At 42.0% G+C, this 57671-nt stretch carries 53 protein-coding genes and 2 rRNA genes (1 of these 55 running past the window's edge); 1 reads left to right on the top strand and 54 read right to left on the bottom strand.

Annotated elements, in window-relative coordinates:
• The 34 genes from smc to P9L93_05225 form a co-directional block, all read right to left on the bottom strand.
• Positions 1–1154, bottom strand: partial view of a chromosome segregation protein SMC gene (gene smc, locus P9L93_05390; GenBank protein MDP8230518.1) — the 5' end (the start) only. The gene continues 2428 nt to the left of window position 1, outside the view; the window shows 1154 of its 3582 coding nt (coding positions 1–1154); its start codon is at positions 1152–1154; its stop codon lies beyond the left edge, outside the window.
• 102 nt (positions 1155–1256) lie between these two features.
• Positions 1257–2465 (bottom strand): electron transfer flavoprotein subunit alpha, encoded by a 1209-nt coding sequence (locus tag P9L93_05385; protein MDP8230517.1) that lies wholly within the window; start codon positions 2463–2465, stop codon positions 1257–1259.
• 1 nt (position 2466) lies between these two features.
• Positions 2467–3318 carry an electron transfer flavoprotein subunit beta/FixA family protein gene (locus P9L93_05380; protein ID MDP8230516.1) on the bottom strand — a complete coding sequence of 284 codons (852 nt, stop codon included), beginning with the start codon at positions 3316–3318 and terminating at the stop codon, positions 2467–2469.
• Between the two features lie 4 nt (positions 3319–3322).
• Positions 3323–4474 (bottom strand): acyl-CoA dehydrogenase family protein, encoded by a 1152-nt coding sequence (locus P9L93_05375; GenBank protein MDP8230515.1) that lies wholly within the window; start codon positions 4472–4474, stop codon positions 3323–3325.
• 68 nt (positions 4475–4542) lie between these two features.
• A complete protein-coding gene (locus tag P9L93_05370; GenBank protein MDP8230514.1) occupies positions 4543–6504 on the bottom strand; it encodes a secretin N-terminal domain-containing protein in 1962 nt (653 codons plus the stop codon).
• A 15-nt stretch (positions 6505–6519) separates the two neighbouring features.
• Positions 6520–7005, bottom strand: a complete 486-nt coding sequence (locus P9L93_05365; protein ID MDP8230513.1) for a hypothetical protein — start codon at positions 7003–7005, stop codon at positions 6520–6522.
• The gene (locus tag P9L93_05360; protein ID MDP8230512.1) at positions 7005–7832 is read right to left on the bottom strand and encodes an AAA family ATPase; all 828 of its coding nucleotides are present in this window, start codon (positions 7830–7832) and stop codon (positions 7005–7007) included. Before P9L93_05360 ends, P9L93_05365 begins: the two co-directional genes overlap by 1 nt.
• Positions 7819–8055 (bottom strand): MerR family transcriptional regulator, encoded by a 237-nt coding sequence (locus P9L93_05355; GenBank protein ID MDP8230511.1) that lies wholly within the window; start codon positions 8053–8055, stop codon positions 7819–7821. Before P9L93_05355 ends, P9L93_05360 begins: the two co-directional genes overlap by 14 nt.
• 151 nt (positions 8056–8206) lie before the next feature.
• Positions 8207–8707: a type 4a pilus biogenesis protein PilO gene (gene pilO / locus P9L93_05350; protein MDP8230510.1), complete on the bottom strand. Its 501-nt coding sequence runs from the start codon at positions 8705–8707 to the stop codon at positions 8207–8209.
• Entirely contained in the window at positions 8704–9822 is a 1119-nt protein-coding gene (locus P9L93_05345; GenBank protein MDP8230509.1) for a PilN domain-containing protein, read from the bottom strand. The genes pilO and P9L93_05345 overlap by 4 nt, the downstream gene beginning before the upstream one ends.
• Positions 9819–10607, bottom strand: a complete 789-nt coding sequence (locus P9L93_05340) for a helix-hairpin-helix domain-containing protein (protein ID MDP8230508.1) — start codon at positions 10605–10607, stop codon at positions 9819–9821. The genes P9L93_05345 and P9L93_05340 overlap by 4 nt, the downstream gene beginning before the upstream one ends.
• The gene (locus tag P9L93_05335; protein ID MDP8230507.1) at positions 10604–11173 is read right to left on the bottom strand and encodes a prepilin-type N-terminal cleavage/methylation domain-containing protein; all 570 of its coding nucleotides are present in this window, start codon (positions 11171–11173) and stop codon (positions 10604–10606) included. Before P9L93_05335 ends, P9L93_05340 begins: the two co-directional genes overlap by 4 nt.
• Positions 11145–11405: a hypothetical protein gene (locus tag P9L93_05330; GenBank protein ID MDP8230506.1), complete on the bottom strand. Its 261-nt coding sequence runs from the start codon at positions 11403–11405 to the stop codon at positions 11145–11147. The genes P9L93_05335 and P9L93_05330 overlap by 29 nt, the downstream gene beginning before the upstream one ends.
• Entirely contained in the window at positions 11380–11778 is a 399-nt protein-coding gene (gene gspG / locus P9L93_05325; GenBank protein MDP8230505.1) for a type II secretion system major pseudopilin GspG, read from the bottom strand. Before gspG ends, P9L93_05330 begins: the two co-directional genes overlap by 26 nt.
• 49 nt (positions 11779–11827) lie before the next feature.
• Positions 11828–13012, bottom strand: a complete 1185-nt coding sequence (locus P9L93_05320; protein MDP8230504.1) for a type II secretion system F family protein — start codon at positions 13010–13012, stop codon at positions 11828–11830.
• The gene (locus P9L93_05315; GenBank protein MDP8230503.1) at positions 13013–14713 is read right to left on the bottom strand and encodes an ATPase, T2SS/T4P/T4SS family; all 1701 of its coding nucleotides are present in this window, start codon (positions 14711–14713) and stop codon (positions 13013–13015) included.
• 21 nt (positions 14714–14734) lie between these two features.
• Positions 14735–15949 carry an ATP-binding protein gene (locus P9L93_05310; protein MDP8230502.1) on the bottom strand — a complete coding sequence of 405 codons (1215 nt, stop codon included), beginning with the start codon at positions 15947–15949 and terminating at the stop codon, positions 14735–14737.
• 266 nt (positions 15950–16215) lie between these two features.
• Positions 16216–22227 carry a S8 family serine peptidase gene (locus tag P9L93_05305; protein MDP8230501.1) on the bottom strand — a complete coding sequence of 2004 codons (6012 nt, stop codon included), beginning with the start codon at positions 22225–22227 and terminating at the stop codon, positions 16216–16218.
• Positions 22228–22327: 100 nt separating this feature from the next.
• Positions 22328–23563: a beta-ketoacyl-ACP synthase II gene (gene fabF, locus P9L93_05300; GenBank protein ID MDP8230500.1), complete on the bottom strand. Its 1236-nt coding sequence runs from the start codon at positions 23561–23563 to the stop codon at positions 22328–22330.
• A 91-nt stretch (positions 23564–23654) separates the two neighbouring features.
• Positions 23655–23894, bottom strand: coding sequence for an acyl carrier protein (gene acpP, locus P9L93_05295; GenBank protein MDP8230499.1), 240 nt, complete (start codon positions 23892–23894; stop codon positions 23655–23657).
• Between the two features lie 17 nt (positions 23895–23911).
• Complete coding sequence (gene fabG, locus P9L93_05290; protein ID MDP8230498.1) at positions 23912–24661, bottom strand: 3-oxoacyl-[acyl-carrier-protein] reductase; 750 nt, start codon at positions 24659–24661, stop codon at positions 23912–23914.
• 76 nt (positions 24662–24737) lie between these two features.
• A complete protein-coding gene (gene fabF / locus P9L93_05285; protein MDP8230497.1) occupies positions 24738–25976 on the bottom strand; it encodes a beta-ketoacyl-ACP synthase II in 1239 nt (412 codons plus the stop codon).
• Between the two features lie 126 nt (positions 25977–26102).
• Positions 26103–27074 (bottom strand): ACP S-malonyltransferase, encoded by a 972-nt coding sequence (gene fabD, locus P9L93_05280; protein MDP8230496.1) that lies wholly within the window; start codon positions 27072–27074, stop codon positions 26103–26105.
• Positions 27075–27169: 95 nt separating this feature from the next.
• Positions 27170–28147: a beta-ketoacyl-ACP synthase III gene (locus P9L93_05275; protein MDP8230495.1), complete on the bottom strand. Its 978-nt coding sequence runs from the start codon at positions 28145–28147 to the stop codon at positions 27170–27172.
• A gap of 12 nt (positions 28148–28159) precedes the next feature.
• Positions 28160–29146, bottom strand: coding sequence for a phosphate acyltransferase PlsX (gene plsX, locus P9L93_05270; protein MDP8230494.1), 987 nt, complete (start codon positions 29144–29146; stop codon positions 28160–28162).
• Positions 29147–29279: 133 nt separating this feature from the next.
• Positions 29280–29480, bottom strand: a complete 201-nt coding sequence (rpmF, locus tag P9L93_05265; protein ID MDP8230493.1) for a 50S ribosomal protein L32 — start codon at positions 29478–29480, stop codon at positions 29280–29282.
• A 38-nt stretch (positions 29481–29518) separates the two neighbouring features.
• The gene (locus P9L93_05260; GenBank protein ID MDP8230492.1) at positions 29519–29989 is read right to left on the bottom strand and encodes a DUF177 domain-containing protein; all 471 of its coding nucleotides are present in this window, start codon (positions 29987–29989) and stop codon (positions 29519–29521) included.
• Positions 29970–30998, bottom strand: a complete 1029-nt coding sequence (locus P9L93_05255) for an acetate kinase (GenBank protein MDP8230491.1) — start codon at positions 30996–30998, stop codon at positions 29970–29972. Before P9L93_05255 ends, P9L93_05260 begins: the two co-directional genes overlap by 20 nt.
• A 117-nt stretch (positions 30999–31115) precedes the next feature.
• Positions 31116–32054, bottom strand: a complete 939-nt coding sequence (locus P9L93_05250) for a phosphate acyltransferase (protein MDP8230490.1) — start codon at positions 32052–32054, stop codon at positions 31116–31118.
• A gap of 6 nt (positions 32055–32060) precedes the next feature.
• Positions 32061–32540: a pantetheine-phosphate adenylyltransferase gene (coaD, locus tag P9L93_05245; GenBank protein ID MDP8230489.1), complete on the bottom strand. Its 480-nt coding sequence runs from the start codon at positions 32538–32540 to the stop codon at positions 32061–32063.
• Positions 32537–33067 (bottom strand): 16S rRNA (guanine(966)-N(2))-methyltransferase RsmD, encoded by a 531-nt coding sequence (gene rsmD / locus P9L93_05240; GenBank protein MDP8230488.1) that lies wholly within the window; start codon positions 33065–33067, stop codon positions 32537–32539. The genes coaD and rsmD overlap by 4 nt, the downstream gene beginning before the upstream one ends.
• Before the next feature lie 102 nt (positions 33068–33169).
• On the bottom strand, positions 33170–35230 hold the full coding sequence (recG, locus tag P9L93_05235) for an ATP-dependent DNA helicase RecG (GenBank protein ID MDP8230487.1): 2061 nt from the start codon (positions 35228–35230) through the stop codon (positions 33170–33172).
• A 110-nt stretch (positions 35231–35340) separates the two neighbouring features.
• Positions 35341–36651, bottom strand: coding sequence for a hypothetical protein (locus tag P9L93_05230; GenBank protein MDP8230486.1), 1311 nt, complete (start codon positions 36649–36651; stop codon positions 35341–35343).
• A gap of 120 nt (positions 36652–36771) precedes the next feature.
• Positions 36772–37680 carry a radical SAM protein gene (locus tag P9L93_05225; GenBank protein MDP8230485.1) on the bottom strand — a complete coding sequence of 303 codons (909 nt, stop codon included), beginning with the start codon at positions 37678–37680 and terminating at the stop codon, positions 36772–36774.
• A gap of 60 nt (positions 37681–37740) precedes the next feature.
• On the opposite strand from P9L93_05225, the gene rpmB reads away from it, so the two are divergent.
• Positions 37741–37968 carry a 50S ribosomal protein L28 gene (gene rpmB / locus P9L93_05220; protein ID MDP8230484.1) on the top strand — a complete coding sequence of 76 codons (228 nt, stop codon included), beginning with the start codon at positions 37741–37743 and terminating at the stop codon, positions 37966–37968.
• Here the strand turns inward: rpmB and recJ are convergent.
• From recJ to P9L93_05120, 20 genes are all read right to left on the bottom strand, one after another.
• Entirely contained in the window at positions 37940–39655 is a 1716-nt protein-coding gene (gene recJ / locus P9L93_05215; GenBank protein MDP8230483.1) for a single-stranded-DNA-specific exonuclease RecJ, read from the bottom strand. The genes rpmB and recJ overlap by 29 nt on opposite strands.
• Positions 39652–40509 carry a cation diffusion facilitator family transporter gene (locus P9L93_05210; GenBank protein ID MDP8230482.1) on the bottom strand — a complete coding sequence of 286 codons (858 nt, stop codon included), beginning with the start codon at positions 40507–40509 and terminating at the stop codon, positions 39652–39654. The genes recJ and P9L93_05210 overlap by 4 nt, the downstream gene beginning before the upstream one ends.
• 1 nt (position 40510) lies before the next feature.
• Entirely contained in the window at positions 40511–42682 is a 2172-nt protein-coding gene (gene secD, locus P9L93_05205) for a protein translocase subunit SecD (protein MDP8230481.1), read from the bottom strand.
• 117 nt (positions 42683–42799) lie between these two features.
• Positions 42800–43084 carry a preprotein translocase subunit YajC gene (gene yajC, locus P9L93_05200; protein MDP8230480.1) on the bottom strand — a complete coding sequence of 95 codons (285 nt, stop codon included), beginning with the start codon at positions 43082–43084 and terminating at the stop codon, positions 42800–42802.
• 16 nt (positions 43085–43100) lie between these two features.
• Positions 43101–44261 carry a tRNA guanosine(34) transglycosylase Tgt gene (tgt, locus tag P9L93_05195; protein ID MDP8230479.1) on the bottom strand — a complete coding sequence of 387 codons (1161 nt, stop codon included), beginning with the start codon at positions 44259–44261 and terminating at the stop codon, positions 43101–43103.
• A gap of 96 nt (positions 44262–44357) precedes the next feature.
• Positions 44358–45431 carry a tRNA preQ1(34) S-adenosylmethionine ribosyltransferase-isomerase QueA gene (gene queA / locus P9L93_05190; protein MDP8230478.1) on the bottom strand — a complete coding sequence of 358 codons (1074 nt, stop codon included), beginning with the start codon at positions 45429–45431 and terminating at the stop codon, positions 44358–44360.
• A gap of 82 nt (positions 45432–45513) precedes the next feature.
• Positions 45514–46614, bottom strand: a complete 1101-nt coding sequence (locus tag P9L93_05185) for a SpoIID/LytB domain-containing protein (GenBank protein ID MDP8230477.1) — start codon at positions 46612–46614, stop codon at positions 45514–45516.
• Positions 46611–47147: an epoxyqueuosine reductase QueH gene (locus tag P9L93_05180; GenBank protein ID MDP8230476.1), complete on the bottom strand. Its 537-nt coding sequence runs from the start codon at positions 47145–47147 to the stop codon at positions 46611–46613. Before P9L93_05180 ends, P9L93_05185 begins: the two co-directional genes overlap by 4 nt.
• An 87-nt stretch (positions 47148–47234) precedes the next feature.
• The gene (gene ruvB / locus P9L93_05175; protein ID MDP8230475.1) at positions 47235–48263 is read right to left on the bottom strand and encodes a Holliday junction branch migration DNA helicase RuvB; all 1029 of its coding nucleotides are present in this window, start codon (positions 48261–48263) and stop codon (positions 47235–47237) included.
• A gap of 36 nt (positions 48264–48299) precedes the next feature.
• A complete protein-coding gene (ruvA, locus tag P9L93_05170; protein MDP8230474.1) occupies positions 48300–48923 on the bottom strand; it encodes a Holliday junction branch migration protein RuvA in 624 nt (207 codons plus the stop codon).
• On the bottom strand, positions 48920–49402 hold the full coding sequence (gene ruvC, locus P9L93_05165) for a crossover junction endodeoxyribonuclease RuvC (protein ID MDP8230473.1): 483 nt from the start codon (positions 49400–49402) through the stop codon (positions 48920–48922). The genes ruvA and ruvC overlap by 4 nt, the downstream gene beginning before the upstream one ends.
• A gap of 5 nt (positions 49403–49407) precedes the next feature.
• Positions 49408–50145, bottom strand: a complete 738-nt coding sequence (locus tag P9L93_05160; protein MDP8230472.1) for a YebC/PmpR family DNA-binding transcriptional regulator — start codon at positions 50143–50145, stop codon at positions 49408–49410.
• Positions 50146–50157: 12 nt separating this feature from the next.
• A complete protein-coding gene (gene fusA / locus P9L93_05155) occupies positions 50158–52218 on the bottom strand; it encodes an elongation factor G (protein MDP8230471.1) in 2061 nt (686 codons plus the stop codon).
• 170 nt (positions 52219–52388) lie between these two features.
• Positions 52389–54623 (bottom strand): ElyC/SanA/YdcF family protein, encoded by a 2235-nt coding sequence (locus P9L93_05150; protein ID MDP8230470.1) that lies wholly within the window; start codon positions 54621–54623, stop codon positions 52389–52391.
• A gap of 92 nt (positions 54624–54715) precedes the next feature.
• Entirely contained in the window at positions 54716–54988 is a 273-nt protein-coding gene (locus P9L93_05145; GenBank protein ID MDP8230469.1) for a type II toxin-antitoxin system RelE/ParE family toxin, read from the bottom strand.
• Positions 54981–55232: a type II toxin-antitoxin system Phd/YefM family antitoxin gene (locus tag P9L93_05140; protein ID MDP8230468.1), complete on the bottom strand. Its 252-nt coding sequence runs from the start codon at positions 55230–55232 to the stop codon at positions 54981–54983. The genes P9L93_05145 and P9L93_05140 overlap by 8 nt, the downstream gene beginning before the upstream one ends.
• Positions 55233–55340: 108 nt before the next feature.
• A complete protein-coding gene (locus tag P9L93_05135; protein ID MDP8230467.1) occupies positions 55341–55976 on the bottom strand; it encodes a transposase in 636 nt (211 codons plus the stop codon).
• Positions 55977–56175: 199 nt separating this feature from the next.
• Positions 56176–56814: a hypothetical protein gene (locus P9L93_05130; protein MDP8230466.1), complete on the bottom strand. Its 639-nt coding sequence runs from the start codon at positions 56812–56814 to the stop codon at positions 56176–56178.
• Positions 56815–57071: 257 nt separating this feature from the next.
• Positions 57072–57188, bottom strand: a 5S ribosomal RNA gene (rrf, locus tag P9L93_05125).
• Between the two features lie 113 nt (positions 57189–57301).
• Positions 57302–57671, bottom strand: a 23S ribosomal RNA gene (locus P9L93_05120); the annotation flags it as partial.

The raw sequence follows: 57671 nt of genomic DNA, 5'->3' as shown, positions 1-57671 counted from the left end.
TTGGATGTGGAAATGGTCGTCTCGTTTTCAGAAATAGTCTTTGAGGTCTCGTCGAGCCTCTTTTCCTTGACTGAAAGAGCGGAGGAACGTTCCATGTCCTCAGTCTGTAGCGTCGAGACCTTTTCTCTTAAGCCCTCTACTTCTTTTCGCTGGGATTTTATACTATCCGCGCTTTTTTCTATCTCGCTCTCGAGATCGATGCGCCTTTTCTTTAGTTCCTCTATCCTTTCCCTGTTCATGGAAAGTTTATCTTTTGACTTAGACACTTCAGAATCAGTCTCTATGATGGTGGACTTAAAATCCATCCTCTTTGACTCGATCTCAGAACGCTGGGTATTCAATTCTGAAAGCTCGCCTATCATTTTTTGCAATCCTGAATTTAGCTCTGATTCTCTTGTCTTAAGGCCTTCCAGATTCGTGCTGGATTCTTTTATTTTTTGGTTTAATAACTCCAACTCTATCCTTGTCAGTTTCAATTCCAGGGCCTTTAGTTCTTCGTATCTTTCCTTATAACGCTCTGCCTTTCTGGCCTGTCTCTCTATAGAATTTATCTGGCGCTTGACCTCTATGATAATATCATTGATCCTAACGAGATTCTGTTCTGTGCCGTCGAGCCGCCGCATAGCTTCTTTTCTCTTTGATTTATATTTTGTGATGCCGCTTGCCTCCTCAAAGACCTCGCGCCTGTCTTCTGGTCTCGAACTTAAGACCTGATCTATTTTCCCCTGTTCAATAAGCGAGTAGGCGCTTGTGCCAATGCCAGTGCCCATGAAAAGCTCACTCACGTCTTTAAGTCTTACGGTGGTTTTGTTGATCAGATATTCGCTTTCGCCTGAGCGGTAGAGCCGGCGCGCAACAGTGACTTCGTCATATTCGATAGGGAGTATACGGTCCTGATTGGAGAGGGTGAGCGAGACCTCAGCGTAATTGACTGGCTCTCTGCCGTCAGTGCCATTGAAGATCACATCTTCCATTTTGCCGCCGCGCAGCATCTTCGCAGACTGCTCACCAAGCACCCACTTTATAGAATCGGCAATATTTGATTTGCCGCAGCCATTTGGCCCCACGATAGCGGTTATGCCCGGCTCAAAGTCCAGCTTTGTCCTTTCGGCAAATGATTTAAAACCAAATAATTCTAATCGTTTGAAATACATACTTGCTTCCTTATATTCCTTTGCTGGTGTCAGGTTCAAAGTGTCAAGTGTCAAGGAACGCCCCTGACACTTGACACCTGACACTTTACACAAACGTAGATATTATTTCTTTAAAACTTCTTTAAACTTCTTTGTCAGCTCTGGCACGACCTCAAATAAATCGCCTACTATGCTGTAAGTAGCTACGCTGAAAATAGGCGCGTGTGGATCTTTGTTTATCGCCACTATTACATCTGACGATTGCATGCCTACAAGATGCTGTATCTGGCCTGAGATGCCACATGCAATATAGATCTTTGGACACACAGTCTTTCCTGTCTGTCCCACCTGATGCGAGTAACTTTTCCATCCTGCGTCTACTGACGCGCGGGAAGCACCAACTGCGCCGCCCAGGACCTTGGCCAGATCCTCTATGATACTGAAATTCTCTGGCTTCTGCAGGCCCCTGCCACCTGAGACAATGATGTCTGCCTCTGTGAGGTTTACGGTCTCTTCTATTTCCTCCACCACATCTAGCAGTTTTGTACGTGAAAAATAGGTATCATCGTCATAACTATTTTCTATGATCTTTCCTTTATGTCGATTATCAGGCTCAGCCTCCTTCATCACCTTATGCCGCACAGTCGCCATCTGAGGCCTGTGATTCGGGCAGATGATCGTGGCCATAATATTACCGCCAAACGCAGGCCTTGTCTGTAAAAGCAATTTTTCTTTTTTATCTATATCCAGTCCTGTACAATCTGCAGTAAGTCCTGCATGGATCCCTATTGCCACGCGCGATATCAATGAACGGCCTATGGAGGTCGCACCGCAAAGCACTATCTCTGGCTTGTATTCCTTTATTAATTTGATAAGCGTCTTTGAGTAGGGCTCACTCTGGTAATGTTTGAGTTTTGGCGAATCTACAAGATACACCTTATTAGCTCCCCTGTGAATAATGTCCTGCGCCTGTTCTTTCATGGCCTCGCCCAGCAAAACCCCGCAAAGCTCTACGCCAAGCGCGTCAGCAAGCTCCCGGCCTTTTCCTAAAAGCTCGTATGCCACGCTCTGGATAACGCTATTCTTCTGTTCACAAAACACCCACACGTTTTTATGCTGTTCTATCTTTTTTGGAAAATCTATATCTGATGGGCTTATCTTGGTAAGTACGATCGCGTCAAACTTGCATGATTCTATGCACGCACCGCACAGATTGCATTTGTCCAGATCTATTACAGCCTTTTTATCCTTCACTTCAATTGCTGCAAAAGGACACGCCTTTATGCAAAGCTTACAACCCGTACATTTTTCATTGATAACCCTGATAGACATTTTATAAAATATCCTTCTTTAACAACTCGACTAATTTCTCGCTTACCTCTTTTGCGTCTCCTTCTAGCATCTGACCTTTTTCTCTGGGGGGCGGCGTGAATATCCTTACCACCTTTGTTGGTGAGCCATTGAGTCCGATCAGATCAGGATCCACATCGAGATCTTTTGCGCCCCACTTTTTTATTTCAATCTTTTTGGCCTTCATCTTCCCCTTTAAAGAAGGGAGCCTTGGCTCATTTATCTCTTTTACAACAGTAATCAGGCACGGCAGAGGCGATTCAATGATCTCATAGCCTTCCTCTGTCATCCTCTCGGTACGCATATAGCCACTACTTGTCCCTTGTCCCTTGCCTGCCCCGTACGAAATCTTTGATTCTCGTATGGGGTCCCTTGTCCCTAAATTTACCTCTTCTATCTTTTTAACATACGCGACCTGTGGTATATCGAGGTGCGCTGAAATGCCAGGCCCGACCTGAGCAGTATCACCGTCGATTGCCTGCTTTCCGCAGATTATAAGATCGCAGTCGCCTATCTTATGGATCGCCTTTGATAGGGTGTAACTCGTTGCCCAAGTGTCGCTCCCCGCAAATGCGCGATCTGAAACAAGGATCGCCTCATCTGCGCCAAGCGAGATCGCCTCGCGCAACGCATCTTCTGCCTGCGGCGGTCCCATTGTCAGAATCGTGACTTTACCGCCAAACTTCTCCTTAAGACGGATCCCTTCTTCAATCGCGTACATATCGAATGGATTTATAATACTTGCCACTCCGCTCCTGATAAGCGTATTCGTCTCAGGATCTATTCTAATATCTGTTGTATCCGGGACCTGTTTTATGCAGACGATAATATTCATATCTTTAGGTGGTGCGCTCCTTTAGTAGATTTAATGCGATGACGCTGCGCTGTATCTGGTTTGTACCCTCGTATATCTGCGTGATCTTTGCGTCGCGCATGTATTTTTCTATCGGGTAATCGCGCATATATCCGTAGCCGCCGAATAGCTGCACGCAGTCAACCGTGACCTTCATGGCCATGTCTGAGGCAAAGAGCTTTGCTATCGCGGAATCCTTGGCAACCTTCTTGGCTCCGCTATCCAGCATCCTTGCTGTCGCGTATATCAATGCCCTGGCTGCCTCTATCTGTGTCGCTATGTCAGCGAGCATAAACTGCACGCCCTGAAAAGAAGATACTGATTTACCAAATTGCTTTCTCCCTTTTACATATTCAACAGTAAGATCCAATGCTCCCTGCGCAATGCCAAGTGCCTGTGCTGCCACGCCTGGCCTGGACTGATCGAATGTCTTCATCGCAACGATAAATCCACCGCCCTCTTTGCCAAGCAGATTCTCTTTGGGGATCTTACAATCTGTAAAAACAAGCTCTCTTGTAGCAGACGCGCGTATACCCATCTTATCTTCTTTTTTTCCAAATTCAAAACCCGGCGTACCCTTTTCAACAATAAATGTCGCTGCGCCGCGCGCGCCTTTTCTTCTGTCAACTGAGGCAACTACAGTATAGACCTCGGCCTCGCCGCCATTTGTAATCCATTGTTTTGTGCCATTCAATATATAATGATCGCCTTTTTTCTCCGCAGTGGTCGCGACTGCTGCTGCGTCACTCCCAGCGCCTGCCTCTGTAAGAGCAAATGCAGCGAGCTTCTTGCCCTTAGCGATATCAGGAAGATATTTTTCCTTCTGAGCGTCTGTGCCAAACAAAATAATAGGGTATGTCCCGAGCGCCGTAGCTGCCAGCGCAAGTGAAATACCGCCGCATGCCTTGGACAGCTCCTCTGTCGCGAGCACGAGCTCCATGGAACCGCCTCCTATGCCGCCGTATTTTTCCTCGATGTATATGCCGCAGAGATCGCTATCCGCCAGGATCTTCACGATATCCCACGGGAATATGCCCTCTTCGTCATACTTTGCCGCAACAGGTTTGATCTTTTCTTTGGCTATCTGCCTTGCCAAATCGCGAATCATTATCTGTTCTTCAGTCAACAAATAATCCATTATCTCCTCCTTATTTTAGACATATTTCTTATATTCTATATATTATTTCCTATGCGTCAAGGATAATCTCATTCATACCGTACTATTATATAAAATTCTGCCTCTTCCTTGTCTAAGCTCTTTGGAAAAGGAAAAAATGGCGAAGTAAGCTTTACGCAATTTACAGCTGCTCGCACAAGTTTCAAATCAGGCTTATTCAGGACAATAGGGCCTTTTGTTAAAAAGCCATCTCTGTCCAGCGTGAATTGCAGTTCAACATCTCCTGTAAACCCTTCCATATCCTGCCTCTGGGCTGCACCAATTATCTCTTTTCTTATAGCAAGGTAGTATGACTCATAGGGTGTTTTAACCACTTCCTTCTTTTCCTGTTTTACCACCTTTTCCTTTTCAGGTTTTTTGTTGCTAAAAACAGGTGTCCATTCTTTTTTCTTCTTAGGTTCTGGTTTTCGTTTTGCTTTAACTTTGGCAGATTTTTTCTCTTTCTTAACTGGCTTTTCTGATTTCCCTATCTTCGCGTCTTCTGTCTTCTTTTTCCACTCTTTAGCATAAAACTCTGCTTCTTTTGTTGATTTACCAGGGTCTATGATATGAGGTGTGATAAATATTACGAGTTCTGTTTTTTCTTTGCTCTTTCCTTTTGTGGAAAACAGTTTCCCCAAAATAGGAATGTCTCCAAGAATAGGCACTTTGTCATTATATTCTGTAACTGTGTCCTTCATCAGGCCACCCAATATAAGTGTGGTATTGTCTTTGATCAGCACTGTTGTCTCTGCCTCTGACGTAGTAACATAAGGGACAACTGTCCTGGTTGATCCATCGGGATTTGTCAGCATGACTGTCTTTGTAGCATCAGTGTTAGACACTTCTGGCTTTATCTTCATTCTAACATAACCGTCGCTATTTATCTCAGGTGTCACGCCTAATGTCACACCAACATCAACGAACTGGACATTATCTGTCGTATGATACGTACCTCCTGATGTGGTTGTCACTTCACTCGTCACATACACCTCTTTGGCGCCAACCAGGATTTTTGCCTCTTCCCTGTCAGCAACAGTAATTCTCGGGCGCGACAGGACATTAGTCTTGCCAAATGTCTCAAGAAGTCTTAACACATTTAAATGAGTGCCACCTTTCTTGGCTATAGTCAATACATTCGGAGTAGTGCCTGCCAAGCTGGTAGTAAGATGTGTAGTCGCCTCTATTGTTATGTTTCCCAGCGTAGCAATGCTATCCCAATCTATTCCATAGCTATGTTTATCCGAGAGTGTCACCTGTATTATCTTTGCATCTATGAGCACTTCTCGCGTCTTCTCATCAAATGCCTCTACCACCTTCTTTATCTCATTGATCTTTTCCTGGGTGTCTTTAACCACTACCTTGTTTGTCCTTTCATCAAATCGTATAGTCCCCATATCCTTGGAAAGCATCTTTTCTAACTTCTCTTTTATGGAATCTGCCTTTGCATAATCAAGAGAGAAAATCTCAGTAACCAGCAGGATATCTATTTCTAAAATAGCCTGCTTCATTCTTTCAATGTTTTTAGAATTGTCTATTAAGACTAATGTGTTCGAGGCATCATCCGCAATGACCTTGCCTAGCTTTGTTTTCATCTTTGTCAAGGTCACTGCGACAGTGGAGGCCTTGGCATAATTAAGCTTAACTATTTCTGTCTTGGTCCTGTCTTTAAACCTGGCGCCATTCATCTTTTCGTATTTCCTGGCAGTCATGACCCTGATAAGGCTGCCTTTCTCTTCATAAGCAAGGTCATTTGTGGAAACTACTATATCCAGGGCATCCATTACATCCACATCCTTCACGTAAACCGATACTGTTCCTTTCACATCCTTATCAGCTACCATGTTAAGCCCACTCTTCTGCGAAAGGATCTTAAGAACATCGCGTATCTCCATACCTTTAAGATCCAGCGATATTAATTCTGGATCTTCATACTGCGGCAAGACCATCGGCACTGCAGAAAAAATAGATATCGAAAATATAACTATAGATACAATAACTCTTTTTATCATCGGAAACCTCCCCTTTTACATATTCAATTCTATTTTTTCACCTTTATAATCTAAGGTCACGCCATTATCTTTTATTTCGATAATCTTAAAATCTCCGAAACTATCGTCTTTGTAAAGAAAAAAGGTCTTTCCTGCACTCTTGTCTTCTATTATAACCTGGTCGCTATCACCTGTGATGATGCCCAGCACAGCCAAGTCCTTTACTAATTCCTCTTTTGAGGCAAGAGATTTTTCTTCAATCACTATCTCTTCCTCTATATCCACGTCCTCTACTAGAGGCAAAACTGCTCCATCTTCCTTTGGCAGCTCTACCATGAGCTTAGACCTCTCTTGGTCAGGGGTGAGAAAATCCACTAAAAACACAATAAGTATAACCAATATAAGAACGATCAAGACAATGTTTATTTTCGTAAACACCTTTAAATCCTTCCTGAGCTTACGTTTTTTCTGCGCATCTTTTATGAGATTAAGAAGTTTCCCTTCTGAAGTCATACCAGCCATTAATCCAGATCCACCTTTCTATCGCGTTCTATTACCTCGTCTATTAAATCAGTATCCACCACGGACCTCTCTTGCATTAAAAATTCTTCTAATGCGAGATGACAGATATTTGCTATCTGCCGCGGATAGCCCTGTGTATACTGGTAGATCATATCCATTGCATTATTACTAAAAAGACCTTTTCCTGAATTATAACCAGCCTGCTTCAGTCTAAACTGTATCATGGCCCTGGTCTCATTTATATCAAACGGGTTGATCATATACTTCAGCGAAACCCTGTCTGAAAAATTTCTTATCCTTTTTAATTTAGGCAGAAGCTCTGTTTGACCTATAATCACGAGCTGGAGAAGTTTGTATTCATTAGTTTCGTAGTTCAGGAGCGTGCGCAATATCTCCAGGCTGGATGCGCTCAATTTCTGAGCCTCGTCAATAATAAGCACGACAATATTTTCCTCATCCACGCATTTTTTAAATAAAAACCTCTCTATGGCCTCTTTATAATCAAGGGCTGAACGAAAATTTGGTCTTATGCCAAAAAGTTTTGCCAGGTAAACAACAAACTGAAACTCTGAATCATAGGTAGGATCAAAGATCATGTGAGTAACTATAGTGTGATCCTGATTTAGATTCTGGACAAGCGCGCGGGCAAGCGTGGTCTTCCCGATCCCCACGTCTCCTAAAATCACGCTCAGCCCTCTCTTAAGCCTGATCGCGATCTCAAGCCTCTGCAGTGCCTGCTGATGAGACGTGGATGGATATAAAAAATAAGGATCTGGACTTGTTGAAAATGGCTCTTTATTGAGATTGAGAATATTATAATACGACATCTGACCCGAGTAACTCCTTTATCTCTGCAAGGCCTTTATTCTGTCTGCGCAAATCCCTCACCTTTTTCAATCTCTCAAGCACTACATCATCAAAGTATCTAAAGTTAGTCTCTGGACTCCTGCCAATCTCCTTTATGACACCTATATTAAGGTAATACTTCACAGTGTGCACTGTGTGTCCACTTAGCCTTGCCAGATCTTTAATCAAATATATCTTATTCATAGCTCTCCAAGTAGAGAGTGAGAGTTCACTCTCCATATAGAGAGTAAGTATGCCCCACGATTTCCTTATTGTCAAGGTCAACTCCTAACTTCTCTGTAGGCCAGGTTTAAACCTGGCCTACTTTACACTTAAGCCTTGGTTAAGTGTAAAGTTAAATTAGGGGTTTGGAGAGAATTAGGGTACCTTTTAGGGTGGATGGAGTGTCTGTGGGGGTTCTTAGGTCGAATTTTTTTATGGTGATTAGCAAAGGGGGTTCTATGATCTTAGATGCGAACTTGTTGATAGCGGAAAATGTGCCTTCTACCTGCAGCTCAATGACATATTCCTTATAATAGCCTTTTTCAACAACTGGCCTTGGCTTTATATTGGCTGTTTTTACACCTGTTGAAATGGCATGTTTTTCTATGTAACTCAAAATCCTTGAAAGCGTCCTGGTAGTGGATGCATAGCTATTATACTCTTTGATAATATCATTTCTATTCTCCAGCAATTTCAAGCCTTTCTTTAAGGCAATTTCATTTTTTATTATATCATTATTAAAATTATGCCATTTTTTGAAAAGTGGATCTATTAAAAAATTATACGCCAGCGCCAATACGACAACTCCAGTAGCAATAATAGATATATATTTTTCTCGCTTGGAAATATTCATGGCTTTAATTGACACCTTAGATTAAAATCTACTATCTCTTCTCCCTTTACCTTTTTCTTTGTAGCATATTTAACTTCCACCTTGCTGAAATACTTGGAATTCTCCAGTCTTTTTACGTAATTTAGGAGAGTAGCCATGGCCTTTGAATTGCCTTTATAGAAAATATTATCCTTTCCATCATAATCTAAGCCTGAAATTGATATATCTTGGGGGACTGTTAGATAAAAATCCTCTAAAACCTTTATAATAAAACTACCCTTTTCTAAATGATCCTTTACAGCCTCGGTCTTTTTAAGGATCTCGTCCAAACCTTCTATCCTTGCGTCCACTTCTTCTACCTTTGTAGAAATCGCGCCTATAATTTTATTTTTCTGGTGAATCTTTGAATAAAGTAAAATAGAAAATAATACAATAACCACTCCTACAAGAGAATATGTAACTATGGACTCGCGCCTCTTTACTAAACCACGTCTTTTATGACTGATCTCCTTTGGCATAAGGTCGATCTGAGGCCCCAGATCAAGCAGACTCAAATCCTGGCTATATTCATGAAACCTTACAGGAATCGTAAACTGTGCCTTTATCTTTTCTATTTTATCGTCGATATTCACACCTGAATGGCGTACTATAATTATATCTTCTATCTCAGGATTTGCCTTTTCTCTTTTATAGGCTAAAATTGAACGCTCTATCTCACCTAAAAATGCGTGCCTATCCTTAAAACCTCTGGAAAATATCAGCCGTGAGCGATCTATTATCATTATCTCTGAGTCTTCTTCTCTAACATGAATAATAAGACTTACCTTATCCTGGCTTACCACATTCTCTTTTAACAGGAATAGATATAATAGCTCACTATATAGTCTTATGCTATCTACATGAGCAGCCTCGTCAATCTTTTCCTCTATCACATCTCTGGTAACAACTGTTAGCATGAGTGATGAGAAACCTTCTCTATGGGAGTCAAGATTTCTATAGCTGATTATCAAATCTTCTTTTGGATGCGGGATCTCCTTCACGATCTGAAATTCTGCCATCTTCGCTATCTCAGATTCGTCTAGAGATGGTACGTCCACGAACTTAACAAAGACTTGATGCCGCGGTATGATTATCAATCTTCCCTCCAATGATAGATCTTTCCTGATGTCCTATCGACTATAGCTTCAGCAGTTTTTGTTGCATCAGTATCATCTGCCAGAACAGCCTCTGCCCATATGCGAAAGATATTAGACTCCCAGTTAAACATAGCTGGATCCAATCCTTGTATCATGCTGATATCACTAGTATTTGTAAACATATCATCGTTATTTCTATAATCTACTATCGCCTGTACTAAAACTGGATCGCCCACAACTGCCATCAGTACATCTGAAGATGCAGTATTTATGTTTACCTTGACCTCATCTCCTCTATAAATCGTAACTAGATCCTTAATTGTATTATACACCTCTCGCGTCATAGCCTCTACCAGAAACAACTCTTCCATAAACTCAAAGTCCTTATTATGATCCGTCCTATACTTTAATATATTATTAGCAATATCATCTTCAAGTCCCAGGTTCTTAAGGTTATCTATTGTGCAATGATTCAGATTTAATCTGGCTGCTTCATCAGATGCGCCATAGAGTACTGTATCATTTTTCAATGTCAATTCCTTTGGATTATCCTTACCTCTATTCCAGTCCTCATCTAAGCTGTCGTACCCATTTTTATCTTTAGTAAGTTCTACAAGCATCTTCATGACACCTGCCTTTGCAAAATAAGTGCCTTTTATGCTATCAGCCTCGTATTTTGCCAGCCTTACATCAGTAGATGCCCGACGAGAAATAATCACACTAAGGATGGCTAAAATAATTAACACCCACAATGTAAATATCAAGATGCTTCCTTTTTTCTTCATTGTATCTTAAAATCCGGCTGTTTAAGAAAAATGGTCTTGCTGTAAACCCCATGCCTTTTGCTTTTTGCTCTATCTGCAAAAGGCACGGGGCAAGTCTCCTCATCCTCTAAAGAAATCCTTATGCCAGAAGGAAGGTCATCTTCATTCCAATTATCCTTCCATTCGATATCTTCGGCCATAGCAGCATATTGAAATTTAATAGACTTCATTGGAGGCGATATCTCTTTTTCTTCTTCGTCTTTTGTTCTCAGAATTTGACTTAGTCCGCTATCTTCATTTTCGTTCACGCTATAGGTAATTGTATAAACTTTATCTGAGACAACTAAAGGAAAAGACATGTCTTTTGACGTGCCTTTAAATTTGGTGTCAGAAAAGAAGAATGTATTTTTCAGTTCCTTTTCCATCTTTAAAAATGCCATGCGTATCTCTTGCAGGGATTTTTCTCCTTGAGCGCGCCTCCATGTCTTTAAACCCATATAAAACACGCCATAAACTGAAACGATTACTATGCTAAATATTGTTACACTAATTATAAGCTCAATCAGGGTAAACCCTTTTTTCTTCATAAATTTTGTCAAAATCCGGAAGACCTTGTTTTAATTCGCAATCAAGGGCCTCGTATAATTCCTGCTCAAGAACCAGGCCTAGCCTGAAATAATCCCCTGAGAGGTCTATCGCCCTTATAGATCTCGTAAAAGAACTTATTATAAATATAAAACAAACTGAAAGAATCGTAGTGCTGACTAATACTTCCAGCAATAAAATCCCTTTTTTATTCTTCCCAGTTCGTAATATCATCGCCTCCGCCCTCTGCAGCGTCAGGGCCATAAGAATAAAGATCGTAATCAGTGTCATGATCCCCTGGGCTTCTGTATACATAAGAATTTCCCCATGGATCTTTTACGCTTCTTTTAAGATATGGGCCTTTCCAGTTTGCGTCCGAGCCTGATTTTGCCTTTAAGGCATTCAGGTCAGACGGGTATTTTCCATTGTCCAGCTCATATAGATCAAGCGCCACTGAAATATTGGCATTTATATCTGCCTTTGCAGCGGCAATCCTTGCCTCTTCTGAACGGCCCACAAGCCTGGGCACTACTAATGACGCAAGCACCCCTATGATTATTACGACAAGCATCAGTTCTATCAATGTAAAACCTTTTTGACTACTCATAATTACCTCCTATAGTAATCGCTGAACTACGCGGAAGTTCCGCGATTTGTCAATGTGCAGTCAACGATATCTGAAATACTGGCAAAAGCATTGATATTACGATAAAACCTACTACCACACCCATGATCAATATTATAGCTGGCTCTAAAAGAGATGAGAGTATCTTGATCTTTCTGTCGCTCTCGAGCTCGTAACTCTTTGCAGCCTTAAGTAAGGTCTTATCCAGCATCCCACCCTCTTCTCCTATCGTTGCCATATTTACGATAAACTGGGGAAAGCTGGTATTCTTTTTTATCGCAGCTGCAAGCGATGAACCTTCTCTAACATCATTATAGATCCTAAGCGCCTCGGCTTTTACAACCTCATTTTCGATTACATCAGAGGTAATCTTTAATGCAGAAAGAATCGCCACGCCATTTTTAAGAAGCATTGAAAGCGTGCGTGAGAATCTAGCAAGCTCACTATCCCTTACTAGCGCTCCAATAATAGGCAATTTTAATTTGAACCTGTCTATAGCCCCCTTGGATTTACTCCTTGCAACAAAAAATATCGCGCCACCTATAAAAATGGCTAATAATATCCAGTAACTCCTTATAAAATCACTAAATCCAATAAGCATCCTTGTGGGAAGAGGTAAGACCTCGCCCATCTCAATAAACATATTGGCCAATTTTGGAATAACAAATCCTGTTAGAATAAATATTGTACCAGCACCTACGATCAGCATCAGCATTGGATATGCCAGTGCAGCCAATACCCTGGACTTTACATCCTCTTCTTTTTCCAGAAAATCCGCGATATTATTGAGCACGTCCCTAAGCATGCTCCCTGCCTCACCTGAGCGAACCAGATTTACATATAATTCTGAAAAAACACCTGGGTAGTCTTTCAAAGATTCAGAAAAGGTATTGCCATCCCTTACCTTTTCCCTAATACCTCTTATGATCTCTTTTAACCCCGGCAGCTCTATTTGATTTTCAATTATATTTAATGCCTCGTACAGGGCCAGGCCTGAATCCAAGAGCTCTGAGAGCTGCCTTGTAAAAATCGCAAGGTCCTTTGTTTTTACAGGTCTTCTTTTTTGTGAGGCTAAGGTCGAGGTCTCTTTAACCCATATAGGATAATAGCCCTGCTGCATGAGCTGCTTTACAGCCTGGGCCTCTGATTCAGCCTCGATCTTTCCCTCTATAATCTCTTTCGGCCCTTTTTTCGCTTTGTAAATAAATTTAGGCATTTAGTCTTCCTTTGTAACCCTGATCACCTCGTCTATCGTTGTCAGGCCCTTTTTCACTTTTTCCCATCCATCCATGCGGAGCGTGTGCATGCCTAACTCCAATGCCTTTTTCTTTATCTGGTCAGCTGATGAGCGGTGAAGAACTAGTTCTCGGATCTCTTCATGCATAAGTAAAAACTCATATATGCCTGTGCGGCCCCTGTAGCCTGTAAACTTGCATGACTCACATCCTTTTCCCTCAAAAATAATTACCTTACTTATATTTTTCTCTTTTATTCCAAATTCCTTCAAGACCTTTTTATCAGGTCTTTTCTCAATCTTACACTTCGGACAGATCAGCCTTACAAGGCGCTGCGCAGCAAAACATTCAACAGAACTCGCAGCAAGATATGGCTCCACACCCATATCCAACAAACGCGCCATGCCTCCTGCAGCATCATTTGTATGCAAAGTACTGAACACGAGATGCCCTGTCAATGCAACGCGAATAGTTATCTCTGCTGTTTCAAAATCCCTTACCTCGCCCACCATCATGATATCTGGGTCATGACGAAGCATTGAGCGCAGACCTGCTGCGAAACTAAGCCCAATGCGAGGGTGGATCTGGATCTGCGTCACGCCCTTTAATTGATATTCTATGGGGTCTTCTATGGTAATGATCTTTTTGTCTTTGTTGTTTATCTTGGATAAACACGCGTAAAGCGTAGTAGTCTTTCCGCTGCCTGTAGGTCCTGTTACAAATATGATCCCGTGCGGCTTTTTGATAAGGACTTCCATGATCTTTTGATCAGAAGAAGAAAGTCCAAGATTCTTCAGGCTATACAGCATTGTGCCGCTTAAAAGCCTGATATCAACGCTTTCTCCAAACTGCGTGGGAAGTATGGATATCCTTAGATCCAGTTCTTCCCCTCCTACCTTGATCTTTATCCTCCCATCCTGCGGGAGCCTGCGCTCAGCAATATCCAGGCTCGCCATAATTTTTATCCTGGAAACAATAGCAGCCTGAAAATATTTTATATTCTGCGGGATTGGGATATCGTACAAAACACCATCCACCCTGTATCGTACCTTAAGCTCATCCTCATACGGCTCAATATGAATATCCGTGACCCTGTCTTTAACTGCCTGCACCAGGACCTGATTTACAAATTTTATAATCGACGCGTCCTCTGCAAGATCCTCTATATCCTCTGTTGTCTTTGCTGACAGCTCTATATCTTTGGCCATATCGCCCGTATCCACTATCTCTTCTATGGTCTCTGCGCCAATGCCATAATATTTCCTGATGGCCTCGGTTATGTCTGACTCAGTTGCCAATAACCCGATCACATCACAACCCAGAAGAAGTCTCAGGTCATCCAGTGACCTAATATCCAGAGGATCTGAGACCGCAACACTCAAAATGTCTTTATCAAATTTTACTGGCATGAGCCTGTAATGGCAGGCATATCTGGCAGGGACTTTTTCAAAAATCACGGAATCAATAGTAAGTTCTTTTATCTTAACATACTCCATCTTCAACTGCTCGGCAAGAATAGGATACAGTTCTTCTTCACTGATAAAACCAAGCCTTACCAGAGTAGTCCCAAGAAAAAGGCCTGTTTTCTCGTGCTCCTTCAAACCCTTATCTAGTTCCCGACGAGAAATCAGGCCTTTCTGGATAAGCCTTTCACCTAAGAGTATAGTTTTTTTAATCAGCATCTTGTGTGTGCATGCAGGATCTCAACTTAAAAAACGATCTGCGGATATTCTATATACATTCTTCTTCTCCAGCAAACAAACATCCTTTTCCATGCAAAGCTGCACCAAAGGAATATTGCCCAGCATCCTTTGAATGTCAAAACAATGCCTTGAAACAGGGCTATCGGAAGATTTAGCTTCGATTAAAAGCCATGGTTTGTCTTGTACCGTTATTAAAAAATCTATTTCTTTTTTATCTTTATTTCTAATATAAAAAAGCCGATAATCCCCGCCCAGGGCATCATTCCATAAAGTAATCTGCGTCTTTAACTCAACCGCTACATAATTTTCAAATCTATTTCCAGGTTCTTTAACGCGCGACCAATCGTAAAGATAGCACTTTGATGCCCTTAGTAAGGAGCGCTTTATATTTTTCGAGTAAGGGTATATTCTAAAAGCTAAATAAAAATCTTCTAACCTTTTAAGATAATTCTTTATAGTCGGCGGACTTACTTCCAAATGAGAGGCTAAGGATGACTCAGATATGGGGCTGCCGGCCATCTCTGGCAGTAATTTATATAGATCATATAAATATTCCCTGTCTATTATTCTTGTAAGCGCTCCTATGTCTTCTTTAATAACCGTGTCTAAATAATCCTGTGACCATTTAGCCTGAAATTTTTTAGACTGCCTTGTAAAAGGTTCGGGAAAACCGCTATATTCTATTAAGGAATTTAATTGGTCATGGGCCTTGATATTACGTTCTATTTTCTGTTTAATAAAATCCGACGCGTTGGAAGAGGACGGGATCAAGAAAGATTTGGCGCCGATCAGCTCACAAAGACATAAAGGAAAAAGATGGAAGGTGAAATATCTTCCTGATAGGCTGTCTCCCGCGCGTCTTTTTATATCAAACTTCGCTGATCCAGTAACGATAAAATTATAATTATCAAAAGAGGAATCATATATGCCCTTTAAAATATTTTTCCACTTGGGCATCTTATGGATTTCATCAAAGCATATCCATAATTTATGCGCTGATGATGCTGCATCCTGCGTAAAAAAAAGTTCATTGTCTTTATATCTATTTCTGATCGACCTAAGATCCCATAGATAATACAACCCTTTGGTGTTCTCTTGTTCTAATTTCAACTTCGCAAGGGTAGTCTTACCTGATTGACGAGGCCCGGTTATAAACCTCATCTGCCTGCCCCATTCGTCTGAGAACGCTATATTATACAATATTCTATCTATCATGATCTAATATAAATATACACTATGCCTTTAAAATAGTCAAGCTATTTTAAGTATATGTTTAAAATAGTCGAACATGACTAGTTTACAACTTTAGCGCACAGCATAAAACAAAAGTTGTCAACAAGATTTAATTCTATCCGCATTATAATCTAAGTTTACACCAAAGATGTTAAAAAAATCAAGGTATTTTTGCACTATCAATACAAAAGGTGGATTGTAACGAAGGTGTGCTAATCTTAGTTGAGGTTTGATTCACGAAAGGCTAATTAGTCAATTGCAGGAGGCTGTTTTTTATCTTGTACAGTTATGATGATGGTCTTCGAGCTAGAGAGTTCACCGTCAGTGACTTCAAAGGTGACTTTCTGGGTACTAGCAGGTGTCCATGAGAAGGTATTACCCTTTAAGGCTGCACCATCTGGCGGATTCTTGAGTGAGTAAGTGAGATTATTTCCATCAGGGTCAGTTGCTTCGATGGTGAAGTTAAGGGTAGAGCCTTTTAAGACGGTCTTATTGCCTATTTGTGCAAAGATAGGGGCATGGTTTTCTACGGGTAATTTAGCTATCTTTCCCACTACATACATTGCAATAAAATTAGCATCCAGGTGTGTTACCTGGCCATTGCGAGTTACATCAGCAGCGTATATCTGTGTAGGGTTAAAATTGATCAGACCCTCAACATACTGAGCAACCAAAGAAGCATCATACATCAGTACCTTACCATCAGAATCCACGTCGCCAATTATGGGCAGCCGTTCCTCTACCGTTATGGTAACACCGCCGGCCTTTACAGATACACCTTGTTTATCAACTACTTCTACAGTTACCTCATAACTGCCTGGCTTATCAAAGCGATGTGCAATGTCTTTTTGACTTAGGCCTCCTGTTGAAGATTTACCATCTCCGAATCTCCATATAACATAGCTTATATCAGAGTCACCATCAGGATCATAGATCTTAGCCTCGAAGTTAACAGATTCTCCTACAGTAATCTTCCTTGCAGAAACAAAAGTGATTTCAGCAGCAGGTGGACGGTTAGTATTTTCGACAGTGAGAGTAAACTCTGCCTCCGCTGATTCCAGGCTGGTGGATGTGGCCTTCACTCTTAGAGGGTATGTACCGCTGTCAGCATAGACGGTCTGCCAGGTGAATACACCTGTAAGGCCATCTATTGAGCCTGGTCCTTCTACCTTTATGTAGGTTATTTTGTCTCCGTCCGGGTCAGCTGAAGCGAGTCTAAATTGCATCTTCTCTCCTTCATTTACAGTTAGACTAGCTATATCGTTCTTGAGGATGGGCTTAGAGGGTTCTCGGTCAGGCCTTTTATTTACAGTAACTACTGCTGAATCTGTTGCTGCAGCACCAGATTTATCACGCACAGTCACTGTTACTGTGTAGTCTCCTGATTTTAAATAGGTCATTCTTCCGGACCCATTACATCCCCCTTGCGTCATTGAAGCTATGTCATTTCCATAATCCCATGCGTCGCATAGTAAGTCACTATCTCCGTCTGGATCGCTTATCTGGGCTGTAAACTCAACAAGTTCGCCTACCAAGGCTGGATTTGGAGAGATAGAGGTTATTGTGACTCTGGGCTTACGGTTAGTGTTTTGTACCTTTAATGTAAACTTCTCCTCTATGCGATACTTTCCCATAGACAAGACTACTGTTATGTCAGGGTATATGCCGCTGTCCTCAAAGCCAGGCCTGAATACAATAGCAGTAACTATCCTAGGTCCATTATGATAATCTAAAATAATATCATCTGCAAATTCTGGCAGTTTTTCAACATGCATAGCATACAATTCGTAGTCAGGAATATCTAGTGTATTAATGTTAACTGTAAGCTCTTCACCCTCGCTCATCTCCTGATCAGGTATGGATTCAATCTCAGGCGGCCGCGTAGGAGGTGTATTTACAGTTATAGTATCTGTGGCTTCTGCTGTACCACCAGATTTATCATACACCTTGACTGTCACTGTGTAATCCCCGGACTTTAAATAGGTCATTGCCCCGATTCCTGAACAACCTCCTTGCGACATTGAAGTTATACCATTCCCATAGTCCCATGTGTCGTATAACAAGTCGCCAGCTCCATCAGGGTCGCTTATTGCTGCCTTAAACTTAACAGGCTGGCCTACCAAAGCTGGGTTTGGAGAAATTGAAGTTATTGTGACTTGAGGATCATGGTTTACTATTGTAGCTCTATATCCTGTGTGACACCCTATATCTATTCTGGAAAGTTCACTATCAAGAGGGTCATTAGGATCTCCTGCATCTATACACGGAGAATTAGGCTGAAGATGATAATCCCTTGACGAAACATTAACAAACAATGGATCACTAGAGATGGCTCCCGTACCTGGCGAACAACCCTTATAGTCCGCACCATTATTCCAGACATTGTTATATGAAGATCTAATTGATGCGCCATCGTCTAATCTTATTCCCGCTCCTTGATTATTGGTTATTATGTTATTTTTTACAATGGTCTTAAGCGTGCCGCGGGCTATAATCCCATCACGGCTAGAAGGAGAGCTTGAAGAGTCTATGGTGTTATTTACTATAGAACAAAAGCCGCCATAAGATATAGATATGCCTTCATTACTACTGTTTACAACTAAGTTATAATTGACTGAATTACCAAGACCTCCCTCAAGAGAAATTCCAATCTTGCTGCAATCTATACGATTACTCTTGATAAAGCTATTCTTAATATCTTTTGCCAAAATTGAGGTTTCTAGCGCAAGCATCTTATTATCTTCTACTCTTATATCTGAACAATTCTCCAGAACCAGACCATTAAGATCTATTGCAAATGCCTCGACTGCATTATTTTTAAATATAATCCTGGAAGAATCATTAATGCTTACAACTTCAGGCAAACCTGTATGACCTGGAATAGCCATAAATCCCAATCCATCTATAGTAATGTATCTAGCATTATCAATGCTAAAGCCATCAACTAAAGAAACGATTGTTGGCATGCCTCCTTGTTTAGCTACTAAATAATTTGGCTGTTCATATGTGCCAGAATCTGAATCATCTATGGCACTGCTGAAATCCTCCTTATAAGCTCCATTACCTTTGGCAATTTTTATAGTAACACCTGATTCATAGTGCAAGTCATTCAATGCTGCAGTGATCGTTGTATATGCATTTTCCCATGAGGTGCCATCATTTGCACCAGTAGCAGAATTATCAACATAAATTACGCGCTCCCTCTCTGGATCAAAATTATTTACGACTATCTTGAATATATCCTCTGCATAACGGCCATCATCTGCAGTAGCCCTAATGGTTACATAGTACTCGCCGCCATCATCAGCATCATTATAATCTGTCTGCCATGTGTAAATACCACTCTTTGGCTCTTCTTGTGAATTTTCTATAAAGCCAGGATCTGAAGAATAGGGAAGCGAATAAGTAATAGCCCTTCCTTTAGGATCAAAAGAATATACCTTAAATAATACCTCCTGACCTTCATATACCTCAAGGCCAGTTGCGCCTTTAGGCTGCGCATCATCTAGTACAGGTTTCTTGAGATCCCTTGGATGTGTATACCCTGTATAACATCCTATATCCACTCGCGAACCCGCACTATCAAGCGGATCGTTAGGATCCCCTGCATCTATACATAGAGAATCAGACCTGAGATGATAATCACCTGATGCAAGATCTACGAATAATGGGTCGCTAGAGATATCTCCTTCACCTTTTGAACAGCCTTTGTAATTCACACCATTATTCCAGAGATTATTATACGAAGACGAGACTGAGGAGATCCCTTCTGCGCATATACCTGCGTCCTCACCATTTATAACAATGGTATTCTTTACAGTATTATTAGCACTATCCAGTAAATAGATACCAAAATCTCTATTGGAGTCTATTGTATTGTTTACCACCTTTATATTTGAAGCGTCTATAATATCAAGGCCTGCGTTGATAAATTTGAATCCTTTTATCTTAAAGTATTTGACATCCTTGAGTGTAAAAGTAGAAGCTATTATTGGGGCATGCTCATCTTTTGCTACTAAGGAATTATGATTATCCTTTACTCCTGAATCTGTCCCATTAGTGATATTGGTGAAATCCTCTTCATAAGCACTGCTACCCTGTGCTACCTTTATAGTAACGCCTGATTCATAGTATAAGTCATCAAAGGCAGCGCTAATCGTTGTATATGCATCCTGCCAGGACGTACCATCATTTGCACCGCTAGCAGAATTATCAACGTAAATCACGCGATCATTCACCCTTACCCTTACCTCTACAACCACCTTATCCTCGCATACTACTGAGCCATCATCCTCAACTGCTAGTCTAATTGAATATGTCCCTTCAGTTAAATTTGATATATTCCATGTACCTAAAACATCCTCTGTGGTACTCTCGCCTAAGTCAAATTCTTCCCACCTGGAGGGATATGTGCCCTTTCCATAATAAAGCGTGTAATCCCCTGTAGCAGTACCTATAACTTCCACATCTTCAATTATTATATCATCATGCTCTGGCGAGGTTATCTCTGTTGTGCAAGGGACATCTTCATCCTTTAATGCCTCATAGACATTGACCCTGCCTGTACCTATATATTTATCAGAATCACAGCCATCTACGCTACTTACTATCACCTTTTTAACTTCACTATTGCTAAGTGAACTATCTTTTGAAAGTATAAGTCCTGCTAGACCTGCTACGTATGGAGCAGCCATTGAGGTACCTGAAGAAGATCCATAACCTGAACGAACAGTTGATAAAATATTCTCGCCTGGGGCTGCAACATCTATCCAGCTGCCATAGTTTGAAATCTCTGTTTTTTGATCTTTAAAATTAGTAGCAGCTACTGCGATTACATTGTCAAATGCCGCAGGATAACATTTATTACTGGAATTTCCGTTGCCTGCGCCTGCTACAATCACACATCCCTTTTGATAGGCATATGTTATCGCGTCTTTTACTGTCTGAGAGTTGGCTCCTCTGAGACTTATAGAGATAATACGAGCGCCATTATCAGCAGCATATTTAAGTGCTTCCGCTAAAAGATCACTTTGTGAAATAGTGCGCACTACATTGCCATTAGGGGGCTTTAAGCTTACCCTTAAAGACATTATTGAGCAAGAATGACACACGCCTGCCACGCCTATGCCATTATTCCCTACTGCACCCGCAATACCTGCACAGTGCGTGCCATGGTTATTCTCATCTTTAGGGTCATTATTAAGGTTAGCAAAATCATAGCCATAGTAATCATCTACATACCCATTCCTATCATCATCTTCTCCGTTATTAGGGATTTCGCCTTCATTTGTCCAGATGTTTTCTGCTAGGTCTGGGTGAGTATACTCTACACCTGTATCTATAATAGCTATTACAATATCCTTGTTGCCTGTTTCAATATCCCAGCCAAGATCTGCCTGTGTCTTTTTATGAGACCACTGCTGTGAGAGCATAGGATCTGGCTCACCATCTATGGTGTAAATATAATTTGGCTCAGCATATACAACATCATCCCTTGCCTTATACCTGCTACATGCAGCCAATACATCCTCTGACGGATCTATCTTAAGAATATAAGTATCAGGCATCTTACCTTTTTTCTTTTTGAAGAGAGGCTTTGCTGAATCTATAGATGCAGCCTTTTGAATCGCCTCAGGCTTAAACTTTACTATAAACTCACCTGGGACATACTGCAGATCTTTTATTGGCTTTTTCTCACCCTTAACATCATCTTTATCTTCGTCTTCCTCCTCATCTTCATCCTCATCTACAGCATTGACAAGAATTTTCAGTGGAGCTGTAGCTGTCTCGCCCTCATCGTCAGTTACAGTCAATAGACCTATCATTAAAGAAAACATTGAAACAGACCAACTGTTTTTACTCCACTTTAAAATAAAATAAGGTGAGTAATAAAATCTATCTCTATCTTCTGCAATATCTCCATTAGTATCTTCTACAGTGAGCTTGACTGTATAATATCCTTCTTTGATACAGAATACTGTGCCTGTTGCCAAAACACCGTCTGGAACCTCGTCTTCTGAAACCTTAAGACTCGTCCAATATGTAGGTGACTCACCTGTGCCATATTCTATTTTATAGCTCTTGAAATCTGAACCATAGGCAGAACCATTAACAACAAGATGTCTAGTAGGACTGTCAAACTCGATTGAAGAAATTTCAGCAGTAGGAATGCTATATGCTACAGAAGGGCTGGCACAGGCGAGAAAAACAAATACTGCTAGTAATGAAAAAGATAATAAAATTTTGCGGGAAGTAAACAAAAAAACTCCTTTTTTTGTAAAGATATTTGGTTCATTATATTATACTATAATTGCCACCTATTGTCAACAAATCAATAAAAACAGTATAAAACCGTACAATTTAGAGTTTTTTGAGGCAAATGGTGGCGTTATGACCGCCGAAACCTAGGGAATTGGATATGCAGATATCGACCTTTGCCTTACGCGCCTTGTTTGGCACATAGTCGAGGTCGCAGTCCGGGTCTGGATTTTCGTAGTTAATGGTGGGTGGGATTATTCCATCTTTAATAGCAAGGCAGCATGCGATAAATTCAACGCCCCCTGCCGCGCCTAGTAGATGGCCTGTCATGGATTTTGTTGAGGAAATCGGTACTTTCTTCGCGTAATCGCCAAAAACCTTTTTTATAGCAAGTGTTTCTACTTTATCATTGAGGTTTGTAGATGTACCATGCGCATTTATATAGGAGACGTCTTCTGGCTTTATCCCCGCATCCTTTAATGCGCTTCTCATACATTCAGCTGGACTCTCTGCTGTAGGATCAGGCGCTGTCATGTGATAGCCGTCTCCGCTCATTCCAAAACCGATCACCTCTGCGTATATCTTGGCATTTCTTTTCTTTGCATGCTCATACTCTTCTAAGATAACCATTCCAGAACCTTCTGCTATTACAAATCCGTCTCTTTCTTTATCAAAAGGCCGGCTCGCCCTTTCTGGCTCATTGTTTCTAGTGGAAAGCGCTTTTAATGCGCAAAAGCCTCCTACGCCAAGAGCCGTGAGACAGCTCTCTGTGCCGCCTGCGATCATCGCATCAGCATCGCCTCTCTGAATTATCTTAAATGCACTGCCGAGCGCGTGGGTACCTGCAGCGCAGGCAGTCGTTGTGCAAGAGTTCGGACCCTTCACCTTAAACATTATTGATATATGGCCTGACGCCATATTCACAATAAGCATGGGTATCAGAAACGGAGTTATTCTTGAAGGACCCCTATCAAGAATCACCTTATGCTGCTCCTCTATTATCCTTAAGCTGCCTATGCCTGAACCCACCAAAACACCTATTCTGAACGGGTCTTCATTTGGTATATCAAGGCCTGAATCATCTACCGCCTCTTTAGCTGCTGTTACAGCAAACTGGACAAACTTCTCCATGCGGCGCAATTCTTTCTTTGGGATAAATGGGGCTGGCACGAAATTCTTGACCTCACCTGCTATACGCGAAGTATAATCCTTGCAATCATAGGAAGTGAGCGGGCCAATACCGCCCTTGCCATTCACTAGAGACGTCCAGAATGCTTCCTTATTATTGCCTACGGGTGAGATTATTCCTAATCCTGTAACGACAACTCTACGTTTCATCTCTAAAATCCTCTTAAAAGTAAAGGGTTAGAAGAGAATTAGATACAGATTTACTCTTCTAACCCGTTCATCTCAGATCCAAGCAAAGATATTATTTCTTTGCTGACTTCTCTTCTATGTATTTAACAGCGTCGCCCACAGTAGTGATCTTTTCAGCATCCTCATCAGGGATCTCTGTGCCAAATTCCTCTTCGAGCGCCATTACCAGCTCTACTGTATCAAGAGAATCCGCGCCAAGATCATCGATAAAAGATGCCTCAGGAACTACCTCTTCCGGCTTCACGCCTAACTGCTCTGCTATTATTGATTTTACTTTCTCTGCTACTGCCATTGTCCGCCCTCCTTTTATTACATCAACATTCCGCCGTCGATTTGTATTACCTGGCCAGTTATATATGAAGAGTTTTCGCTCGAAAGGAACAGCGCGAGATTCGCTACGTCCTTTGGCTCTCCAAAACGTCCAAGCGGTATAAACGAAAGCATCTTCTTCTGTATATCCTCTGGCAATTTGGCTGTCATCTCTGTCTTTATGAATCCGGGCGCTATTGCATTCACACATACGCCGCGGGGTGCCAGCTCTTTTGCCACGCTCTTCGTAAGCCCTATTATACCTGCCTTGGAGGCTGCATAATTAGCCTGACCAATGTTACCCATTATACCAATGATCGAAGCAAGATTAACTATCTTGCCAAATCTCTGCTTCAGCATAACCTTTGACGCTACTTTTGTGCAGATAAAGCAGCCTTTTAGATTAACTGCTATGACTTTGTCCCAGTCCTGTTCAGACATCCTAAGGACAAGGCCGTCTTTTGTTATGCCAGCGTTGTTTATAAGTATATCTAATTTGCTAAGTTTGTCAAGAATTTTATCCATCATATCCTGCACATCCTTTAGGCTGGTGACATCTGTCTTCAAGGCAAGACAATCCCTGCCTAAATCACGGATTTCCTTAGCAGTCTTCTCTGTTTCCTCAAGATTCACATCACACAGGGCTATATTCGCGCCTTCCCTTGCAAAAGAGAGCGCGATCTCCTTGCCAATGCCTCTTGCGCCGCCTGTTACTAGTGCTACTTTACCTTCTAATGATAACTCGCACATAATATCCTCCGTTATCCATTGGATAACTCCGCTTTTCTGTAGGCCAGGTTTAAACCTGGCCTACAGAAAAGCTTCGTTATCCTTTAAAACTCTTAACCACAAGCGCTGAGTTTTTGCCTCCGAATCCAAACGAATTCTTTAAGAGCACGTCTACCTTTGCCTCTCTTGCCTTATTAGGTACAAAATCAAGATCACATTCCGGATCAGGCGCTTCATAGTTTATCGTAGGCGGAATGACACCTTCTTCAATGGCCATCAAGGCGCCTATTAATTCCACGCTGCCAGCAGCGCCTATTAAATGTCCTATCATGGATTTTATTGAACTTATTGGAAGCTTAGTCGCGTATTTTCCAAAAACCTCTTTTATGATAAACGTTTCGTTTTTGTCATTCAGTAGAGTTGATGTGCCGTGCGCATTGATATATTGTATCTCGGCTGGTTTCACCTTTGCGTCCTGCAATGCCTGCTTCAATGCCCTTATTGCTTGAGTTCCCGAAGGCTCTGGTTTTGTCATATGATAGGCATCGCATGTCATGCCAAAACCTGAGATCTCGCCATAGACATGGGCATTGCGCTTTAAGGCATGTTCCAGGTCTTCCAGTATTAAAATCCCTGCGCCTTCGCCAAGCACAAAACCATCCCTTTCCTTATCAAACGGCCTTGAGGCCCTCTCAGGCGCATCGTTTCTCTTTGACAATGCCCTTAAGACACAAAATGCGCCAAGTATAGGTGGAAATATAGGAGTATCAGCACCTCCCATAATGACTATATCAAGATCTTTGTTTCTGATCGCATTAAAGGCATAGCCGATCGCATCTGAGGCAGAAGAACATGCAGTGGCAATAGAAAAGCTCGGGCCATTAATGCCAAGCTCTATGGAAATCTGACTCGACGGCGCATCTGGAAAAGACGCTATCGCAGTAAATGTATCTATTTTCATCGGCCCTTTTTTTATAAATACATCATGCTGTTCAAGTATCCTGCCATGGCCAGCCATTGCAGTGCCTACGACAACACCTATGCGCTCAGGATCTTCGTCTTTAATATTAAGGCCTGCATCTTCTACTGCCATCTTTGCTGCTGAAACCGCAAGATGCGAAGTCCTGTCCATTCGCTTTAGCTGTTTAAAGGAAATAAATTTGGCAGGGTCAAAATCCGCCTCACCAGCAAACTGTGTGGGAAAAGGGCTCGGGTCAAAACGCGTAATTCGGCGAATGCCAGAACGCCCCTGCTTCAAGGCATCCCAGTACGCCCGCTTACCCACGCCATTCGGCGCTATTACGCCCAGACCTGTTATTACTACGCGACGTTTCATGATAATGACTCTTGTTGTGAGTTATGGGGGTGTGTTATGAGTTGTGTGTCGGGTTGTGTGGGTGGGTTGTGGGTTTTTAAACTCACCCTCACAACTCACAACTCGACCCACAACTCATCCTCACCCCTACATCTTTTTTATATTTTCTATATCTTGTACTTTTTCTATGTTATGGACCTTTAGATTACCATCTATTCTACGCAATAATCCTTTTAGCACTTTCCCTGGGCCGATTTCAAAAAATATATCAACGCCCCCATCTGAGGAGGCAATTCTCTTTATAGATTCTTCCCAGCGCACTGGACTAAATAGCTGTTTAACGAGATTATCTTTGATCTCGTCAGGCGTTTTTTCATAATCCGCGGTTACATTACTGACAACACCTATCTGAGGCGCTGAAAATTTTACCTTGTCCAGTTCTATTTTAAAAAGATCTGCTGCCTCCTTCATTAAAGAAGAATGAAATCCTCCGCTCACTTTTAAGGCTATTGCCTTTTTAGCGCCTTTTTCTAACGCAAGGGGCATTGCCTTTTCAACAGATTCTTTTCTCCCGGATATGACTATCTGGCCAGGGCAATTTAGATTTGCTATCTCAGCGCCTGTCTCAGCACAAACTTTTTTTAGATCCTCGAGCGCCAGGCCGATTATAGAGGCCATGCTGCCTGGATTCTTCCTGGACGACTCTTCCATTAATTCGCCACGCCGTCTAACGAGGCGCACAGCATCAGCAAATTCAATACTTCCTGCAGCCACAAGCGACGTGAGTTCTCCCAAACTAAGCCCTGCGCAAGCAACAACCCTTGTCCCTTGCCTGCCCCGTACGAAATCTCCGATTTTCGTATGGGGTCCCTTGTCACTTGTCACTAATGCCTTCAACGCCGCCACACTAGCCACAAGAATACACACCTGACTATTCGCTGTCTGAGTTAGTTCTTCAAGAGGTCCCTCAAAGCAGAGTTTCTTAATGCCTGCCTCTGGTAAAATCTTTTCTGCCTCATCAAACGCGTCTTTTGCCTCAGGGCAATTTTCATACAGATCCTTGCCCATGCCAACATGCTGCGCGCTCTGCCCTGGAAAAATATAACTTACATTTTTCATATTTTTCGCTTCTGCGTAAGTTCCGCGTCTAAAGTAGACAAATCAGTCACTGACAGATTTGTCTACTTTAGCTTCTGCGCTGGTTCCGCGATTTATTACCATTTTATAACAGCTGCTCCGTAAGTAAGTCCTCCGCCAAACGCAACCAGCACCACATTATCGCCCTTCTTTAACTTACCCTGCTGGCCTGCTTCTGCCAGCGCAACTGCTGTAGAGGCTGCTGACATATTTCCGTATTTCTCTATATTCAAAAAAATCTTTTCTTCAGGCAGGCCCAATCTCTTTGCAACTGCCATAAGTATCCTGATATTTGCCTGATGAGGGATAACTAGATTTATATCACTGGGCTTAAGTCCTACTTTCTTGATCGCCTTGTCAGCAGCCTGCACCATTATCCTGACTGCGATCTTGAATACCTCATTTCCTTCCATCTTAAGAAAATGCAGCTTATTTTTAACTGTATCCTCTGTAGCAGGTAATCTTGAGCCGCCCGCAGGCATACTTAAAAGATGACCGCCTGAGCCGTCTGCGCCCAGGAAGCTAGAAACTATCCTCTTTTCTTTACTCTTTCCCACTACACACGCGCCTGCGCCATCTCCAAATAATACACAGGTCGATCTATCTGTCCAGTCAACAATGCTCGTCAGCTTTTCTGTACCCACTACTAAAACATTATTATATGTACCTGTATTAATAAACTGTTTGGCCAGGACTATACCATAAACAAAACCAGTACATGCAGCGTTTATGTCAAATGCAGCAGCATTTTTTGCGCCGATCTTATCCTGTATAATGCACGCCGTAGCAGGAAATGCCATGTCAGGGGTTATTGTAGCTGTAATAATTAAATCAATATCCTCTGGTTTTAATCCGGCATTTTCAATAGCAGCCTTGGACGCCTCGACGCCAAGATCACTCGCAGCAACTTCTTTAGGCGCGATCCTTCTTTCTTTAATGCCTGTTCGAGTAATTATCCACTCATTCGTTGTATCTACCATTTTTTCGATATCACTGTTCGTTAATTTCTTTGGAGGTAGATAACAGCCTAACCCTAATATCCCAGCTTCCTGCATCGCATCTCCTCTCTATGAAATCTTCTCAACTATATGTTGATTTACATTCTTATTGAATTCTTCGCCTGCTACCCGAATAGCGTTCTTGATCGCCTTGGCGCTCGAAGAACCATGGCATATTATAGAGATCCCATTTATACCCAAAAGCGGCGCGCCGCCATACTCGGCAGAATCCATCTTTTTCTTATATAAACGAAAGGCGCTTCTGCCCAGTACAGCAGAAAGCCTTGTAATAAAACTGCTGTTCAGGTATTGCTTAAGCATCTCTGTAAGGGCGTGCGCAGTGCTCTCTGAAACCTTGAGCGCCACATTCCCGACCAGGCCATCGCACACGATAACATCGCAATCTCCCATAAAAAGATCCCTGCCCTCGATATTGCCTATAAAATTCAGGCCCGAGAGCTCTAAAAGTCCATATGCCTCTTTCAAAAAACCCGTGCCTTTTGATTCTTCCTCTCCGATATTCAGAAGCCCTACCTTTGGGGATTTTTTATTTAATATACATTCTGAATAGGCGCTTCCCATTATCGCATACTGCAGGAGATGCTTGGGCTTAGCGCCTATATTAGCTCCTACATCTATCATCAAGGCCGTATCTCTTAAGGTAGGCATGACAATACCTATGCCTGCCCTTTCTATTCCAGGAAGAAGCCTGCATTTAAGCGTGGCAGCGCACACCATTGCGCCTGTATTGCCCGCGCTGACAATAGCGTCTACCTTTTTTTCTTTTGCAAGATTCGCCAGGGTCACAATAGAGGAATGTTTTTTTCTTCTGACGCTAAGAACGGGCTGCTCGTGCATGCCTATGACCTCTGGGGCATGCTCTATGGAGATATTTTTTGGAATAGATCCGTGATTTTCAAGTTCCTTTTCAATGAGGTCTTTTTGACCCACCAGGATTATCTGGTGGTCATATTCACGGGCCGCCAGCACAGCACCCTCAATATCCACACCCGGCGCATTATCCGATCCCATTGCGTCTAAAGCTATCTTTATCATGACAAAACCTCATCTTTGGGGACAAGTGACAAGCAACAAGGGACAAGGAGTATCTAAACCCCCTTGTCTCTTGCCTGCCCCGTACGAAATCTTTGATTCTCGTATGGGGTCCCATGTCCCTTGTCCCTCACTACTACTTCTTCTCTTCTTTCTCTTTCTTCTTTATCTGCACGACTTGTCTGCCTTTGTAAAAGCCACAGGCAGGACATACCCTGTGTGATAACTTTGGCGCCTTGCAATCCGGACATACTGATACGCTCGGCACATGGATCTTCTGCGCGCCTCTGCGCTTACCCTGCCTTGAACTCGAATGTCTTCGTTTTGGTAAAGCCATTTCTCAACCTCCTTGTATAATCGTTCAGATGACAGAAGTCAGAGGTCAGATAACAGATTTTTCTGTCTTCCGTCTTCTGTCTTCTGTTTTCTGTTTTCTGTTTTGCACTCACATTCATCTACATTGAAATTCTGACCGCAATTCGGGCATAGCCCTTTACAATCAGGTTTGCAAACGATCTTTATCGGACTATCCAGCATTATTTCCTGTCTTATGTCGTCATCTATCTCCAGAATATCTCCTGGATGGACTTCATAATTGGTGTTAAAACTTTTCTTAAAAGTATCCTTGATCTTAGCAAGACAGCGACTGCACGTATATTCAACAGGTGATTCCAGGGAAATATCGACAAAGACCTCCATCCCTGCCTTTGTGACCCTTGCCTTCACATCTATTGAATCAAAAAAAGCCGTGCCCTGCTTTGCCAGATCCGACGAGATCTTACCCGGGTCTATTTTCTCTGCAAGATCTAATCCCTCTGGCAATATCTTATCTACATATATTTTCATACGTATCTCTCGCGATCATCAATTCCTCATCTGTTGGAATCGATAATATCCTGACCTTTGGCGATACAACGTCTTTGCATATTTCTTTCACCAGGTTTGGGTGATTCTCGCCAATACCACCTGTAAAGACCACTGCATCCACTCCACCCATTGAAGCTATATAAGCGCCGATGTATTTTTTAATCCTGTACGCAAACATCTTTAGCGCAAGGGCTGACCTCTTATCGTCTTTTTTTCTTACTATCTCGCGCATGTCATTGCTTATACCCGAGATACCTAAAAGCCCGCTCTCCTTGTTCAAAATCTCAATCGCCCTATCAATATCCACGCCCTGTTTCTTCATAATATAAGAAACTATTGTCGGATCAATATCTCCTGAGCGCGTCCCCATGATAAGGCCTTCCAAAGGCGTAAATCCCATACTTGTATCAATGGCCTTGCCGCTTTTAACAGCAGCTATACTGCATCCATTCCCCAGATGACAGGTGATGATCTTTAGCTTATCAATGGACTTTTTCAAGATCCTCGCGGCCTGACCTGCTACATACTTATGAGATGTGCCATGAAAACCATATTTTCGGATCTTGTGTTTCTCGTAAAGCGCATACGGTATAGCATATAGATACGCGCATTCCGGCATTGTCTGAAAAAAGGCTGTATCAAACACTGCTACGTGCGGCACATCCGGAAGAAGTTTCTTTGACTCATTTATTGTCAGAAGCGCTGGCGGATTATGAAGAGGTGCTAATTCACTAAAATGTTCTATTGTCTCCATTACAGTTTCATCGATCAGTGCTGCTGTTTTAAATCTATCCCCGCCATGCACGACCCTGTGACCACAGGCCTCTATCTTTGAATCTATTTTTTTCAATATTAAACTCAACGCCTCCTTATGATCAGAAACTCTCTCCGCCATGCCTTTATCTAAAAGCGTTTCTTTATTCTTTGATATGTCAAAGAGCTTATATTTTATGGATGAACTTCCGCTATTTAATACTAGAATTTTCATAATTTAATTTTTGGCACACTCTTTTGTCACACTAAAGTGTGACCTACATAATGTAGCAAAGGTCTTTTTCTATTAAGGCAGGCTAAAGCCTACCTTTCTATTTAAAGACCTTTGCCTTTAAACTTCTTGTGCCCTCAACGCGGTTACTGCTACCGCGTCAACGATATCCTGTGAATCGCAGCCCCTGGACAGATCGCTAGCAGGTTTCTTAAGACCTTGCAGTAAAGGCCCGATCACATGGGCCTTTGCAAGCCGCTCTGTTAATTTATAAGCTATATTCCCCGCATCCAGATTTGGGAAGATAAAGACGTTTGCCTTGCCTTTTATTTTACCGTCAGGGTCTTTTCTTTTAGCCACACTAGATACAACAGCGCAATCGATCTGTATTTCTCCGTCTATAACTATATCCGGTTCCTTTTCCATCACAAGTTTCGTTGCCTGGCGGACCTTTTCTATGCTCTTTCCAGAACCACCGCTTCCTTTTGTGGAATAGCTAAGCATTGCCACCCTTGGCTCATCATCCAGCAGCGCCTGCGCCATCTTAGCAGACGCTATCGCGATATCGCATAACTGTTCAGCAGTAGGGTCAGGTATGATACCTGAGTCCGCGTATACAAGGACCCCGTTAGATCCAAGGGTCTCATCAGAAAGGATAACAATGCTTGAGCTCGATATAGTTTTCGTACCCTCTGCAGGCCCTATGCAATGGATAGCCGCTCTTGCAACGTCGCGCGTAGTGGTAGATGCGCCTGCCACAAAACCATCCGCGTCTCCTGCGCGTACTGCGAGCGCGGAATAAAAAACAGGATTTTCCAAAATCAATCTCCGCGCGTCACTCTCTTTTACATTTTTATGTTTCCGGATCTCGCAATAAAGCGATACATACTTATCTAAATTTTTATAATCATCCGGGCCTGCGATAAGAACAGGTACGCATATATCATGCTTCAATATAAAATCAACTGCCTTTAAAACGCGGGGCTCTTTGCCCTCAGGCAGGAGTATGCGTTTTTTTGCTCTTTTGGCTTGCTTGTATATCTTTTCTACAAAGCCCATATACACCTATCCTAGTTTCTCTTTGATTGCCTTTTCTATAAAGGGAGGGACAAAACCTTTTAGATTTGCTCCAAGGGCTGCTGCCTCTTTGATTAATTTGCTTGATAAATACGAATAAGACTCTGAGGGCATCATAAAAATGGTCTCGATATTACTGGCAAGCTTTCTATTGGTAAGCGCCATCTGGAATTCATATTCAAAATCCGAGATCATGCGAAGTCCTCTGATCACAACCGATGCCTTCTTTTTTTTGACATAGTCTACGATCAGCCCGTCAAAGTCATCCACCTCTACCCTCTTAAATCCCTTGACTGCCCTCTTTAAAAGATCGACCCTTTCGCCTACATCAAAAAGCGGCATCTTCTCAGAGTTATGCGCGACTGCCACCACTACCTTATCTGATATCTTCAGTGCCCTTTTTATAATGTCCAGGTGGCCATAGGTCATCGGGTCAAAACTGCCAGGATACACGACTATCTTCTTCATGTCTTATAGAACTCCAGTTTTGTGTCGCCGTACTTACAGGTGCGTATTTTCTTTAAAGTTCCCGCCTCTTCAGGCAGGATATCCTTCTTATACGCCTCTATTATTACTAGCGCATTGCGAGCCAGTATATCACAATCAGATAGCGCTATCAAGGTCTTTTTGGCCATGTCTTTATAGTAAGGCGGGTCAAGAAAAACAATGTCAAAAGCCTCCTTATTCTCCTTAATCCACCTTAGCGCGTCCCTAGCATATATATTTATTTTAGATAACTGCAATAAAGATATATTCTTCTTTAATATAGCAATACACCTGGCATCGTTCTCAACAAAACTAATGCTTTTTGCGCCTCGCGAAAAGGCCTCAATGCCTATTGCGCCACTGCCACAATAAAGATCAAGAAAGGCGGCTCCCTCTATCCTGTCCTTGAGTATCTCAAACAAGGCCTCACGCACCTTATCCGACGTAGGCCGAATGCCTTTTGGCATTTCGATAACTCTACCTTTAAGTTTGCCTGCTATGATTTTCATACATTGGGGACAAGTGACATGGGACTATTAGGGACAAGTGACATGGGACAAGGAGTATCTAAACCCCCTTGTCTCTTGTCACTTGTCCCTTGTCCCTTGTCTCTATCCTACCGTTGCCAACTCCAAACTCGCCATCCCAAACTTTTTCTCCAAACCTTGTCGAATATGCCGATGTTCCGGTCTACGCAAGAATCTGTCCTTCTTTACTATCTCAAACGCCTCTTTTCTTGCCAGCTCTAAAATATCTCTATCCCTTATGATATTTCCTATCTTAAGTTCTGGAAGGCCGTGTTGGCGCGTGCCGAAAAATTCTCCTGGGCCTCTTATCTCGAGATCTCTCTCCGCTATCTTAAAACCATCCTGTGTCTCGAGCATTGCCTTTATGCGGCTCTTTGCATCATCGCTCTTCGGATCTGAAATCAGAATACAGTAAGAAATATACTTGCCGCGGCCGATCCTGCCCCTTAACTGATGCAGCTGGCTAAGTCCAAATCGCTCAGCATGCTCTATAATCATCGTGGATGCGTTAGGTATATCCACGCCTACTTCTATGACTATAGTAGAAACAAGTATGCCTATCTTTTTATCTTTAAAGTCTCTCATGATTCTTTCTTTATCAACTGATTTCATTTTTCCGTGTAAAATGCCTACGTTTAATTTGGAAAAACGCTCGCTTAACTGCGCGTGCATCTTTTTTGCTGCCCTTAGGTCCGAGGTTTTAGATTCCTCGATGATAGGATAAACTATATAAACCTGTCGACCAAGCACTACTTGTTCCTCAGCGATCTTGTATGAGCGTTCTCTATTTTTTCCTTCGAAATACAAAGTCTTTGTATCTCCCCTGCCAGGCGGTAATTCATCTATGATAGAAGTATCCAGATCGCCATACACAGTCAGGCTGAGCGTCCTTGGTATAGGAGTAGCTGTCATAATAAGGATATCAGGATTTACGGATTTTGATTTTAAAAGCGCGCGCTGTGAAACACCGAATTTATGCTGCTCGTCTATTACTGCCAGGCCCAGTCTTTTAAATCTCACGCTTTGCTGGATAAGCGCATGCGTGCCAATGACTAAATCTACCTCGCCTGTCTCTATCATGTGCTTTCGCCTATCGCGTTCTTTAGACTTTAAATCGCCTGATAAAAGCACCACTTTTACGCCAAGATCTTTTAGGAGCGCGCTTATATTTTTGTAATGCTGGTCCGCGAGTATCTCAGTAGGTACCATTAATGCGCCCTGATAACCATTCTGTACTGTGAGGATAAGCGCGCATAAAGCAACTATTGTCTTTCCACTGCCCACGTCGCCCTGCAGAAGACGATTCATGGGCTTGGGGTTTTGCATATCCTCTTCTATTTCCTTTAGAACCTTTACCTGGCTTTTTGTAAATTCAAATGGTAGGCCCTGTTTAAATTTCCCGATTAAATCCCCATCAAGTTTATGCGCACAGCCTGTCAGATCTATTTTAATGCTCGCGCGCTTCATAGCAATGCCTGCCTGCAACAGTAAAAACTCGTCAAACACAAGCCTCTTCTTTGCCTTTTTTAGCACGATCTCACTCACTGGGAAATGCGCATTCTCTAAAGCGCCTTTAAGAAGCATTAGATCGTTGCGCCTTCTTATTTCATACGGCAACATATCCACTGCATTGCCACCATATTCATCCACTGTAAATTTCAAGACATTCCTAAACCAGCGCTGGTTCAAGCTCTCGGTAAGAGGGTATATCGGCACGATCCTGCCCATGTGAATAGAATCCTCTTTTGTACCTGTTAAAATCTCGTACTCAGGATTATTGATCTGCGGCTTTTCTACTTTTCCGTAAAGAATAAGCTCTTGTCCTACCTCAAACTTATCCTTCATATACGGCTGGTTAAACCATGTTGCATGCAGCACGCCTGTAGAATCTCCTACTGCCATCTTAAATATATTCAAGCCCCTTTTTGTAGTACGATCACCAAAGGCCAGCACCTTGACCTTTATGGTCTCAAACCTGCCAGACTTTGTTTCAGAGACCTTTTTTATCTTACTCCTATCCTCATATCTCCGGGGCAGACAATAGATAAGCTCCTCAATGGTCTCAATGTCAAGCCTATTCAAAAGCTTTAGCTTCGAAGGCCCCACACCTTTAACATATCTTGCGGAAATAGATAGGTCTTTCATATAGTAGCAATATAGCAAATATATATAGTGGGGTCAATGACCAAAAATAAAAGGCTAAACCGCTGAAACGGCTTAGCCTTTTAGGTAAAGCATATTGTGGATGATGCTAGTTATATTTCGTCTCCAACTGCCTTGATAAAGTCTGCACTATCTATAATATCGTCAACGGTCCCGAAATATTCAAAGTCATAAAATTTAAAACTCTCCGCAGCCAAATTCAGACTTTTTATTAGGTTGTCAAACTGTCCAAGAGCTTCTTCTCCTGGTAAAATAGCTACATAGACCTTTCTATGCAAGATTTCAGCTAAAACCTCCGTAGCTTCATCTAGTTTACTCTTTTGATTTTCATCTCGCACTAGAATAACTGGCATAGTATCTTTTCCTAAAACATTCTTTGTTAATCTGACAAATTTTTCCCATTCTTCTTCATCTCCTTCTAAGGAATCATATGCACTACTTACTGTATCGCCATGAAATACTGTAATATTTTTCTCGCGAGCGGCAAGAAGAACAAGTTCTAGCTTAGAGCGTTCTTCTATGGGTACTATTTTAGATCGTACCCATCCAAAATCAACCAGCACTTTCATAAACTCACGATGTTTACTAGAAACAACTTCGCCTTCCAATGTCACTGTCTTTGCTTTGTCAATTCTATCCTTTAGTTGCTCATTAAGTGCTGCGATCACTCCATATGCGACTTCTTTTATAAAATGTGCTTTTTCGAAAATGATTCTTCCATTTGTAAAATCAGCAAAATCATACTTTATAGTAGATGCTATACCTCTTACGCCATCTTTTGCTTTAGCATGGCTACTTAAATGGCGCAATAAAGCCCATTCTATTTGTGCATGCTCGTTTTGTAAAGTTACAGAATATACTTCTCTGCCTAAATTCTTCTCAAGGATTTTTCCCATTTTCTTATTTATTTTTTCTTTATTATATTCAGAGTCTATTATAATTACTGGAATCGTACCATTTTCAAAACACGCGTTTAATTCTTTTTCTATCATCTCATCAGTATAATGTCTTGCCGTTGACACGAGTCCATTAATGGCAACTATATTTATGTCGCGCTCGGCAAGAGATCTTAGTTTTAATTTACGATTCTTTATTGTCGACTCGTCCGTCTCGTCTACCCATCCTAGATCAACCAGCATACTCATAACCATAAGTTCAAAGCGCCTGTCAATAACATATTCCATTTCCGATCTCACTATATTTTCATGGCCTTCAATAATATACTCTCTTTCCAATGCCACTGTTTCTGTATTCTCACTCTTTTTCTTCAACTCTGTAGCTAGACGTTTATCCTTGTCGCCATCTTCAAACATAGACTGCACGCGCAAGGTATCTGCATGCCCACTACTAGTAAGCACAAAACTACATAGCACTAATATAGAAATAACCCTATTTATCTTCACTTTAAAACCCTCCTCAAATCTTTTATAATCTCTTAATTATTTCACCAAAAACCCCCTCCCCTGTCAAGACGAACTTAACATAATAAGTAGACAAAACAGACAGTGACTGTTTTGTCTACTTTAGGGTTTTAGGTTGTCGGTCCACTCGGGGATTTGGGCGCGGTCTATGGTTTGGAGGACCTGGCGGAAGCCTCGGAAGAGGCCTTTTTTCTTAGCGAACTTTATAACATTCAGGTATTCGCGGCGGGTGATGCGGCGGGAGATCTCTGGAAAATTAAAAGCGTTATGGCATGGGTAATATTGTGCCATGAGGTTTATGTATGTTTTAGGTGATAACTCCTTTATTATAGCCTCGCTTCCTGCAAGGCCATCAGGTAAGACAAGGTGCCTTATTAAAAGGCCTTTTTGGGCAATGCCTTTTACTATTTTCAGATCACCTACCTGGCGATGCATTTCCTTTACTACCTTCTTAGAGACCTCAAAATAATCTGGCGCAAATGAGTATTTCTTCGCGGCTTTATTATCTGAATATTTCATGTCTGGCATGTAGATGTCGATTATACCGTCCAATATTTTAAGCGCTTCTATTGATTCATAGCCGCCGCAGTTATATACAAGTAGTACCTTTAAACCATTCTCTTTTGCAATAAACACTGCCTCTAAAATCTGCGGCATGTAGTGAGTGGGTGTTACAAAATTTATATTGTGACAACCTTGTTTCTGCAGCTTCAGCATCATACTGGCCAGGTCTTTTACGCTGACCTCTTTCCCTTCACCCAGTTGACTTATAGGATGATTTTGGCAAAATACACATCTTAGACTACAGTGTGTGAAAAATATCGTGCCTGAGCCGTTACGGCCAGAGATCGGAGGCTCTTCTCCAAAATGCGCGTGGAAGCTTGAGACCATTGGCAAAAGACCAGCCTTACAAAAGCCGATCTCGCCCTTAAGTCTATTCACCCCGCAGTTCCTGGGACAGAGCCGGCACGATTCCATGAGTTTATAAGCATGTTTAATTTTCTCTTGCATAGTCTTCTATATTATGCTATTATTTTAGCTCCGATTCAACACTAAAATGAGAGGTAAAATATGTCACGTATATGCGCAATTTGTGGAAAAGGGCCAAGGGCTGGAAGCAGCATCGCAAGACGCGGTCTTGCTAAGAAAAAAGGCGGCGTTGGTAAGAAGATAACAGGTATTACTAAGAGAAGGTTCCTGCCAAATCTACAGACCATTCGCATTGTCATAAAAGGTGCCGCGAAGCGAACAAAGGTCTGCACCTCCTGCATCAAGGCTGGCAAGATCCAGAAGGCTTAATATCTTTGATCTTAAGCTGGATGGTGTTCACGCCCTGCCAGGAATTAAAAGAAATATTATAGGCCAGGTCAAATTCAGAATATTTTTTAAGGATGATCTCTATATCAGTATTCTTGACTAGGCCAAATCCTATTGCCTCAAAAGTCCTGTCTTTATCTTTTATCCATAATTTAATGTGTTCATTCTTTAATATCCTTGGCGGCCGCGCCAATTTCAGATTCCTGGAACAAAATACTGGCTGAGTATTGCCTTCTCCAAAAGGCTCAAGTCGAGCCACCTCTTCGACCACACTGTCAGTCACGTCACTCAAGGATATCTCCATATCAATGTCAAGGCTTGGAATGAGGTCCTCAGCGCTCAGGACATTATTAGCGATCTCATTTATTGTTTTTTTAAACTGAGTCAGATTCTTTTCTAAAATAGTCAGGCCGCAGGCGTACTTATGCCCCCCGAATCCTTTTAAAACATCCCCGCATCCTGAAAGAGCTTCAAATAAATGAAAACTCTCGATAGATCTTCCAGAGCCCCTTCCCACTCCGTCCTTTGTTGATATTAAAATCGTGGGCCTGTAAAATCTGTTTGATATCCTGGACGCGACTATTCCTATTACACCTGTATGCCAATCTTCATTGTCCAGCACTATGATCTTATGCTCTTTGAAATTTATATCTTTGTCTATCTTTGAGATCGCTTCTTTTAAGGTCAGGCCCTCTATCTTCTGCCTTTCGCGATTGGCTTCATTCAGCCTCTTTGCCAGGGTCTCTGCTTCCTCGGAATCAGCCGTCAATAAAAGTCTCGCGGCGGTGTCTGCTGAACCGATCCTGCCTGCCGCGTTTATCCTCGGCCCTAAAATAAAACCTATCTCAAAGGAACCAGGCTCTTTTTTCTTTAACCCGCTCGCCTGGATAAGCGCCTTGATGCCTTTATTGGAACTGCCGTTTTTAAGTAACTTCAACCCCTCTTTGACAAGGATCCTATTCTCTCCGACAAGAGGCGCTACATCTGAGATCGTGCCGAGCGAGACAAGGTCCAGATGTTTCCATATTTCTTTACTGTCAAGCTCTATGCATAACGCCTCGCATAATTTAAAGGCGATGTTTACGCCCGAAAGATCCTTGTCAGGGTACAGACAATCTTTGCGATGAGGATTTACAATGGAATACGCGGGCGGCAAAATCTTTGGCACTTCATGATGGTCAGTTATGATAACATCTATATTGTGCGCGTTTAACGTCTTTACCTCTTCGAAGCTGGTGATGCCGCAGTCTACAGTGATCACTAGATCCGCATTGATCTCTACTGCCTTCTCGACCCCTGCTTCGCTCAGGCCATAACCTTCAGTAATTCTATCAGGTATATAATACTCTGGTTCTATGCCAAAATGACGTAATGTAAATACGAGCAATACTACGGATGTTACTCCATCTACATCATAATCGCCATGAATAAAGATCTTCTCTTTTTTTGCAATGGCCTTTTTTATGCGACAAACTGCCTCATGCACACCTTCCATCAGAAATGGATTGTATAACTCTGAAATATCTCCATTTAAAAATGTCCTGGCCTTATCAATGGTGGATAATCCTCGATTTATCAATAATTGGGAGACGATCGGAGAAATGGAAAGGTTATCGCTTAGTTCTTTTTGGACAGCTTGGTCGGATCGTTCGATATTCCAGCGTTTCATTTTGATGGCTCCAAATGCACAATAACATCTGTCATGCCTGGTATTTTTTCCTTAAGGATCGACTCTATCTTGTGACTCAGTTTATGCGCGTCATCAACATGCATATCGGCATCGATGATCACGTGAAGGTCTGCATGTATATCGTCACTTCTTCCTCTCGTCCTTATCTTGTGTACCGACTTTACTCCGGGTATACCATTTACAATATTCGCTATCTTTGATTTTGCCAGCACATTCGCGTCGCACAAGACATTAGAACTTTTCTTTAAGATATCAATGCCTGATTTTGCTATCAAAAGCGCTATGACACTCGCGACGATCGTGTCCAGAAAAGCGAAACCTGCCTTTATCGAAACAAGAGTGACTAGTACTGCCATCGAGGCAAGGATGTCACTTTTTGTATGCAAAGAATCACATATCAATATGTCGCTGGATAAGTCCTGGCCTCTACGATGCTCGTATCGCATCACAAATATATTAACAGTCATTGTAGCAAGTATGATTATAAAACTAAGACTGGTCACATCAGGCACTACAGGACGAGATACTCTTAAAATCGCTTCCCTAAAGATCTCGATCGCTGCTAAAAAAAGTATGACTGCTATGCCCAGCGTGGCAAAGGTCTCGAATTTTTTGTGACCATATGGATGGTCATCGTCTATGGGTTTGGATGCTGCCCATATACCGACGAGGCCTATTATATTGGACATCCCATCTCCGAACGAATGCACGCCATCAGCAGTCATTGACGCGCATTTTGTTAGGAGGCCATAAACAACCTTGCTGAGCGCAACAAGCCAGTTTAAGGCAAGGATCAGGATTAATATGCGCCTTATTTTGACAAACTTATCCATATTATCGAGCGCGTTTGGCATGCCAGAAGATTATGAGCGGCGCCGCGATGTAGATCGTAGAATATATACCTGAGACTATCCCTATGAGCAGCGTAAAAGAGAAATCCCTGAGCACATCGCCACCGAATAAGAAAATAGATACTACCGCGAGAAGTGTCGTGAGCGTAGTCAGCACTGTCCTTGAAAGCGTCTGATTCACGCTCATGTTTATGATCTCCTTCATGGATGCCTTGCGGTAGAGCTTTATATTTTCCCGTATCCTGGAATATATGACTATCGTATCGTTAATAGAATAACCCGCGATGGTCAGGAGCGCCGCGACTATCGTAAGGTTAAGCTCCTTGCCTGCTATAGCAAGAAAACCCAGCGCTATAAATACATCGTGAAAGAGCGCGATTACGCCAGCAATTGCAAACCCGATCCTTTTGAATCTAATCCCTACATAGATCAATATCCCTATAAGACTCCAGAGCATTGCCTGCCACGCGCTCTTTCTCAGGTGTCTCCCGATCGAAGGGCCTACCTTCTCAACGCGCAAAAGATTCGAAGGATTATCACTAAAACTCTCCTTGAATTTTCCACTTATTACAGACGCCACGTCATCAGTCGTCTTTATCAAGACTTGTCTCTTGCCCCCGACATGCTGGATAGTCGCGTCTTTTATGCCAATATCCACAAGTGAGTTTCTCACTTCATCCACTTTCACATCTCTGGCAAAGGAATATTCCTGAAGCTGTCCGCCTGTAAAATCAATGCCGTACGAGCCTTCACCCTTTGAAAAGAAAACACTCAAGCCCACTATAAGAACGATCGCTGAAAGCACATATGCGATCCAGCGCTTTCCAATAAAATCGATCTTTGTCTTTTTGAAAAACTGCAGCATTGGAAGGCGCTCGAATTTTTTATTTGTAGTGATAAGGTCAAAAATGATCCGCGTCACAAATATCGACGTGAACATACTGGCCAGGATACCTATTGAAAGCGTAACACCAAAACCCCTTATCGGGCCTGTGCCGAATTTAAATAAAAGCGCGGCAGCGATCAATGTCGTGATATTAGAGTCCAATATAGTGATAAAGGCTTTGTTGTAGCCAGCTGCGACAGCGCTCCGGATGTGCTTGCCTATTGCAAGCTCCTCGCGAATGCGCTCGTATATAAGCACGTTCGCGTCAACTGCCATACCTATTACAAGTATCATGCCGGCAATGCCTGGAAGCGTCAATGTTGTGTGAAGCCAACCTAGCACACCTAATACTATTACAAAATTTAAGAGCATCGCAATGCTGGCAACAACACCTGCAAAAAGATAATACAAAAGCATAAAACCCAGGACCAGCGCAACACCTATCAAGGATGCCCTTACGCCGCTTTCTATTGAATCCTTTCCCAGGAGCGGACCAACTGTGCGTTCTTCTTCAATATAGATTGGTGCGGGCAATGCACCAGCTCGCAGTACGATTGCCAGATCACCTGCCTCTTCAATCGTAAACCTGCCGGTTATACTAGCTCTGCCTGACGGTATCCTTTCATTTATGCGCGGCGCAGAATGCACCTTGCCATCCAGGACAATAGCTAAGCGCTCGCCAACACTCTGGCCTGTTATTTTAGAAAATAAAGCTGCGCCTTTTGAATTGAACTCTATCGCTATGTAAGGCTCATTAAATCTTGATTGGTCAAACTTCACCTCTGCGTTTACAAGCGTATCCCCTGTTAATACTGTTTCCCTGCGCAAAAGAAGTTTTTCTTTCTCTACGACCTTTAAGTCGTATCCATCAGGGATGTCACCTTCGCCTGCCCTTTTATTTAATTCCTCATCGCTCTCGACGATCTTAAATTCCAATAGGGCGGTCTTACCTATGAGCTCTAAGGCCCTGGCTCTATCAGTAATGCCTGGGAGCTGCACCACTATCGCGTTCTTTCCCTGACGCTGTATCAAGGGTTCGCGCACGCCAAACTGGTCGATTCGGTTGCGGATTACTTCCAGCGCTCTGTTAGGCGCGTCTTCCCGCGCCTCTTCAGGCACCTTTTCAGTATCTACCTTTAGCACAAGATGCATGCCGCCCTGTAGATCAAGCCCTAGGTTTATCTTTTCCTTTAAAGGCAACATGCCCAGCAAGGCAAAGATCACCACGCCCAGAGTTATCAAAATCCTCCACTGTAGTTTCTTTGTCATTGTTCCTCCTATTTTCAGATGACAGAAGTCAGATAACAGAAGACAGAAGACAAAATTTTTCTGACCTCTAATTTCTAACTTCTGTTCTCTGTCATCTGACCTCTGTCTTCTATTTGGCTATCTGCTTTTCTTCAAATACGAGACTGCGCTTTTATTTATCTCTACTTTTACATTATCATCTATTCTCACTACAAATGTATTGTCTTTTACATTTACAATAGTGCCGTGGACGCCGCCGCTTGTGACGACTTCATCGTTTTTCTTTAGCTCTTGGATCACCTTCTCGTGATCCTTCTGCTTTTTCTGCTGCGGTCTGATCAATAGAAAATAAAATATACCGAATATAAATATGATCGGCATAAGAGATGCTATTACATTTGGCTGAGCTGCGCCTGGATTCATTTCTAACCCCTTTCTGTTAAAAAATCTTATTCTCGAACTCTTTTTTGAGCTCCAAAAATGTGCCCTGTTTAATTGCTTCGCGAATCCTTCTTAATAAGTTTACATAAAAATACACATTATGTAAAGAAGTAAGTCGTAACCCCAAGATTTCCTCTGTATTGAATAAATGTCTTATATAGGAGCGCGAATAGTTTTTACAGACCATACAGTCGCAGCTTTCACTTAATGGCCGCAGGTCCTTAGAGTATTCGCTATTCCTGATAATGAGCTTCCCTTCATTGGTATAGACGGCGCCATTTCTAGCGTTTCTCGTTGGCACAACGCAGTCAAACATATCCACGCCCATTTCGATTGCATTGAAGAAATCATGCGGCATGCCTACACCCATCGTGTAACGCGGTTTATCATCGGGAAGATATCTTGTTGAATTCTCCATCATCTCATACATTAGGTCTTTTGGTTCGCCTACGCTCAGGCCACCGATCGCATACCCGTCAAAACCTATGTCTACCAGTTCCTCCACTGCCCTCTTGCGCAAGTCAGGATATGTACTACCCTGAACAATGCCGAAAATTAACCCCCTTGTCCCATGTCCCTTGCCTGCCCCGTACGAAATCTTTGATTTTCGTATGGGGTCCCTTGTCCCTAAACGCGTCACCTCTAACTTGGATCTCCTCGCCCACCTATTGGTAAGCGCCAACGAACGCTCTGCCTTGTCTTTTGGGCATGGATAATGCAGGCATTCATCGAGCACCATCATAATATCGCTTCCTAATTCTAACTGGAGCTTCACCACATCCTCTGGCGTTAAAAAATGCTTAGAACCGTCAACGTGCGATTGAAATGAGACGCCTTCGTCCTTTACCTTCATCAATCTCGCCAGGCTAAATATCTGGAATCCACCACTATCAGTAAGAATGGGCTTATCCCATGACATGAATTTATGCAGGCCGCCTGCATTTTTAATGATCTCCATGCCAGGCCTAAGATAGAGATGGTACGTGTTGCCCAGTATGATCTGCGCCTTGCAATACTTGACCTCTTCACTGGAAAGCGCCTTTACAGTAGCCTGAGTACCAACCGGCATAAACTCCGGCGTCTCTATCGCGCCATGCGGTGTTTCCAGTTTTCCTACTCTTGCCTTTGTGTGTTTGTCTTTGTGAGTTACTTTAAACATGTAAAACCCTCGTACCAAGGGACATGGGACATGGGACAAGAGACAAGGGGTTTAGATACTCCTTGCCCCTTGTTGCTTGTCCCATGTCACTTGTCCCTAAAGTATCAGCATCGCGTCGCCATAGGAGTAAAACCTGTATTTTTTATCTACTGCCTCTTTATAAGCTTTAAATAAAAGTTCCCGACTGCAAAACGCGCTAACAAGCATTAAAAGCGTTGTCCGAGGTAGGTGAAAATTAGTCAAAAGCGCATCCACTGCCTTGAATCTGTATGGCGAGTGAATAAACAGCTCTGTCCACCCAAAAAAGCCGAGGCTGGACCTCGGCTTTAAAAAAAGCCGAGGTCCAGCCTCGGCTTTTTTGGCTATTGTTTCAAGGACTCTGCAGGTTGTTGTGCCAACGGCTATTGTTCGGCCTTTTTTACGCTGTAGCTTCTTGATCACTTCAGGCTTTATCTCAAAATATTCTTTTTCCATCTCGTGCCTTGACACGTCATCACACTTGACTGGTTTGAATGTGCCGTAGCCAACGTGAAGGGTTACATGTTGTATGTCTATTCCTTTATCAGTGATGCGCGACAAAATATCATTTGTGAAATGCAGTCCTGCAGTTGGCGCTGCAATAGCCCCTTTCTTTGAAGCATAAACTGTCTGGTATCTGTCTTTATCAGCATCTTCTGCGTCGCGTTTGATATATGGCGGCAAAGGCATTTTGCCAAATCTATCCAAAAGTTCATCAAAATTCCCATTGCATTCAAATTTCAAAAATCTCCTGCCGTTTTCTATTCTATCAACTTCAGCCTTTAACTCACCATCTCCGAAAATTAACTTACTCCCAACCTCACAACCTCTCGCAGGCTTCAATAGCACTTCATACTCTTGCCTGCCCCGTACCGGAGCAAAGCGACTGGTACGGGGTCCCTGTAATACAAGTGCCTCGACCTTCCCGCCTGTCTCTTTCCTTCCCCAAAGCCTAGCTGGCACAACCTTTGTGTTATTCAGCACCACCAAATCATCCTTGTGAAAATAATCTACAATATCCTTAAAGATCCTGTGCTCTATCTTGCCTGTATCTCGATGCAAAACCAAGAGCCGGGATTCGTCCCGTTTCTCACTCGGGTGCTGCGCGATTAGTTCTTTTGGCAAATTGTAGTTAAACTGTGATAGTTTCATACGTTAGTGACAAGTGACAAGCAACAAGGGACAAGGAGTATCTAAACTCCCTTGTCTCTTGTCCCATGTCCCTTGTCCCTCGTTATTCCACCCTCACTATGTCTGCGCCGGGATAATAGTATTCTAAAATCTCCTCGACCTTGTAGCGTTTCCTTGACATGCCATACGCGCCCCATTGACACATACCTATTCCATGGCCCCAACCACGACCTAAAAAAGTAATAAACCTGCCTTTGATCTCTACCTCAAAATTCGCGCTCCTTATTACATTTGGCCCTACCTGTAATCTAAATTTATTCCCGCTTAATTTAAGATTACCGCCCTCGCCTTTTACAATTAGATCTAGTATGCGGCCAGCTTCATCTCTTTTTAGAATATCTATTGAGGTGATGTCATTTTTATTCAATTTCTCCTCTATATAATCCATTTTCAATTCCTTTTTCCATCTATAATGCGGAGAGATCTCGCAAAAATTACACATCGTGCCTTCTAAAGCAGGTACGTCTATATTCCACAGGCTTATGACATCGGAGGTGCGGCCGCCGCAGGTGGCATGATAATAGGTAGGAAAGATCTGTTCGTTGTATGTAAGTATTAATCCCATTGTCAGGTTCACTGCCTTCGTAGTCTTCCATGTCTCAGATGTCCTACCGCCATAGACCTGCGAATATATATCTGAGGAAAGGTCAAAAAATTTATTCTTACTTATCAGTTTTTCATAAAGCGCGTATGTCCTTGCCACTATTGCCTGGGCCTTTAAAACTTCCATTGGCCAACGATGCGAGACCTCGTGATACAATACCCCATAAAGATATTCCTCTACATCAATATGGTTTATCACCAGGAGATTATTTTTCTTATCCTTGACTATGTCGATATCGCCACGAAACTGACGCTTATTTATGTAAACGCGAGATCTCTCTCCTGGCAAGACCTTTATTCCAGTTAAATCAATATCATTGATAGATACAGAATGTTTTCTTAGGCCCTTACCATGCTTTAAGACTTCCTTAGTATCAAAATCAACCATCTTGTAAGGCCCTTTTATATTCAGATCTATAGCGTCTTTTGTCTTTAGAACTAAGACCCTCACAGGGATATATTTATGCGCGGGTGTCGAACCCATGGCATAAAGCCACGACGGATTCATAATCAGCATTAAAATCAAAATATTACGGATCATTGTTTGGTTTGGGAGATCTTTACGCGTTCTAACTCCGAGAAGACGCAGCCACAATACTTCTGCCTGTACATCTCAGATTTTTTTGCCTCTTCTTGCGACTGTCTAAAGCCTACGCGAAAATCCTCATAGTAAAACTTTATCTCTTTTTTTCGACCTATGTCTTCTCCTATTTTTTTAACTAGTTCATGATCCTGATAAGGGCTTATCAAAAGCGTTGTTGTAAAGGCATCGAAATTGTTCTTTTTGGCATACTCTGCTGTCTTTGCAAGTCTCAGATCCCAGCATAACTGACATCTTTCAGGTCGATCTTCTTTTGATACAGTCTTCCTAAAATACTCCTCCATCACATAAGGGGGATATATTACATCCATACCTGTAAGCTGCAAGGCATCCCTGCGTCTTTTGTATTCGCTGGGCGGATGAATATTAGGGTTATAATAAAAACCTATAACCTCTTTAAATTTTTTATCTGCAAGTTGTTTGATGGGATACAATGCGCAGGGCCCACAACATATATGCAACAGTAGTCTCATGATATATAAAAGTTTCGTAAAGTTGCGTTAGGTTGCGTGAAGTTGCTTTTTTTAACTTTACGAAACTTTACGTAACCTTACGAAACCTTAAAATAACTCCTTCTGGTTTTCCTTGTTATAGGCTATCTTAAGGTGATCGTAGGCGCGTTTGGTGACCTCTCGACCCCTTGGCGTGCGCTTTACAAAGCCGATCTTTAAAAGAAATGGCTCGACTACATCTACAATCGTGTCGCTTTCTTCGTTCAATGTCGCTGCAAGTGACTCTATGCCTACTGGCCCGCCATTGTAAAAATCTATCACAGTCTTCAGGACCTTTCTGTCAATCTCGTCAAGCCCTACTGAATCTATGCGCTGCGAGTCCAGTGCCTTTATAGCGCTTTCTTTGTTTATCTTCTTATCGCCTTTTACCTCACTATAATCCCTGACTCTACGCAGGAGCCTATTCGCAACGCGCGGCGTGCCGCGTGAACGCATGGCAATCTCATGCGCAGCCTCTTTATCAAGCACTACACCCAGGAGCTTTGCAGAATGAGAGATTATCTTGACCAGATCCTCTGCTTCATAAAAATCCAGATGATAGAGTATCCCGAATCTACTCCTTAAAGGCGCGCTCAATAATCCCGCGCGCGTCGTAGCGCCAATAAGCGTAAATCTTTTTAGATTGAACTTTATAGTCTTGGCATACGGGCCTTTATCGATCAGAAAATCTATCTGAAAATTCTCCATGGCAGGATAGATAAACTCTTCGACCACCTTGGAAAGCCTGTGTATCTCGTCGATAAAAAGTATATCGCCTTCGCCGAGATTTGTGAGAATGCCTATTAAGTCGCCTGCCCTCTCTATCGCAGGGCCGGATGTGGCAGTGATCTTCGAATCCATCTCGTGCGCAATGATATGCGCGAGCGTAGTCTTGCCTAATCCAGGTGGGCCTGAGAGCAAAATATGCTCAAGGCCTTCTTTTCTCTTCTTGGCAGCCTGGATCGCGATCTTCAGATTCTCAAGGGTATGCTTCTGCCCTACGAAATGCTCGAAATTTTCAGGCCGAAGCGAAATATTAAATACTACCTCTTCCTCAGTCTCCTGACCAGTAATCAACCGCTCGCGATCATCGTTTATTTCTTGTCCCTTGTCCCTTGTCACTTGTTCCTTTCCTTATTTCTTTGTCTTTTGCTTATAAACCTCATTCAGCAAATCTTCTGCTGTCTTGATGTCCGGATTTCGGCTCAGTGCAGTCTCTACCATATGAGCTGCTTCTGATTTTTTATATTGTAGCTGTAAAAGTACGTCTATGGCCTCTTCTTTTATTCCCTGCTTAGCCTTATCCGCAATAAATGTTCTATCTTGAATAAGTCCGAATTTACCGACTTTTCCCTGAAGCTTGGCCACGATCTCTTTTGCCCTTTGCACGCCAATGCCTGGAAGAGATTTTAGAAGCGAGACATCGCCTATGTCTATTGCCTGGGCAATTGTAGATATGGGCAGCTTAAGGGCTCTCACCGCAGCCTTTGGCCCAATACCTGAGACAGTTATGAATCTTTCGAAGAATTCCTTTTCTATTTCACTCAAAAAACCTATAAGAAATGGAAAACTTCTGGATTGCTCAACCTGCAGATAATGATAGATGATCAAAGAAAGTAAAGCATCGTCTTTAATCTGAGCATCAATGGAATTCATTATGGCTCCTGGAATCAGTACCTCATATGAGATACCATTTACATCCAGGATCACTGAATCCTCTCGCTTATCCACTAATTTTCCTGAGATATTACAAATCATATATTATGTAAGCATACATTCGCGTGCGCTAAAGCTAGTGCTAGCGCATCAGTCACGTCCACAGGCTCTGGCGCTTGCTTAAGGTTCAAAAGGTTCGTCACTGTGCGCTGGACCTGCTGCTTCGACGCGTGACCTCTTCCTGTGATGGCCTTTTTTACCCGCGTAGAAGGGTAATTTACTAATTCAACTCCTTGCTCTTCTACTGCAAGGCATATTATGCCGCGCGCATGACCCATCAATATCGATGTGCGCGGATGTTTATAATGCGAGTAAATTTTTTCCAGAACTACTACATGAGGTGTTGTATCTTTTATTAGACTCGCGACTTTTTTGTGAATCTCTGAGAGCCGTCTCTCCATTTTATGCTTGGAGTCAGATCGAATAACACCTGCCTCTATCACCCCTGTATCCCCACCAGAAAGCTCAATAAGCCCATATCCTGTAATACCTAATCCCGGATCTATGCCTAGAATCCGCATAAATTCTATCCTGCTATTTCGTCTGGTACGTCAAGATTCGCATAAACATTCTGCACATCATCGCTATCTTCAAGCGTCTCTACGAGAGCAAGTATCTGCTTTGCGCCCTCGCCTGTGAGCTTTACAGTGCTCTTGGGCATCATCGTGATCTCCGCGCTCTTTGGTTTAATGCTATTATCGAAAAGCGCCTTCTTCACCGTCTCAAAATCCTTTGGTTCAGTCGTTATAGCGTAGATCGCTTCTTCTGTCTCCATGTCCTGCGCCCCAGCATCAAGCGCAACAGACATCACTTTATCCTCTGTAACACCTGCCTTATCGACCTCTATATACCCTTTTTTTTCAAACATCCAGCTCACTGAGCCAGCGCCCGCGACATTGCCATTCTTTTTAGAAAAGATACTTCTAATATCAGCTGCAGTACGATTTTTATTGTCTGTTACGACTTCCACCATTATCGCAACACCGCCCGGCCCATATCCCTCCATAGTAAACTCTTCATAAGTCACGCCCTCTAATTCGCCTGTACCTTTTTTTACAGCGCGGTCAATATTATCCGCCGGCATGTTGGCCTGCTTGGCCCTATCAATGGCCGTGCGCAATCTCGGATTTTTCTCGGTTTCTCCACCGCCATGACGCGCGGCAATTGTAATTTCCTTTATGAGTTTGGTAAATATATTGCCGCGCTTTGCGTCAGTCGCAGCTTTTTTATGTTTAATCGATGCCCATTTTGAGTGTCCCGACATATTAGATCTCCTTTATTTTTCTTGGCCTGCTTTTTTCTGCTCTTCGTATTTCGCGATGATGGTTTGTGTTGTCTTGTGAGGGACCTCTTCGTAGTGAGAGAACCTCATTGTATATGAACCCCTGCCGCCTGTCATTGATTTCAATTCAGACGCGTACTTAAACATCTCTGCAAGAGGCACCTTTGCCTTTATGACCTGGCTCTTACCTTGAACATCCATGCCAGCGATCCTTCCGCGCCTTGAACTCAAGTTCCCTGTAATGTCTCCCATATACTCATCGGGTACAATGACATCCACATCCATCACAGGTTCTAACAAAATTGGATTTGCATCCAACGCCGCCTTCCTAAGCGCGCCTGAAGCCGCTATCTTAAAGGACATATCAGAAGAATCAACATCGTGATAAGATCCATCGTACAGAGTAACCCTTAAATCGACCAATGGATAACCAGCTAACACTCCTTTAGACATGGCCTCTACAATACCCTTTTCCACAGCTGGTATGTAATTCCTCGGTATTGCCCCGCCTACGATCTTATCAGCAAACTCAAAACCCTTTCCTCTTTCCACAGGATCTATCTGTATCCACACATCTCCATACTGGCCATGCCCGCCAGTCTGTCTCTTGTGCTTATTCTGGACTTTGGTCATCTTTTTGATCGTTTCTTTATACGCCACCTTTGGCGTGCCTTTTTCAACCTCGACATGAAACCTCTTCTTAAGGCGATTTATCATGATGTCGAGATGAAGATCGCCCATGCCAGAGACAATAAGTTCTTTTGTCTGTTCGTCTCTAGTGGTCACAAAGGTCTTGTCTTCTGCGGTAAGCTTTTGAAGCGCTGTAAAGATCTTGTCTTCGTCCTGTCGCGTCTTTGGCTTTACTGAAAATGACATGGCTGGCTCGGGAAAACTAACATCAGGAAAAATGACCTGCTTCTTTTCATCGCACAGCGAATCCCCCGTAGAGGTATTTTTCAGCTTTGCAACAGCCACGATGTCACCAGCTATCACCTCTGTCACAGCATGCTGCTCTTTTCCGCACAGACTTAAAAGCGGACCGAATCTTTCTCTGGCGCCTTTTGTAACATTATAGAAATTTGTATCTGATTTAAGTGTGCCTGAAAATATCCTGAAGATAGTAAGCTGACCCACATAGGGGTCTGCGATTGATTTAAACACATTGGCTGCGAAAGGCGCGCTGACATCAGGCTTAAGCTCTTTTTCCTCTTTTGTCTTTGCGTCGCTGACCTTTCTGGCAGGCCTCTGGTCAGGAGAAGGTAATATTTCTCCGATCGAAGAAAGGAGTTCTTTCACGCCGATATCCAGCATTGCCGCACCGCAAAAAATAGGAAATATCTCGCCAGAGGCAACACCTTTTTTGAATCCGCTTGCGACTTCTTCTGGAGTTAATTCCTTACCATCCAGATATTTTTCCAAAAGCTCGTCATTGTTCTCAGCTATTACTTCTATTAGCGCATTCTTTAACTTTACGGCATTATCCTTTTCAGGTCCGCTCAACGCATCTATAGCGGCTTTATCCATAAGACTAACAACGCCTTTGAAGTTTGCCCCACTTCCGATCGGCATTGTTGCCAGAACACATCCCTTGCCCAGCCTATCTTTTATATCATTGACTATATTATTGAAATCGATATTCTCCTTGTTCATTTTATTTATAAAGACAATGCGGCTGAGGTTATACTGGTCTGCCAGACTCCATACCTTATCAGTGCCCACTTCTACACCTTCGCACGCATCCACTAAAACTATTGCACTATCCACACCCCTTAAAACCGTCAAGGCCTCGCCGATAAAATCCGCGTATCCAGGTGTATCTATAAGATTAATGCGCTTTTTCGCATAACTAAAACTAAGTATACTGGCATTGATAGAGACCTTTCTCTCTTTCTCATCCTCGCTATAGTCGCTTACTGTGGTGCCATCCTCGACCTTTCCAAAGCGATTCGACGCACCAGCATTATGGAGCATGGCCTCTGCCAAGGTAGTTTTGCCGCTCCCTGCGTGGGATATTAAAGCTATATTCCTAATATCTTTAATAGTATAGTCAGCCAACGCCTACCTCCTCTAATGTTGTAAGGGTTAGAGTCCAAATTTCGTAGATTTTTATTGTAGCATAAAAGAGGTGGGGAGTAAAGAGGGAAATAGGAAGGAACATCCTAGCCCCTCCATAAGAGGCTAGGGTTAAGGAAGTTACTATGTATGGGTGAAGAAAGTCGAGCTTTTTAGGTATTGGTGAGTATTTTTTTTAAGTTGATTAAAGGTGCGATACTGGGCTGAATAGACTCATTTGAGAATTGTTCGATTATCTCTTTTAAAGTTTGTATATTGGCTTGTACTGATTTTTCCAAATCTACTTCAAGTTCTAGACTTATGGTATATGCTATATGGATCATAGGAATTGTAATGAATAATATTGGTAGTGCTCTTAATTCTGATTGAGTCAATTTGACTTCTGCAGTTTCATTATAACCTGCCAAAAACTCAGCAAGATCCTTGCGTAAATTTCCAACGTAGAGAGTCTCGTGTCCCGTGTGTACCAATGAACCAAAGAAATCCTCTATTTTATATCCCATGCGTACATTATCCAGATCAATTATATCTAACACCTCATCGCCTTTGTCATTAAAGAATAGATTGCCGAAGTTCATATCACTTGGAATAGCCTGGTACGATAACTGGTTAAGTAATGCAGATGTCCAGAATCTACGAATTTCACTAAGACAGGCTTTTACTAAACGGCGTTCGTTATTAGAAAGATATGAATCTAGTATTTTGTACCATGTTGCATCTGGTGATAGAAGTAAGTTTAAAGCCTGTTTAAAAGTGTAATGATCTGGATGACGCTGAACTGTACTACGGAATGTACGAGAACTGTTATGCATGATACCAAGAAATCTCCCAACTGCTCTAATTGTCTCAGGCAACGCATCTTCGCGCAAGATTGCACGATTTTCACTCCATCTCTCTACATACCAATATTCAATTTCTCCAGTTTCTGGATGACGTTCGATAATTAAAAAATCCTGCATTAGTTTACCTTGAGTGTTTGGCTTGTTCAATATAAGAGTTGAAAGGCCGTCACGCCTAAGATGGCAGATGTAATCAATAATAAATTTTACGTCATCCTCTGATTCAATCCTGTTTAATTTTTTAATAGATATGTTCCCTTTGGAAGTCTTTATAGCGGGCTTACTTGATTTTATTGTCCCGCCAGGAGTCCAACTTACACTTATCTTCTTGCCTAAGTTAAACTCTTGCATTCCCCTATCAATCTTTGAGATCATGTTTTTTTTGTATCCGCTCATAATATCATCGACAGATTTATCTGTCTTAGACGTGCCGGCCTTATACACCCAAGCGATCAACTTTTTTACCTCGGGAAATATTGAGCCATCTAAACCATCTATTAAATCTTTTCTATTTTCATACCCTGCCACTTTTGCTAAGCTATACAAGAAATCTCTTAAATCATCAACATCACCATGCTCTTGTACTAATATATTTACGAATTGCCAGTAGTCTTGAGCTATAGTTCTCCATGCCTGCACATTATTATCTTTCTTATCAAAATCTATCAGATCACCCTTGGCGCTATAAATGACAATGCGCCATATTTCTCCAATTAAAATCTTTATTAATTCCTTCTGATCAAGCATGCTTCTATCATATTTAGCTGTATGGCTCAACCCTTTTACCTTCCCGCTCCTTATCTCTTCTTTAAATGCCTTGTTAAAGGTAAATTTAGCACGCAATTGCTGATGAGGTATCTGTATGTAAAAAATAGTCTTAAAATTTATGCCCATTTTTTCTTCTAATTCCACTATATCTTTCTTTACATAGATGAAGTTTTGAGAAGTATTTCTCGATAATTTTTCAGAAAAGACTGCTTGTTTTGAAACATTAAATCTCTCTACTAAAACATCCTTGGTCAACTCTGCCTCGCTTAATGTTACTCGCTCTCCCAATCTTCCCTGATTATACAGTTCCCATAATTCTGGCAAAACCTTCTTAAGATTTTTTTTAGTAATAGTTTCGCTCTTTGAGATCTTTGCAGAACCATGCTCTAAGACTATCTTCTCTATCAAAGAAACAGTAAATCTTGCATGGCCACCCGTAGTAAAAATGTAATCCACTATACCTTCCTCATATAATTTAGCGGCTTCTTGTATTGTTCTCGTATCATCATTTCCACATATTATTAATAATCTAGGCTCTTTATCATTTTTGAATTTGTTTTTTAATTCCTTCAAAGTATAATCACTGTTTGACAGTAAGTGTTCAATCTTCTTAATTACCTGTTCTTTTTTGATGCTCTTGTAGATTCCTCCTTGACCTATAGGCACTCTTAGCGAATTTCTTGAAATAGCGCAGGGGTAAAGTGCATTTCCGAATAGGCATAATACACCTATTGCCACAAACATAATCTTTAAATTATATGCTTTTTTTAACTTAATCATAATCTGGATAAAAAAATAGCCTCTCTTTTGCAGATATATAGCTCTAATATATAGTATATCACATAAAAAGGCATAAAAAAAGAGCGTCTAAGCTATGCTAGTTTTCTCTTTAGCAGCTTATATATGTCTTTTCTGTGGCCAATGGTCAATATGAGGATTAGGATTTCTTGATGATATACTCGGTAGATAACTCTATAGTCTCCGGAACGATAAGAAGATAGTCCTTTAAACTCATGAAGAAGCTGCTTGCCTATCTCAGGGTTTTGCGCAATGCGCTCTACTGCCTCTTTTATCTGTCTCTTCTTCTTTTTATCGAGCTTATCTATTCTCTCTTTGGCCTCTTTTGTATAAGCAATCTTATACATCTTTAAAAACGTCCTTATGAGAATAGAGCCTGCCTGTCTTAATATCCTCTTCTGCCCTTACAATAGACCGCAAGAGCTCTGCATCAGCCTTGATCTCCAATGTCTCTAACTCCTCAGGAGAGATCATGACTGCCTCTGGCCTACCATTTCGGGTAATAATAAGGTGCTTACCTATGTGCGAAATCTTCTTAATCAATTCAGGCAATTTACCCCTCGCTTCTGATATAGGAACAATATAATCCATCTCCCTCACCTCCACTACAATTGTACAATATTTTGTACAACTTGTCAAGAGGGGATATCCTTTTCCCTGTACGGACGCGTTGTCCGGACAACGCGTCCGTACAGGGTTCTAATCAAACATTAAATGTTTTACCTTCTTCAACTCTCTCTGATAAGAAATTTGATCTTCTGTAAATTTCTTATAGGTTTCTGGGGTTACATCTAAAACATCCTTATAGCTACAAATACTCTCCTTACCAGCAATATACTCCTTGTAAGAAGAATATTTCCATTTTTCTGGTTTATTAATAAGGTAATCAGTGACAGGATTTAGATGTATATAACGCGTTAAATGCAGGAGTTGCTCATCAGTTTCCACCAAAACCTTTTTAAATCTTCCTTCCCACAGTGGTCCTTTTCTATTGTGCTTTATATTAAAATAATGAGAATAGCTACTAAGTATATTATTCATAAACTTGGATATGCCCTTGTCTATTAATTGTTTGAGCGTCAAATGTATATGGGTAGGCATAGGAGAATAACAAACTACCTCAACTAACTGTCTTTTATTCGGCGTTTTTTTAATTAAATCTCCTTTGTTTCTTTCTTTAAACTTAGAAAAACCGACTGGTTGCTCTACCTGATAATATTGGATCAACTCTTCTATTCGCTTATACTCAGAATCACTATTAAATATTTTGTATCCTGCAATGCTTCTGTTATAAGTATGATATATTTGCCCCGTCGCAATTACACTGTTCGACATTTTAACCCCCTTTTTTTATACCTGTACAGACGCGTTGTCTAGACACCGCGTCTGTACAGGTCCTTTACTATATATGACACATAGGAAGGGGATTTTCTTTCAAAAATTTTTGGATTTTTTTTAGGAAGGTTCCATCTCTAGCCAAAGGTAAGCCTGCCTCCTTTTGGCTTTTCAAGCTCTTCCCGGCATGGAAAAACAGCTACAAAACAAAAGGTGGCATTTTTTCATTTAAAACACTTAAGCACTTTCTTAAAATTTCAACATACTCCTCTCTGCTTATCTTCTCCGTTACTATCTTCAGAAAAGGCTCTATTTCTTTTGATATTTTCTTGATGTCTGGATTAATATTTTCCTTTGTTCTATTGCCGTATAATTTATCTAATTCGGGATTGATTAAAACATGATCTATTATATTTATTACCTTTACTTGAATAGACCTACTTGATATTTGATCCGGCCATGGTAACTTATTACGATATCTTAAAAAAACATGCAATAGTTCATGAGCTAAAACTCGCTCAAAATTAAAATCTTTATGTGGACGGCCGTAGACTCTGATAATCCATTTGCCTTGGTTATGTAAAGTTTCACCTGGAGAAAAATCATCATGAGTACGATATATTTCTTCAAACTCAATGTCAGCATCAAACTCTTTTTTTAATTTATTATAAAATTCTGTCGAGGGTTTATCCGGATTATTTACAAAATATTTTTGTGTTATATACTCATGCATGATATTTATTATACCACTCGCTTCTTCTAAGCTACAAAACATTTTTGCAATACGCTCGTGTTTACATTGTTTGCCCTTTTGGGCTGGGTGGTCTGAAAAAAGCATCGTTTTTTCGAGCGGGCATGGTTCGTCCGCCGAATAGGCGGACGAGAGCGAGAAAAAACAATGAGCGAAGGACGCCTCGCCCCGTTCCAAATTCTAATCGATACTCAATTTACTATATCTAACTAATTGCGTACAATTCTGATTGATTATTTGATGATATCTAAGAATTTGGAACGGGGCAGGCTCCCCCACCGTCCATGTTGCCAGATAAAAAAAGGAGCAGTAAACACTAAGTTCACTGCTCCTTTGATATAAAACCAGAGCAACTACCTACTCTCCCGCACCGTTGCCAGTGTAGTACCATCGGCCTTGGAGGGCTTAACTACCGTATTCGAAATGGGAACGGGTGTAGCCCCTCCAGTAATGTCACTCCAGAAAATTTAATCAGGAACAAGTGACAAGCAACAAGGGACAAGGAGTATCTAAACTCCCTTGTCTCTTGTCACTTGTTCCTTGTCCCTATAAAGTTAGACTAATAAAGTAATATGCGGTCAAGCCGTTCGGCAGATTAGTACCACTCAGCTGAAGCCATTACTGGCCTTACACATGTGGCCTATCAACCTCGTCATCTACAAGGTGCCTTATTCCCCGAAGGGAGGGATATTTAATCTCAGAGGGGGCTTGGCGCTTATATGCATTCAGCGCTTATCCTTTCCAAACATAGCTACCCAGCAACTGCCACTGGCGTGACAACTGGAACACCATTGGTTTGTATATCCCGGTCCTCTCGTACTAGGGACATATCTCTTCAAACATCCTGCGCGTGTAATAGATAGAGACCGAACTGGCTTACGACGTTCTGAACCCAGCTCACGTACCACTTTAACCGGCGAACAGCCGGACCCTTGGGAGCTTCT

Source organism: Candidatus Gorgyraea atricola, assembly GCA_030765235.1.
GTDB lineage: Bacteria > Omnitrophota > Gorgyraeia > Gorgyraeales > Gorgyraeaceae > Gorgyraea > Gorgyraea atricola.
This window is presented reverse-complemented; position numbering and strand designations above follow the sequence as displayed.

Excerpts from the sequence above, each read along its gene's own strand:
- P9L93_05315 (MDP8230503.1), bottom strand. The coding sequence starts at position 14,713 with ATGCTGATTAAAAAAACTATACTCTTAGGTGAAAGGCTTATCCAGAAA.
- P9L93_05185 (MDP8230477.1), bottom strand. The coding sequence starts at position 46,614 with ATGATCCGTAATATTTTGATTTTAATGCTGATTATGAATCCGTCGTGG.
- P9L93_05375 (MDP8230515.1), bottom strand. The coding sequence starts at position 4,474 with ATGGATTATTTGTTGACTGAAGAACAGATAATGATTCGCGATTTGGCA.
- fabF (MDP8230500.1), bottom strand. The coding sequence starts at position 23,563 with ATGAAACGTAGAGTTGTCGTTACAGGATTAGGAATAATCTCACCCGTA.
- ruvA (MDP8230474.1), bottom strand. The coding sequence starts at position 48,923 with ATGATTTGTAATATCTCAGGAAAATTAGTGGATAAGCGAGAGGATTCA.
- recG (MDP8230487.1), bottom strand. The coding sequence starts at position 35,230 with ATGAAAGACCTATCTATTTCCGCAAGATATGTTAAAGGTGTGGGGCCT.
- coaD (MDP8230489.1), bottom strand. The coding sequence starts at position 32,540 with ATGAAGAAGATAGTCGTGTATCCTGGCAGTTTTGACCCGATGACCTAT.
- rpmF (MDP8230493.1), bottom strand. The coding sequence starts at position 29,480 with ATGGCTTTACCAAAACGAAGACATTCGAGTTCAAGGCAGGGTAAGCGC.
- P9L93_05130 (MDP8230466.1), bottom strand. The coding sequence starts at position 56,814 with ATGCTTTTTTCAGACCACCCAGCCCAAAAGGGCAAACAATGTAAACAC.
- P9L93_05180 (MDP8230476.1), bottom strand. The coding sequence starts at position 47,147 with ATGAGACTACTGTTGCATATATGTTGTGGGCCCTGCGCATTGTATCCC.
- P9L93_05135 (MDP8230467.1), bottom strand. The coding sequence starts at position 55,976 with ATGTCGAACAGTGTAATTGCGACGGGGCAAATATATCATACTTATAAC.
- P9L93_05140 (MDP8230468.1), bottom strand. The coding sequence starts at position 55,232 with ATGGATTATATTGTTCCTATATCAGAAGCGAGGGGTAAATTGCCTGAA.
- P9L93_05160 (MDP8230472.1), bottom strand. The coding sequence starts at position 50,145 with ATGTCGGGACACTCAAAATGGGCATCGATTAAACATAAAAAAGCTGCG.
- P9L93_05360 (MDP8230512.1), bottom strand. The coding sequence starts at position 7,832 with ATGTCGTATTATAATATTCTCAATCTCAATAAAGAGCCATTTTCAACA.
- P9L93_05365 (MDP8230513.1), bottom strand. The coding sequence starts at position 7,005 with ATGGCTGGTATGACTTCAGAAGGGAAACTTCTTAATCTCATAAAAGAT.
- fabG (MDP8230498.1), bottom strand. The coding sequence starts at position 24,661 with ATGTGCGAGTTATCATTAGAAGGTAAAGTAGCACTAGTAACAGGCGGC.
- P9L93_05320 (MDP8230504.1), bottom strand. The coding sequence starts at position 13,012 with ATGCCTAAATTTATTTACAAAGCGAAAAAAGGGCCGAAAGAGATTATA.
- P9L93_05380 (MDP8230516.1), bottom strand. The coding sequence starts at position 3,318 with ATGAATATTATCGTCTGCATAAAACAGGTCCCGGATACAACAGATATT.
- P9L93_05330 (MDP8230506.1), bottom strand. The coding sequence starts at position 11,405 with ATGATATTACGAACTGGGAAGAATAAAAAAGGGATTTTATTGCTGGAA.
- rpmB (MDP8230484.1), top strand. The coding sequence starts at position 37,741 with ATGTCACGTATATGCGCAATTTGTGGAAAAGGGCCAAGGGCTGGAAGC.
- fabD (MDP8230496.1), bottom strand. The coding sequence starts at position 27,074 with ATGAAAAATGTAAGTTATATTTTTCCAGGGCAGAGCGCGCAGCATGTT.
- yajC (MDP8230480.1), bottom strand. The coding sequence starts at position 43,084 with ATGAATCCAGGCGCAGCTCAGCCAAATGTAATAGCATCTCTTATGCCG.
- tgt (MDP8230479.1), bottom strand. The coding sequence starts at position 44,261 with ATGTTTAAAGTAACTCACAAAGACAAACACACAAAGGCAAGAGTAGGA.
- pilO (MDP8230510.1), bottom strand. The coding sequence starts at position 8,707 with ATGAATATTTCCAAGCGAGAAAAATATATATCTATTATTGCTACTGGA.
- secD (MDP8230481.1), bottom strand. The coding sequence starts at position 42,682 with ATGACAAAGAAACTACAGTGGAGGATTTTGATAACTCTGGGCGTGGTG.
- P9L93_05150 (MDP8230470.1), bottom strand. The coding sequence starts at position 54,623 with ATGATTAAGTTAAAAAAAGCATATAATTTAAAGATTATGTTTGTGGCA.
- P9L93_05275 (MDP8230495.1), bottom strand. The coding sequence starts at position 28,147 with ATGCAGGAAGCTGGGATATTAGGGTTAGGCTGTTATCTACCTCCAAAG.
- plsX (MDP8230494.1), bottom strand. The coding sequence starts at position 29,146 with ATGATAAAGATAGCTTTAGACGCAATGGGATCGGATAATGCGCCGGGT.
- P9L93_05340 (MDP8230508.1), bottom strand. The coding sequence starts at position 10,607 with ATGAAGAAAAAAGGAAGCATCTTGATATTTACATTGTGGGTGTTAATT.
- recJ (MDP8230483.1), bottom strand. The coding sequence starts at position 39,655 with ATGAAACGCTGGAATATCGAACGATCCGACCAAGCTGTCCAAAAAGAA.
- rsmD (MDP8230488.1), bottom strand. The coding sequence starts at position 33,067 with ATGAAAATCATAGCAGGCAAACTTAAAGGTAGAGTTATCGAAATGCCA.
- P9L93_05260 (MDP8230492.1), bottom strand. The coding sequence starts at position 29,989 with ATGAAAATATATGTAGATAAGATATTGCCAGAGGGATTAGATCTTGCA.
- queA (MDP8230478.1), bottom strand. The coding sequence starts at position 45,431 with ATGAAACTATCACAGTTTAACTACAATTTGCCAAAAGAACTAATCGCG.
- fabF (MDP8230497.1), bottom strand. The coding sequence starts at position 25,976 with ATGAAACGTCGCGTAGTAATAACAGGTCTGGGCGTAATAGCGCCGAAT.
- P9L93_05385 (MDP8230517.1), bottom strand. The coding sequence starts at position 2,465 with ATGTCTATCAGGGTTATCAATGAAAAATGTACGGGTTGTAAGCTTTGC.
- P9L93_05335 (MDP8230507.1), bottom strand. The coding sequence starts at position 11,173 with ATGAAGAAAAAAGGGTTTACCCTGATTGAGCTTATAATTAGTGTAACA.
- P9L93_05210 (MDP8230482.1), bottom strand. The coding sequence starts at position 40,509 with ATGGATAAGTTTGTCAAAATAAGGCGCATATTAATCCTGATCCTTGCC.
- P9L93_05145 (MDP8230469.1), bottom strand. The coding sequence starts at position 54,988 with ATGTATAAGATTGCTTATACAAAAGAGGCCAAAGAGAGAATAGATAAG.
- P9L93_05310 (MDP8230502.1), bottom strand. The coding sequence starts at position 15,949 with ATGATAGATAGAATATTGTATAATATAGCGTTCTCAGACGAATGGGGC.
- P9L93_05250 (MDP8230490.1), bottom strand. The coding sequence starts at position 32,054 with ATGGGCTTTGTAGAAAAGATATACAAGCAAGCCAAAAGAGCAAAAAAA.
- ruvC (MDP8230473.1), bottom strand. The coding sequence starts at position 49,402 with ATGCGGATTCTAGGCATAGATCCGGGATTAGGTATTACAGGATATGGG.
- P9L93_05255 (MDP8230491.1), bottom strand. The coding sequence starts at position 30,998 with ATGAAAATTCTAGTATTAAATAGCGGAAGTTCATCCATAAAATATAAG.
- P9L93_05355 (MDP8230511.1), bottom strand. The coding sequence starts at position 8,055 with ATGAATAAGATATATTTGATTAAAGATCTGGCAAGGCTAAGTGGACAC.
- gspG (MDP8230505.1), bottom strand. The coding sequence starts at position 11,778 with ATGAGTAGTCAAAAAGGTTTTACATTGATAGAACTGATGCTTGTCGTA.
- P9L93_05225 (MDP8230485.1), bottom strand. The coding sequence starts at position 37,680 with ATGCAAGAGAAAATTAAACATGCTTATAAACTCATGGAATCGTGCCGG.
- P9L93_05370 (MDP8230514.1), bottom strand. The coding sequence starts at position 6,504 with ATGATAAAAAGAGTTATTGTATCTATAGTTATATTTTCGATATCTATT.
- acpP (MDP8230499.1), bottom strand. The coding sequence starts at position 23,894 with ATGGCAGTAGCAGAGAAAGTAAAATCAATAATAGCAGAGCAGTTAGGC.